Below are 54,596 nucleotides of genomic sequence, written 5' to 3'. Positions count from 1 at the left end.
TATACTATATTCACCTGAATAATCGGATTAATAGCTACAAAAAAAGGCTATTGATAAGACTTTCTCAACAGCCTGAGAAGATGATGTCTGTACAGTACAGACATCATCTTCTTTAAATTTTATTGAAATCTACGGTAATAGTTGGTTTTATTTTTTTTCAATTCACAAGGCTGTATAATACCTTAATCTTTAAGACTTAAAAATTGTTTTTTGGGGTTTCATTCCCCTATCAATCTAACTCTTTTTTTAAAATTTCATATAAAAACACCCTATAGAAAAATCACTCTTCAAAGTGACTAATCTATAGGGGGCTCATTCAACTGATCTCTTTAGCTTCTTCTCTATCCCAAAAATTTCGAGTATTTTAACTGCTTCAGAAGCCATTTTATCAATTCAACTAAGTTATTTATCGCATAACTTCAAAGCGCAATCCAGATCATAAATGATATCTTCTACATTTTCAAGTCCAACTGATAAACGCAGCATATCTCGCGTTACACCGGCTTGAGCTTGCTCTTCTGCCGTTAATTTCCCATGCGTAGTTGTAGCAGGATGAATGATCAGTGATTTCACATCACCTACATTTGCCTCATGAGAACAGAGTTTAACATTATTGATCACTTTCTTTACACTCTCTTGACCGCCTTTCACGCCAAATGCTAAAATAGCTCCTTGCCCCTTAGAAAGGTATTTTTTGGCTAGTTCATAATAAGAATTATCCTCCAAACCAGGGTAATTAACCCAGTCTACTTGAGGATGGTCATTCAAAAATTGCGCAACTTGTAACGTATTTTCACTCTGCCTTTGCATACGTAGAGAAAGCGTTTCTAATCCTTGGATAAATAAAAAAGCGTTGAAAGGTGAGAGGGTTGCTCCTAAGTTGCTTAGAAGTTCTACTCGAGCTTTTATGATGTAAGCCATATCTCCGAAAGCATCAATAAGTGATTTGCCATCACGTTGTGGATTCGGCTCCGAAAATTCTTTAAACCTTTCATTAGTCCAATTAAATTTACCGGAATCAACAATTACTCCTCCGATCGTAGTACCGTGCCCTCCAATAAACTTAGTTGCTGAATGAACGACAATATCAGCTCCGTGTTCAATAGGTCTACACAAGTACGGTGTACAGAACGTACTGTCTACGATCAGAGGTACTCCCTCCTGATGAGCTATCGACGCAATCGCTTCAATATCAGGAACGTCCATTTTGGGATTACCGAGCATTTCTACAAAAACAGCTTTCGTTTTATCGTTTATGGCTTCACGGAAAGAATTTAAATCATCCGTCTTTGCCCAGCTAACGTTTATCCCGAACCTGGGGAATATATGAGAGAACAAGGTATAGGTTCCTCCATATAAAGATGATGATACGACAATATGATCACCAGAAGAAGCGATATTCAAAATTGAATAGGTAGTTGCTGCCTGACCAGAGGAAAGTGCTAAAGCACCCACTCCTCCCTCCAACTCGGCCATTCGCTCTTCAAAAACCTTCACCGTAGGGTTCATAATTCGACTATAGATGTTGCCGGTTTCTTCTAATGCAAATACTCTTGCGGCGTGTTCCATATCTTTAAATTGGTATGCAGCCGTTTGATAAATCGGTACAATACTTGATCCCGTTGCCCGATCAGCTTCATGTCCTGCATGCAATGTCTTCGTATCAAAACCGTATTCATATTTTTCTCCCATTCACTCTTTCACCTCTCCAAAAGCTTTCTTTGTTTTTAATATGATACATTCATTCACTCTATTCGTTTGATCCTACTGTTTTTTATAAAGTGAGCACACATTTGCAAAAGGAATACGATTTCTTCTCTGATTAGCTTTCTTTCGGTTGGGTACAAAGTTGTCCTCCAAGAACCAAATTTTCCCATTTTTATCTACCGCAAAATCCAAACCTAAATCGTTTAAATGGGGAAAACGTTTTTCAAGAACTTTAGCAATTTGAATATTTAAACGTTTAATTTTCTTTTTGGTTTGCGGATTGATTAGTTTGCTTAATTTATAAAAGGATTTTCCACCTTGATCTATGTTCGTTACATCCCATCCTCTTGTAGCAATTCTTGCCATTACCCCTGTTACTTGCCATCGATCAAGTTTGTTTTTTTGAGGAGAAGCCCGAAAATCAAACTTGTTGCCTTTATATGTTTTTAAAGGAATACCTTGTTGAACAATAAATTTAGATGGAGATGGAAATTTCCGTTTATAAAAGTCTCTTAATTGGTTATTGGAGATTTTTCCTTCTTTTTTTGTTCGCTTGTAAACATAAACAATCTGATATCCATTTCCCTCTTTTCGGATAATAGATATTTTATTTCCTTGACCTCCTCTTTTTGGTTTAATAAAAACCTCGGGGTATTTATTTAACATGTTAGAAAGGTTTTCATACGATAATGTTGTCGTTTCCGGTAAATGCGGTCTAATATGGCTAAATGTTGATAAATATTTATAACTTTTATATTTGTCTCTGTGCTCACGCTTGGAACAGGCATTGAAAATAATAAAACCGTCTTCCTTTAACCGTTTCACTTTCTCAATCGCCTTTTTATTGGTTAAATAGGCTTTAACTTTATATAAATTTATTTTTGGGAGAGGCGCTTGTTTTTTGACTAATTTGTGATGTTTGTATGAATAGACAAAACCATTAACCTGTTTACTTTTAACAGAAATATCCTTTAAAGAATAAAAACAAAGATCCACTTGATGTTTACGAGCTTGCTTAGTGTAAAACTGAATATATGGATCCCAGTTACCTTCGTCTTTAACTGAAACGCGCTTTGTAATACTTGTAGAAAGTATAATGCCGATCATGTACTTACCCACCTTTCATTCGGTAGTCCCCTTTAGACTTCTTTTTAATTTATTCTAAAATAGACAGAATTGTACCTTATATCCTCCTAGTTAAACTGATATTTTTTTATTATTTTTCAAAGACTTGTTAGATGATGTCACCTCCATATTCCAACGGATTAGAAGGTTTTGCTAATTTTGTATTGTAATCAACGTATAAAAACAACCTCTTCGCCGTCTTCAAAATATTTTACGAATATGACTAGTGGAATGTATACATATCTGTCTAAATAAATAAACATATATATAAATAAAAAGGGCTAGTAACTATAACGGATAGAAAAAAGGTTAATAAACGTGCCTATATAAGATTTATAAAGGGATAGGCAATAGCTCCTCACTTACACTACTGCCCATTTGATTGAGAGATACCAAATAATGATATCTCTACTACCCAACAGCCTACACATTCCCCACTGGCTTACATAACATATGAGCAAGAACATGTGTTAAGCGCGTAACAGCTCCTTATATAAAAATTATGGAAGAATACATCTGATCGGTGTTTTCACCTGATCTGGGGGTCTTACTATCTATTAATATTGGTTATTAAACGTTATTAGAAAGAGGGATAAAATACATGAGTACATTGTCTTCAACCACCAACAAAAACAAGGAAACAACAGTTGGAGTTTTGATCACCCGTAGGACACTACGGCGATTACAAAAACAAAAACCATCGTTAAACATTATTAAACTCCAGGAAGCCAATGAAAAAGCCAAAACGAAATTATATATGTTCACCCTTAAGGAAATTGATTTTAATCGCGATATCATTTACGGCATATATTTTAATCCATCCACAAACCGATGGGAAAAAGGCAAATTTTCACTTCCCGATGTATTTTACCGTCGAAGTGGAAGTCTAAATCAAACTATTCAAAGGAAATTACAAAAAAAAGGAGTGAAATTTTTAAATAGTCCTAAAGGATTTAATAATTGGGAGGTCTCTCTACTTCTCCTACAGAATAAAGACCTATGTTCACATGTTCCGTTAACCCGAAAGTGCCAAAGCTTTAAAGATTTGACCAAAATGTTTAAACGCACAAATACTGTTTACTTAAAATCTTATATTGGTGGACGTGGCAAGAAGGTTATGCGTATTATTAAGCAACCGAACAAAGCGTATCACTGCAGCTATTTCAACAAGCACTTGATTGAACATCGCGTAAATACCTTTGAAGCATTTCAGAAAACCATTCGTTCTTTTTATAAGAAGGAATTCATCATGCAAGAAGGGATTGATCTGTTGACAGTTGATGGATATTTGGTGGATATGAGAGCAGAAGTTCAACGCAACGGTAATGGTAATGTAGAAGTCACAGCCATTGCTGTTCGCCGTGGAAAAAAGAACTCCCCTATCACGACACATTCAGAAAGTTATACTTTTGACTCATTTTATAAGAACGTTCTTAAGTATTCAGACCAACAAGTAAGTACCTTTAAGGAAGAAGTAACGCAATTTCTTAAGAAGGTGTATGAGCAAGTTGAAGAAGGATATGGTCGATGCGGAGAAATGGGTATTGATTTTGCCCTCGATAAAAACAATAAGTTATGGTTAATTGAATGTAATTCACGAAGCGCAAAAGTCTCTCTTCACAAAGCGTTTGATCAACAAACAGTCAATCAATCTTTTTTAAATTTACTTGAGTATGCCAAATATATTGCAAAAGAAAAGAGCGAGCGGAAATACGCAAGTCATTATCAATAATCAAGCCAACAAAAAGTAGTTGGTTTACGTTACTATCTTAAGATTCACCCTCGTTACACCCTTAATCTTCAAAAAGGCAAAAATAAAGTCCGCATGAACAATTTTTTTGACATGGATATTCCATTTTAAATTCACCAAAAAGAACGTGTTATCATGCGGACAGAAAAAATAAAAATCCTAAAAATGCTTATGGATAATTAAGTCGATAATTGTGATGTAATGAAAATTAACACTTAGATATAAAGAAACTGTGAATAAAACGATTTTCTAAAAGCCTTATTTTATAGGGCTTTTTTCATTTAATGAAAAATGGATAATATACCCCATTTCCCCAAAACACTTACCAATGTTGAAGGTTAATTTCTTATTCAAACGTCCAAAACCAAGGCTTCTAAGCGATTAACTAGTTTAGATGATATAAATCCATCACTCTATTAAAAAAATGGCGACAAGCCAAATTGAAGCGAATTTAGCTAAAATAAATACGTCCGTGGCTAAATCCCTCTTTCCTGACAAAAAAAGACCCCCAGGCATAGAGCCTTGAGAGCTTTGAAACGTTGATATATTAATGTTTTGAGAACTGAGGTGCACGACGGCTGCTTTAAGACCGTATTTCTTACGTTCTTTTATCTATATATTAAATATGAAGAAATTAGGAAACAAATGATTTACTTAAAGCCTGAATAATTGGACTTTTTATAATAAAAAATTGTGAAAGTACCCTTATATATTTCGTGGTGAGATGTGGTCACGAAATATTGATTACTTTACCTGTTCTTGAAATACTTCTTTTAGCACTTCGGTTGCACTTTCTTCGGTTGGATCGTTTGTTCCAAGTTCACCACTAATATAGCGGGCATACTCTAATGGGTTCGTAAACACTGTCTTAACCGTTTCTTCACTATGAGACTTATATAATGAATCGTTGCCTGGTTTTGCATTACACTCGATGAACCATATACGTCCTTCTATATCTATAGCAAAGTCAATGCCTAGTTCACCAAAAATACCGTAGGCATTCTCGATAAAATCAAAGCTTTCAAGCAAAAAATCTTCTACTTTAATTTGTAGAAATGTTATTTCTTCTTTTGAATAATGCATATATTGTTCAAAAAATTCATCGAAGCAGAAAACCCTCGCTCCTGTTCTAGTACTTGTAATTGGATAGTCTGGACAACCTAAGCGGACTGGATAGGCAACAATTTCTACCTCTCCTTGACCATTTCGCTGTATCGTTGCTCTCATATCGATATTACTTCGACTTACCTTTAACCCATTAATTGCACTTTGTATTATGACTTCTCCTTTTTGAAGAAATGGTTTAAGCCTTCTCAATAGTTCACTAAAGCTACTAACCGTTTTTTGAACTAATTTTTCTTTAGCTATGCTGTATTTATAAATACCATTTTCTTCTTTAGTTATTTTTACGATGGACTTCCCATTGTTGCTGTCACACTTTTTTAAATACAAATGCTTAGCCTGTTGAAACATTGCCATTATATCGTCCTCGGACTGATATAATCTTGTTATTGGTAAATACTCGCGCATCTTCTTTTGTTTATATAACTTTTCATGCATATCCCACTTATTAAACGTATAAAAAGGATTGATTTTTTTTAACCCAGTTATCTCGAGTTGTTCACGTATATAGTCTGAAACGATCTTTTGATGGCCTAATACAGCGCCACCTCGGTCATATAACACATCCGGAAATGAAAAATCGTTCTGTTCCCAGATGCCTGTTTCTTGATTAAAATACGTTCCATTTATGCTACGATTGATCAAATCAACATCTTTAATCGAGAAAAAAAACAAATTTAGTTTTGTTTTTTCATTATTCGCTTGCATAAGTTCTAAATGTCTAAATACTGGTTTTTGATTTAACATTTTCTTGATGTTGCCTATACTGATAAAGGTGGCTACAGTTAATTCGTCCTTTCTAAACAATTTAAATTTATTCGTCATTTTTTGAACCGGAGAATTTAAAATTCGTGTAGGTTCACTATTTATCTTATTTTTTTCTTGTTGAGAAGAGCTCTTCTTCTTTTTATCACGTTTTCGAGCTAGAAATTTGGCATAGTCAAAGACATTTTTAAAACGTGGTATTGCCAAGGTATCTAACCTATTAATAAGTTGAATCCGACTATTATTTTTAAATTGTTGACGTAAAAATCTCACTAATGGTTTTTGATTTATTGAAAAAGAAGCTCCTCGATCATAGATAACATCAGGCAACGGGAACCAATGAGACGTCCTAGTTGTTCCATTTGAATCTATCAAAGATCCTTTAATCTTTTTATCAATCCAATTAATGTCGTAAATCGAGAAAAAAAATGTTAAACAATTTGAACCTTCTCCGTCACGAACATAATGAACGCCATAATTACGTTTTTTTGCTGCTACAAAGTTTCTTAAATAACAAGTATTTACAAAAATCCCTACAACTGGTCCAACACAAACAGCTTCTTCTTCTCGCCAAATATTAATCCTTTTATCTTCTAACAAGCATAACTGATCAAAGATCCCTTTAGGTACGTACATATTCTCAGTTCTTTCATCATGTTCTTCAAAGAGCACCACAGAATTTAATTGACCTACTAAAAATTGGTATAGAACTTCTTTATTTAGGTTCAAATCTTTAAAAATTTTTTTCGGTAAGAGTACTTTGTTTTCTTCAGTATTTTTCAATACCTTAATTCTAATTACCATTTACTCACTTCCTCAAACTTATAAAATATCCAGTAAATTCATTCGTTTAATTCATGGCAATCTTGTTTAAAAAGCTAATAATATCCTCTATCACTTGTCGGTACATCTCAGTATCATTAATCCACAATGGACAGTGTAGGTGTTGAGATACATTTGCTTCAAAAATCCATACCTTACCTAACTCATCTATTCCGAAATCAAAACCAAAATCTACATACGGTCCGTAAAGTCTGTCTAAAAATGAGGCCAGAACTTTTCCAATTTCTTTTATTTCCTCTACCTTTTTAACAATTTGTTCCTCATTATAATTAAATTGAAGCTTCAACATATCTTCTACACTTTTCCCATTCACTTCTTTATTTGAGTGTATTGTAATTCCATTAAATTCTCCTAGCCAACCCATTATTGCATCGCATTTCCAGTTATTATCTCTATCTCTTACGGCCATTACTCGATAATCTATTTTCCTGTTACCATAGCTCTTAAGCTTAATAGCTTGTTGAATAATATGGTTAGTACTATATTTTGATAGAAAACTATTCATCTCCCTATTTGAAAAATAAAATGTACTATTCTCAAGATTTTTTCGTACAGTATACTTGTTTGTTTCTTTTGTAATTAGAAATATTCCTCTTCCTAAACTTTCATCAGTTGGCTTTATAAATACTTCTCCATACGTATTTAATAACACATCCAATTTTTCCTTCGTAATAATATTAGTGGTTTCCGGTATATAAGAACTAAGATATGGATGGTCCCTTGTTAACTTATAGAACCCCCATTTATCAAAGACATATGGGTTCACAAGTTTATTACCCATTATATTTTTAAGTTTTGGTTTTGGTGTTGCTATTTTCCGATATATGACCGCAGGAAATGGTAGTAGCCTTAATTCCCACTTTGCGGAGTCCTTGTTGTAAACGTAACCCTTTATCTCTTCCTTTTTATAATTAATATTCTCTTCAGCAATAAAAAACAGCAACCCACCAGTCCGCTCAATTGCATTAACATACGGAATATATCTCTCGTCTTTTTTTTGTAATCTTCTTGCAATCTTTTTGTCCTTATAAGCGTATAATAATCCAATTATTGGACCTATAATTAACATTTTTTTTTCAATTCTATAGTCATATTGGACAGAAAGGTCTATTTTTAATTCTTTAATAATTTTTCGTGAAATTTCCAAATGATCTTGAGTACCTGTGTCGTTTATAATAATTTGAACCCTAGCTTCTCTATTGCCATATTTAAGTATGATGTTATCACCATTATAAATACTGTTTTTTTCTGCTATTGTTTTATTTATTCTTAGTTGACGAAACGGAGCATCAATCGCTTTTAACGTTATTTTTGACATCCTTTTCCTCTACCTCTCCAAACCTATTTTAATTCATAATTATTTAACTAGTTACTAGTTTAATTATTTACTATTTCTTCCTTCATAGTATAGAGTTTTTATCGAATCGATAACTTCCCGCTTCTCTGCTGCGAGCTTCATTTTTTGTTTATATATTGTAGGAATAAGATGGTCTAAAGGCTGTTCGACTTGATCAAAAAATTGGTATGCATTCAAAATTAATTGATCCCATTCCTTGTAGTAATGAAGAATATCCTCCTTATTTACTTGTGTTCTGTCCGTTCCTTCTTCAGGCAAACAAGTAAATGACTCGTCTAGATTAAGAAACCCATAATCATTAGTTAACTGTTCTCCAGGCTGTATATCTCGAACAGCTATATCAGTATCATATGGTGTACTAATGCAATTTGCATTAAAGCTATGATTAACATATCGCCCAAGATCCCAACAAAGAATATATTTGCCCTCACTATCACGATAAGAATATTTTTCTACAATTACCTTTCGTTCTAGGTCAAGAGTATTAACAAATGAATGTTCTAAAATTTGATCAAGATCATCTAAAGCCCAAGTGATCGTTCCCTTTGGAATGAACTTTGTAGCAAAAACACCGAATCCAATTTCTTCATTTACAAACCGCAGCTCCGTGTGTGGATGGATCATAGATAATTCGTCTCCTTTCTTATTTCATACCATAATATGTAATCTAACTTTTAACGTTCAAATTCATTATTAATAAGCCTAAAAAGGGCATATGACTATTTATGAAGTCATATGCCTTTTTATTATTTTTCAATGTTTGAACATTCAGCCTAACCAACTTCGAAATCAACATTCGTAAAGTCATAAGTAATTACGTATGATAAAGTTTGATTGATTTTGCCACCAATCTGCCACAATTCATCTATACTACTCCAAAACTAAATTCCTGTTACACAAGACCCGTACTGGGATCGACTAGTGATCTCCATCCTTACAAGGTACTATTTTAGTTAAATCCCTTTTTTTGAGAATTTCCGTTTTTATGTCAAATAACCAAAATAAAAACGGAAATATAAATTTAGTTTACGTTCTTTCCTCATGGTTCTATCCATTTTGCTTTCTAATTCTTATATCTTTCTAGCCGCTTTTTTGAAAGACATTATCCTGTTTATTTGGCTTTTATCTTTCAAGCTTCGAAACCCACCTAATAAAGGCCAACGATTTAATTCGAAAATATAAAGAGAACCATCCTTTTTCATCCCAATATCGACACCAAAGATCTTTTGGTTAGGAAAAAAATGTCCTAATGTTTCAGCTGCCAAATGAGCTACCTTTTTTATTTCTTTCTCATTAAAATGGATTTTCTTCCTTGCTTCTTCTACTGGCATGACGACCCCATGTCGCCGTCTGTTTGTTACCTTATACCCTTTACCTGCTTTTCTGACAATCATCCCATTTACCATCCAAGGAAGATTCCTCTCTTTTCGTTGAACGATAATTCTGAAATCAAATCGTTTCCCATTAATTCTAGCAAGATCCACTTCTTCTTGAATAATAAATTTTCTTTTGCTCGTTACTCTTTTCATATAGTTACTAACGCTTTTTCTATTTTTAAATACCTTACGTTTCTTATTAATATAGACAACGTACTTGGATCCAATTTTTTTCACAAAGTATATCTTTTGTCCTTGCTGGCCATTGTTTGGTTTAATAACAACTGACTTATATTTTCTTACCATACTTACAAAATTTTTTTCACTCCACATCATTGTGTGAGGAAGACTCGATTCAAGGTAATTATTTTGTTTCAATGCTAAGTACATTTTATATTTATTTCTTCCTCTTAACCGCACTGCCATCATTCATCCTCCTTTTTTAATAATGGAATAGAAATACTTATTAAACTTACTTCCTTCTAATAAACCTTCTAATCCTTTTTTGCTGGAGTTTAGAGAAGCCTTTTAATAACGGTCTGCGGTTGATCTCAAAAATGTGAAGAGACCCATCTTCTTTTATTCCTATATCGATACCAAAAAGACGCTGATTGTGATAATAAGGACCTAACGTTTTGGATGCCAGGATGGACACTTCCTTGATGTGCGCTAATAAATTCTTCTTTATATGGTTAGGAATATTACACATGTTCATTGCTACTTTATAGGTAAGAATAGTCCCACCTTTACTTGCATTAGTAACCATCCTCCCTTCTTTTGCTACTCTTATTTTATAAGCTGTTGCTGTCCAAGGAGAAGACAATGATTTTCTTTGAATAATGACCCGAATATCAAATGGTCTTCCGTCTATTTTCGCCATTGAAATACGTTTTTGAATAATATAGGTGGCCTGTCGTATCTTGCTTTTCATAAAGCTATATACTTCTTCTCTTTTTATAAAAAAGTATTTTCTGTCGTATATTTGAATTTCATAACCTTTTTCCTTTTCAGCAATAAAATATATATCCCTAGCTTTTAAGCCTTTATTTGGCTTCACTACGATTGATTTATATTTCGATAACATCAGATCAAAGTTTTCTTTCGACCATCTCTTTGTATCAACAAGATACTTGCTAAGTTTCTTGTTTTTTTTCATAGCAAGATACATTCTCCATTTGTCTCTACCATTTATTTTCATTCTATCCTCCCCCGTTCATGCGATTACGGTTCTCTTCTAACTAGTTTATTCTTGAAGGTGTAATTAGGAAGGGCATATGAAGGAGGGGAAGCATGTAATTTAATAAATACTAGAAGCCATTCAACCACTATAAGGTTTTTTATCAAAAGAAGGCTGCCGAAAAAGTATGAGGCCACTGAAAAAGGTAACAAACGTACCTTTTTCAGCGGCCTAAGAAACGGCTTATACTTTTGAGTTATACAATATCTTAAAAGACTTGTAGTTTTTCAGACCTTTCATTTTTTTCACTTCCACCGAGCGCACTTTCGATGATGAACTCCCTCTGTGCAATGCTTTTATGACTTGATCCACGTACTCATTTTTACCCTGTATTTCAGCTTCAACGGTTCCATCTACTACATTACGAACCCATCCTACAATATTATATTTACGGGCTATTTTTTTTGTATATTTCCGAAAGCCGACGCCTTGTACTTTTCCCTTCACTTTAATAAAATATCGTACCATTATAACCTCCTTAGAAGTATGTGATTTCACTTACCTGTGAACTTCGCTTGCTTACCTAAGCAGGTAAATAGAAAAGTACAGCATTGAAAGAACCTGGATATCTAGTGTAACGCATTTGGAACCGTGTATTTATTTAGTTGCTTTTACCCTTTTTACGTAAGCAGCACCCTGCCCTTACAATAGTTTTTTTTCTCTTTACTTTAGGTTGTGAAGTTTCATTTCTTACTTTTTCTACAGATGTTTTCTTCGCGGGTCTATTTATCACGATTGGTTTACGAGGCTTCACTTAAATTCACTCCTTTTTTGTGAAGGTAATTATTTCTGTGTAAAAATATTAAAAAAGTATACATTTAAACTGCAAAAGTATATTGCTACGATTTGTTATTGCTGAATTTGTTTATTTAGTCTATTTAGATTGATTTTTAATTTCTATACAGTTTTTTGTACGTTTGCAATTTTAATAGTAAATAGCTTTTGCTACTAGCCCTTCTTTACTAATCTTATCGTATTCAATTCATGCTCCAATTGTTTAGACTTTTCTCTTTTAAACAAGCCCTTTCGTAATTTTTCTCATGCGACTGTTTTATTCCATCTCAAATTTATTTCAAACTAAACACAGGAACAGCTCTTTTTACTTTTGGATAACTGGTCTACACCACAAAAATTAGCTGTTTTTATACAAACATTAATTCTCGGTAAAAAATGACAAAAACCGAATAGTAGACATTTTTATATGTCCATTATTCGGCTTAAGTTATTTTATAACATACATGGTACCTATTGGATCGTTTTATTTGTATGAAACCTTTATTAATATTCAGTTTTCGACTGGATAAAAGCTGCAGCTCCTGCCACTGCCAAAATTAGAAGAAATGGAAAAAAGGAAGGCAAGTAAATATATAGTAAGACGACCCCAAGCGAAGACCAAATTCCTACACACCAATAACAGCTGAGAAGCCTCCCAACCCAATTGCGAAATCCATCTCCTTTAAATTCAACACTTTCAATTAATTGTCCAGCATCATTTTCTTTATAAGATACCGTTAAAAAAGGGCTTCGAATAAAAGAAGTAATTTCATCAAAAACAATTAATCTTGTGAGTCTGTAAGAAGCGAGAACCAAAATCACCAAGTCAATCCACTCGATTGCAATCATAATATATCGTCCTTTCAACATAAATTAATCAATAGATTTAGTTTTTAAAACCTATAAGTACCTCTATAATCATGATACGACTAATGATTCAATTTAGAACCTCCCAGACTATAGGAGCTGCGTTTGCTTGTTAGCCTCACTAAGATAACACTACAAAAAGGGGCATCTCATAAGGTCTGTTTTTGACCTTACGAGATGCCCCCGATGTAATGTAGTCATTTAGGGGACCAATAAATTTGAAAATGATTTCTTCTACTTAACCAATAACCGAATAAAAAAATTAGAAAATAAATAGGAAATGAGTAAAGATTACTCCAATGAATCTCTTTATATAATCCTACAAATTCAAAAAATGGCTCAGCTAAAAAAGCTGAAACAGCTGAAAAAATGAGCCCTTTTAGATACGGTGAAGCATTCGGTTTATATTCGATCAACACTAAAATAAAAACAGGAATCAGAGTCCCATCCCAAGGTTCATACGCAGGAATCCACGGGATCATCTCATAGTAATAAATCCATAAACCTAATTGCACACCTAAAAAGTCTAGAAAAGAAGAGATCATAATAATACCAAAGCCAGCAAAAAGCATTCGATTTCTACTTTCTTTCTTGTGAAAATATGCCCACATTATCCAAGGTATGATGCTTAAAGTTACACCTAACCACCAAGGTGCAGTAAAAACTACATTGTTAACCCATTCATTTATCATTTCAGATTGTGCTTGGGCCACTAGATTATAAAGTTCATTTGTCTTTTCGATATAATTTTGATTCATGGTATTTATATATATTTCTCCTCATGATTTTCCTTTATTATTCTTCCATGAACCGATCTAGTATACAGCTTTTTTATTTTTATATCCTTTCATGATCTTTATATTTTTTAAAAGAATAATTTTGCGTTAGGGCAATCGGCTCCTCTATAAAAAAAGCAATGATGCAATAGTTGCACAGATTGCTTTTTTAGACAATTGGGAAATGGATAATCTTTTTAGCGATTATTTCTTTCATCTTCATCAAGTAACGACTCGTCTGTTTCAAAGATTGTACTTTGCTGACAAGCGATGCAGTCATTAAAGCATTGATTAAACTGTAGCGGATATAACGTTCTGCAGACATTTGTACAAAAGTTTGTGCAGCTGCCCGCCGCTTGTTCATCAGTGCCTTGATATAGTCCTGGAATAGGTAAATTATTAAACGCACCTAAAATGAGTTTCAACTTTTCTCGTTTGTCTAACATCAATTGTCACCTCCTGATTATAAAATATGTTTGTCTTATTTTATTGCCAATACATATGTCCTTAGAATCTAGTGATCAATTTAGAAGCCCAAATAAAAAGAGCCATTATCTTTTGGATGATGACTCATTCTGTAATTCTATGTTTTCTTCGTGGGTCCCTTGATTTGGTACTCAATCAAGTTATTGAGGTATAACAACGGTTTTGATACATTATTAACATTATTGATACATTTCACATCACCTTGTACAAGAGAAGTACAGGTGGTGGGGAAATCATAAGGTATGAATTGTCGGAAGTTATCTGGAAAAATATTCGCATCCAAAAAGTCAGGATATGGTTGATCGATTGGTCTTAATTCACCATCTTGTTGCGTTTTCAAATGATTAACAATTAGACTACCAATATATCTTCCTAACCGAAGTCCTTCATCATTATCTGATGGAAAGTGCACACCAGTAAATAACCTGCTTAGTGCATTATCTTCTGCTATTTTTTTCAGTTTTTCTGCTTCTTTTGGGAATAAATAACTTAGTAACACCTCTGTACAACCAGACATTGTTGCGTGACCTGACGGGTATGCAGGAAAGCGTGGTGTACATAACACAGTTTTCATCGACTGATCATATTGATTGGGCCTTGCCACATCCCATCGATATTTTAATTCCCATACGATAATCATTGTGTCATTTATAGCAGCCTGTACCGCAGCTAAAATCCGAGCGGCATTCACGGGGCTTACATTATACGTATCAATTAAACGATCAATAACTGGTGTCCATTGTTTCGTAGGGACGCCTGTTCCATAGTATACTCCGACGCTCCTATGCTCTGGAGTAAGATTCTCAAGTGTTTTTTGGACAATTGTTAACTCCTGATCGAAATCAATTAACTTAGGGTGTCTAATAGGTAACTTCAGCTTTTTCCCATTAGGATCAATGATCTTTCCTTTTTTGTTACGTTTAAAATAAAATAGAGACCATGAGCCAGCTAATGGAGTCACCGGATTAGTTGGTGATTCCGATTCCCCGGCGTAAGGAGTTTTTGACCAGCGCAAGTAATCTTTTTTCAATTCTTTTACACCTCTCTTTCTTCCTATATATTATGTATGAAAGATTAGATGTGAATGGACAGTGATATGTTATATAGTAGAAACATTAGATTTTTTTCTGCTATGTCTTAGTAAAGAGCGACTTTCAATATTAAGCAACACAAGAACTATAATTTGAAACAATTCAAAAAAGGGGTGTCTAAAAAGGTCTGTTTTTGACCTTTTAGACACCCCGAAGCAATGAGCGGAGTCGCTACATCTTTTAAAAGCCTTGAGAGGAGTGGGTTTCTCCTCTCAAGGCGCGTAGCGAACGGAGCCATTGCCTCCTCTGTTCCGGACTTTGGGACAGCCTCTTTTTTCATTCGGCTTCTTTTCTCGGTGGACGCGGTCCAAAAAATTGGTAGTAATCAACCTTTAAATTCCCGTTATAAAGTTTCCGCTTCTTTGTCGCCTTCTTCCCATAAAGTTCTTCAAATCCTTCATGAGATGTTAGCATATAGATCGACCATGTATCTAACAATTGAAAGGTTTTTCCCATGTCTTTATACATTTGCTCAACCTCTGGTCGTTCTCCAAGACGCTCACCATACGGTGGATTTCCAACAAGAATACCATACTCCCCGCGGTGCCTAAAATCTTTCACTTGCATTTGTTTAAACGTAATCAAATCACCGAATCCAGCTTCCATTGCATTGTTTGTCGCAAGTTCGACACTTCTATGATCGATGTCAGCACCTAAAATATCAAGGGGCTGATCATACTTAGCTACATCTTCCACTTCTTGACGCGCCTCGTTCCAACGATCCTTCCCAATCCAATGCCAATCTTCCGATACGAAGTCTCGATTAAAGCCAGGAGCAATGTTTTGTCCAATCATGGCTGCTTCGATCGGAATCGTTCCTGATCCTGTAAAAGGATCAGCAAAGGGGCGATCTGGTTTCCAAGGCGTTAACATAATCATCGCTGCAGCTAATGTTTCTTTAAGCGGTGCCTCATTATGTAAATATCGATACCCTCGTTTATGAAGCCCTGTTCCACTTGTGTCAATCGTTAGCGTTGCCACATCTTTATGAAGGGCCACTTCAATACGATAAAATGGTCCATTTTCATCGAACCAGCCTCTCTTATAACGCTTCTTCATACTTTCAACAACAGCCTTTTTCACAATAGCTTGGCAATCAGATACACTAAACAACTTTGATTTAACCGATTTACCAATGACAGGAAATTCAGCATGAACAGGGATTAAATCTGTCCATGGCAAGGCTTTTGTCTTTTCAAACAACTCATCAAATGTATAAGCCTTAAATTCTCCGACTTTTAATTTGACGCGATCCGCTGTTCGAAGCCATAAATTTGCTCGAGGAATGGCTGATACATCTGCTGTAAATGTTACTTTTCCATTATCAACTTGAACATCTTCATATCCTAAATCTTTTACTTCACGTGCAACAAGAGCTTCAAGCCCCATCGTTGCTGTTGCAATTAATGTCACTTTTTCCATTATGTACTCCTTACCAAACATATTGCTTCTATTATACGATTTCAAACTTCTGATGACAAACATCGCAAAAATAAAAAAAGCCCCTAAAAGGGGTTTCTGTAAGAAAATCATCCATTAAACATTCGATAAGCCATGTTCTGTACCTTTGTACTGCAAACGGTGATGAACCTCGTACTCCGGTGGCAATCATCTATCTACAAAGAATTTCTCCCTTGTCCTTCTCAACGGTTCAATTCCCGTTTAAGAAGATGCCCCTACCATATTTTGGGTTTCTCGCTCGTGGGGTTTACCTCGTTCCACTCCATTCGTTTCCAAATGGACTCCGTCACTGTGGCACTTTCAAAGGCATCACACCATATCAAATGACGTAGGTGCTTACCTTGCCGTTAGCCCAGTCAAAACCAGACTACCCTAGCTTATTGATTGGCTAGGCACGATCACTACGGACATCGCAGCCCGTGCGAGCATGGACTTTCCTCTACACGACAAGCGTGCAGCGATTACCTGAATGTTTAACGTTGTCTTAAGCGACAAAAATAAGTATACCTTGAAAATACGTAAGTTTCAACAGGAAATTATTTCAATTTTTTCGAATGGCCTTCCTTGCCAAAGAATCGGCATTTTTATTTTGGTTGCTTGGCACCCATTTCATAAAAAACAATTCGAATTCGTCAATTCGAGAGATAGCTTTTTCTAAATACGGTTGAAATCGTTTGTTTTTTACGTAGCGTTTTTCAAGTGCATCATCAATTAACTTTGAATCAGTCCGAAAAGAGGCAATCTTGATTCCACGATCGATGCATAAATCAAGCGCAATTATGAGAGCCTCATATTCCGCCTCGTGATTGGACATTTGTCCAAGTGGGACGGAATGATTTTCAACCAGACCATTTTTGTAGTTAATGAATATACCCGCTCCAGAAGGACCAGGGTCTCCGGCACTTGCGCCATCAATATAAACGTCGATCATTCAGTAATCTCCTACTCGTACAGTTTACTTCCAAATACTTTCTTCTCTAAATTAGATAAACGTTGAAGAATATCATAATTTGTGCTGCCAACGTTTTGAGTTGGTGCTTGGCGTTGCGACCTCTCAGATAATTTCTTCACTTCACGCTTAAGATGTGCATTTTCTTGCTCTAATAGCTCTACTTTTCGTTGAAACAGTTCGTAATCTTGTATAATAGCGTCTAAAAACTTATCGACTTCATCCGGACTATAGCCTCTCATGCTTGTTTTAAAATCTTTTTCAAGTATTTCTTTCGCCGTAAATCGAATATTTTGTTGGTTCATTTCCCTCACCTCTACCCACGTGTATGAACAGCTTTACTCTCTATTTTTCCAAAAGTTTGCCTTCTTGTCAATTTAAATTATGATTCCCACTCTGTACTAAAATTGTCGAATTGTTCTTCTTGAACTAATAAGTCAAGATCTGTGGGTGTAATAAATAATACAGGAAAAGACTCACTTGCTTGTCGTTTTTTAGCCACTTCTAAATAGAACGTTGGAGACCCGGGCTTGTCTTCATCATAAAGCAATAGCAAGCCATCTGCTTTTGCGATAATAAATTCGTTTTTTTGTCTTAATTGCATTGGATTGTCATAAGGTCTTTTCGTAATACTATCAACAAAATCGGCTTGACTAACGATGTCTTGGTAATATGATTTTGTTGTATCTTGCCAACGTTCTTCTTGATTAAGAAACGGCGTTAAGATAGCCAATTGCAACTGTGGGTATTCATCTTTCAATGTAAAAACGACTTCAGCTGCCCATAATTCAACTCCTAGCTGACCGCTAATAATAACCCACTCTAATCCTTCGTCAATCAATGAACGCAAGCGGTGTTCTAGTGCTTTTTTGATGTAATGAATCCCTTTATGCTTTTGATCAAAAATTCCTAGTTCATGTCCCTTGTATCCTGAAACGGCAATGGTTTTCATTTTATCGCCTCTTCCTGATAGAAAGAGCGAACTGATATCAGTTCGCTCTTTTTCATCATTAACGTCTGCCGAAGCCAAATCCTGGGCCTGCTTGAGGACCGAAGCCTGGTCCTGCTTGCGGGCCAAATCCTGGGCCTGCACCTGGACCAAATCCTGGGCCGAAGCCTGGAGCAGTTGGCTGTGCGAATTGCTGGTGAAAGATTTGTTGACTCTGAGATGTTGTATGCGGGAAGCTCGCAACATGTTTATAAACGTGATTTGTATTATAGTGAGTATGTGATGGATATACATGTGGCACGATATACTCACACGTCTTATCGACAACTTGCTGTTGAGTTGGTGCTACTTGTGCAGGCATCACCTGAGTTGTTGTTGGAAGCTTACAAACTTTAGGTCTAGGTTTGCAAAACATAAGTTAATTCCTCCTTTTTTATTTGAGTCAATATTAACCTATGTTACAAAAGTACTTGTTGTACTAGTTGTTTGACCTAATTAACCGCCTAATCCCTTTAAAACCAATGGTTTGGGTCTCTGTCTATCAAAGAAAGAGAGCCGAATCACGAATTTCACTCATAATAAACAAAGTTAAGCCAATCATTACAAAAAATAATACTAAAATAGCACGATACATTTTGTTCACTCATTTCCTTAAAAAGAATTACCGAAACATATTGTAATCGTTTCTGAACGTCTTGACAATTACTTTTTTTACATTACATATACTTACAAAAAACGCTGTTGAATTTTGTTAAAAAACCACTAATAATGCGCTTCCCCAGGAAATGAGCGATGCATGGCACTAACTGATTTTTTTCTCCAATCTATTTATTCTAACATGAAGATCATTAAGCAATTTTTCTTGCTTCACTTTCGGATGATTCACTAAATATTCTTCATCTGCAAGAGCTAATTTAGAGTAGTATATCGCTTTTTCATAATCTTTTATTTGATGTTCATGTATTTTTGAACATTCAACTGCAGCTAAATACGTATACCTTTTTGTCCCAACAAGAGAAGAAAAGCTTTCTAGTGCCTTCTCCCAATTCTTTTCTTTTTTTACGCACGTAGCATAAGCAAACATGCTCGCTTCAGCTACACTTGATCCTACTCCCTTTAATAATTCGTATTGAGCCATAGAAATCTCTTTCTCCCCTATCGCCTCATACCATCTTGCTACTTCGTATTTTTCTTTATTATTTAAAGAAAATGAATCCCACTTTAGGATCATTGATGATAAATGGCTATAAAGAGTCATTAATGAAAGGACATCCCACTCATGATGTTGGAAAATGCCTTTTACATATTCCGGGTTCGGATCTTGCAAAAAATCAAAATACAACATAGGCGCCATATAACTAGGCGTATCTTCTATTCTTTCAAATCCCAATATTTCTTTTTCTACAACTGCTAATTTACAAGAAGGAAGAAGGTCTTTCCACATTCGTCTAGATGCGTGAAGCAAATCAAAATGTCCAAATTTCGGAAGTTTCGGAACTTGATCACGAACGAACGTGTGACGAGTCTTTACTTGTGGCCAATCGAATGCTTTTCCGTTGTATGTTACAAGATTCCCTAAAGTTCCTACATCTGATAAAAAATGGTGATAAAGAGCTACTTCTGATTCCGGCCCAGGCAAAAAATATTGTTTTACCCCAACATAATCTTCTTTAAATTGGGCGTACCCTAGCATAAATATTGTATTCCCAACACCACTGCTTAGACCTGTTGTTTCTGTATCAAAAAAAAGTAATTCTTCAACCTCTCGATCTTTCGCTGACAACGGATGTGAAAAAGTATGTTCCCGCCACCTTTTCACTACTTCTTTTGTCATAGAAAAGTCATATTTCCCATGTTGGTGATCTAATGGATAATGTTGTTCCCTTATCATCGTATATTGATCTTCAAACCAAGATGGAGTGGTTTGAAAAAGCCGCCAATCATTTTCAAAAGGGATGAGCTTGTTCTCCTTGGTTTTACACGTTGGCGGTCGTTGTATGGGTGGTTCTTCTAATTTCTTTTCGATTCCCATGTGCTGTTTCATACGCTGCAACTTATTTTTCATGCCTGCCCCCCTTCCCTACTTCACTCTTATTAATCGTATAAATCGTTTTACTAAAGCCTTTATATTGCCTTCAGCTGCACCAACACAAGCAGGGCACCCATGTTCACATCGACAATTTGAAATTAGATGATCAACTTGTCCTAAAATCGTCGGCAGATTTTGATATACCTCTTTCGCTAAGCCAATTCCACCTGGGTATCGATCATAAACGAAAATCGTTGGCATTTCAGAGTGTTCTGCTTTCATTTGTGGAACGACATGAAGATCGTGACGATCACACATGACAAAGACAGGTGCGACTTGTTGAATCAATTGTGCTAAGCCTGTTAGTGCTTGGTCAAAAGGCCCTTCTCCAAATCGCTTAGTTATATCGGAAGAAAAGCTGATCCACATCGCGTTTGTATGAAGCTCTTCCTCTGGTAAATGAATGGGCCCTGAACCAATATTTTCAAAGGTTGATAGACGAATCTTCTTAAAAATCGTTGCTTTTGCATTTACCATGACATCTCCGTAACTTACAGTAACCTCTTTGTCAGTTTGAATGAGATCTTCTTCTAATACTTTTAGTTGAACAGCTAAGTTAGCATCCGTAAAATATTCCACGTCTACTTCACGGACAAAAGCCTTTTTCTCATCCCAGTCTAAATATTCGACTTGGTACTGCGTTCCTTGGTGTAAATAGATCGCTTCATCATGCAACAATGTCATTGCACTAAATCGATCCATTTCACCAATAACTGAAGGCTTAGACACATCACTTTGATCGATAATTACAACATTTTCCTGCGATGCAGAACGTAAGCTAATGCCATGAGCAGGAAACGCATCATTCATCCAATACCATTTATCTGCTCGTTCATGCAGGACGTTCTCTTCAGTTAGAAATTCAAGGATATCCTCAATTTCCACACCATCAAACGTCTCACCCCTTTTAAAGGGGAGTTCATAAGCAGCACATTTTAGATGATCAACAAGTATTACGAGATTATCTGGGTTGATTCGAGCTGATTCTGGACTTTTATCAAAAAAGTATTCAGGATGTTGGACTATATATTGGTCCATTGGCGTTGAGCCAGCAACCATAATGATCACGGACTCATTTTGTCTGCGCCCAGCTCTTCCTGCTTGCTGCCATGCACTTGCAACTGAACCAGGGTATCCTGTCATAATACAAACTTGTAGTTGACCAATATCAACCCCTAATTCCAGTGCATTTGTACTTACGACACCAATGATCTCACCCTGCCGAAGTCCACGTTCAATTTCCCTTCGTTGTTTCGGTAAATACCCACCACGATATCCACGAATGGTATCGGGTCCGATATGCTTTTTCGTCAATGCTTGCAAGTGGCTTAAAATAATCTCCACACGGACCCTGCTTCTAGCAAATACGATGGTTTGAATGTTATTTTCTAGAAAGCGTTTAGCAAGGTCATTGACTTCAACCGTTGCACTTTTGCGGATATTTAGCGCTTGATTCACAATTGGCGGATTGTAAAAAAGAAAATGTTTTTTCCCTCTTGGAGCACCATTTTGATCAACTAACCGCATCGGACTTCTCGTCAATTCTTCGGCTAGTTCTTTCGGATTGGCAATGGTCGCTGATGTACAAATAAATATGGGATTGCTTCCGTAATAATTAGCGATTCGCTTTAGTCTGCGGATGACGTTAGCAACATGGCTTCCAAACACACCACGATACGTATGAAGCTCATCAATTACGATGTACTTTAAGTTTTCAAAGAAAGCGACCCACTTCGTATGATGCGGCAGAATAGCCGAATGCAGCATATCTGGGTTTGTAATCACGACATGGCCAGCTTTTCTAACTGCCTGGCGGATATTTGGCGCCGTATCTCCATCATAGGTAAAACATTTCAAGTCAATGCCCATTTCATCTATGATTTCATTGAGTTCGCTTTTTTGATCTTGTGCTAGCGCCTTTGTCGGAAACAAGTAAAGAGCTCGACTTTCTTCATTCTCGATAATTTCTTGCAGCACAGGTAAGTTATAACATAGCGTCTTTCCAGATGCTGTTGGTGTAACAGCAACAACATTTTCCTTTTTCCTAGTGTATTGAAAAGCCTCGGCCTGATGCGAATAAAGAGAGCCAATCCCCCGTTTTCTAAGTGCCTGTTGGATTTTTATGTCTAAGCTACTAGGAAAATCAATCGATTTCGCTTCAACTTCTTCCATTTCATGCCAATGAACAATTCGTTCTTTCCAATCATCATTCGTACGAAAATCATCTAATATATGTTGTAAGCTTTTTTTAAACATTACACACCTCAAATTCCTATACTAAAAAAATAAGCCACAGTCCTTCTTCTATAAAAAACGTCTGTCGTCAACATCACTAAACCTAGTTTACTTTTTATTTTAGCGAATGTTTGTTTGTTTTTCTAGCATGAACGCTATGAATCTCATGAAAAATACGATTAAATCGTTTGTTAATGATTGGTAGTTCTTCAAACGAAATGGATAACGATTGACATCTATTCGCCTTCCTTTTACCATTGTACGAAACATGGTTTAGCTAAACTAGAAATCTACAGTTTACAATTTTGTAATAAAGGGTCTAGATTACTTGGGGCATGAGTAAACCTTAAGTACGTAATATAACTTTGTCTAAAGCTTTTACAAGTCAAATTTGAACTTATGAAGCACTCAAAAGAAGAAAAATAGTATAGAAAGATGTTGATTAGTTATGGGGAAAAAACATATAAATGAAATTTCTTTCTTGCGTAGTATTGCTTGTTTAAGCATTGTGCTGCTTCATTCGATTGCATGGGGAATGGAATATGTTGGTTTTTTATTAAACCTGCCTGAATACAGTGAAATGATTCTCGATTCCATTAATGTTTTCTTATATTACGGAACACCTACTTTTATTTTTATTACTGCTTTTATATTAGGTTATAGTTATAAAGAAAAAACAAGCATACCAAAAGGCTTTCTCACTAAAAGATTGAAATTCATCCTAATCCCTTACGTCTTTATGGCTTTTCTATACGCGGCCCCTTATAGTCTACTCTCGTTAGAGCAATACACGGTGAAAGTACTTTTGAACATTTTCATCGGAGATTTCCATGCTTATTTTGTTCTAATCATTTTCCAGTTTTATTTATTATTTGTTTTATGCAAAAAATGGTTAGATCACGCTCATCCAAGTAAAGTCATTTTGTATTCGTTATTGATTAATGGAGCGTATTTATTTATTTTTAATTTTACAAGTCCAATCGACTTTGTTTTCAGTGACTATGTGTGGGACCGATTTTATTGGATCCCCTTCCCTGGCTGGATTTTTTATTTTTCAATCGCTTATTATATTGGGCAAAACTATGAAACATTCATTCGATATATTCAGAAATACAAAGCCATTGTTATCGCTGCTCCTTTTGTTACTGGGATTGCCCTCCTCTATTTTTATCATAGCGGGTTGATTACGAACCATAGTTCTAAAAGGATTGATATTTTATTTCATACATTAAGTGTTATCGCATTTGTCATCTATTTTTCAATGAAAATGAAAAGAATCCCTTCTTTATTTATGATTGTCAATAAGTATTCATATGGGATCTATTTGCTGCATACAAGTTATATTTCGATACTAATTGTTTTCTTCACATTATTGTCCGTAAATTTCGGGATATTTACGATTCTCATTCTGTTTGTAGGAAGTACATTATTCTCAATTATGACCATTTATTATTTAAATCGATTTAATTTTGGAAAATATATTGTTGGAAAGGTTGATATACCGACAAAAGTAAAAAAAGTTAGATCAGAAGCTGTTTTTGCCAGCAATAATCAACATTCAAATTCTTAGACATTCCAACAAACATACTTTAGTTAGGGTGCATCATTATGATTGGACGAAAAAGGAAACTCTTGCTGTTAGCAGGAATGGTTCCTATTTTATCTTTCAGCCTTGTTAGTTGCAAACATTCAACCACTCAAGGGGATTCAACTTGGGAATACCACACTTATCCAGAAGAAGCAGGTTGGTCTAAAAAGAAATTACATGAAGCAAAAAAATTCTATGATTCACTTGGCTCAACTGCTGCCATGGTCATTTATGACGGAAAGGTTCTCATCGAATGGGGAGATGTCACAAAAAAAAGCAATGTTCATTCGGTTAGGAAAAGCTTTTTAAGTGCCCTCTACGGCATTCATATTGAAAACGGGATCATTCATCTAGATGATACGTTAGAGGAACTAGCTGTATCAGATCATGACCCCTTATCCGTTTTAGAACAACAAGCAAGAGTCGAAGACCTTCTCACCTCCCGTTCTGGTATTTTTTTAAGGGCTGGCGAGGAATCATTAATGATGAGGTGGAATCGTCCAGAGCGTGAAGCCCATCTACCTGGAACGTACTTTCATTATAATAACTGGGATTTCAATGTTTTAGGAACAATCTTTAATGAAAAAACGAACACAGATCTTTTTAGCGAATTTCATGAAAGAATTGCCCTTCCTCTTGGTATGGAAGACTATACACCGGAAGATTCTTTCTATAAGTATGAGCTTAACCGTACGATCCATCCATCTTACTTATTCCGCATGTCCGCAAGAGATATGGCTAGGTTCGGGCAATTGTATCTTCAAAATGGTCAATGGGCTGGACAACAGTTGATTCCAAATGAGTGGATCAAAACAAGTACATCTAAGCATACAGCTGTACCAGCTTCTAAAGAATATGGATATGGGTATATGTGGTGGGTAGCGGACAATGGTCGATTTCAGGATTTAGGTTTGTACTCAGCAATTGGACGTTACGGCCAATCAATTGATATTGTTCCAAAAGAAAATCTGGTTTTTGTGCATCGAGTAGATTCGGATCATCTTTTAAATCGCACGTTTAATCATGTGAATGATCGAGATCGGTTACGTTTATTAGAGATGATTCTCGATGCCAAATTATAGAAAATAAAAAAACAGGCTCCTTTGAGGAAGCACTAAGGTTGTTAATACCTTCATTGCCCCTTAACTTGAACCTGTTTTTACTTCTTTTTTAACGAGTTATGAACATCTGTGTCCAATAGTGCCCATTCTCTTGGTATCCAACACCAATATGTGTATAAGAACCATTTAAAATATTTGCTCGGTGTCCTTCACTATTCATCCATGCTTGTACGACTTCTTCTGCTGAACGTTGACCTTGGGCAATATTTTCTGCTGCAGCTTGATAAGAAATATCGTGGTCCCTGATCATATCAAAAGGAGATCCATATGTTGGACTAGTATGTGAAAAATAGTTATTTTCTTGCATATCATTCGACTTTACTCTCGCAACTTTGCTAAGTGGTGCGTCTGCCTGCAAATCTGGCAACCCATTATTTCTTCTTTCAACATTTGTTAGTTCAATAACTCTTTGCTCTATCTCACTAATTCCCTCAGTTGTTTCGGCTTGAGGTGTCTCTTCTTGTTGATCTGCTGGTGCTTCTGGCTGTTGCTCTACAGGGGCTTCTGGTTGGCCCGCTTCAGGTTGTTGTTGTGCAGGTTGCTCTGGTTGAACAACTTCTGGCTCAGGAGCTGGTCCAGCACCTTGCCCTGGTGGCATCCCTCTACGTAAACGTTCGGCAATGTCTTCAGGAGAAAGTCCTGCTCCTTCTGGTAATAACCGAGCAATATCTTCTGGTGTTAATTGATTGGCACCCTCAGGCAAATGCTGCATCACATCTCCAGGTAAAAGTCTTTCAATTTCTTCTCTAGATAATTGAACAGAGTGCTGTACTTCAAAGTCATATTTTGCATGTTGGACTTGGATTGGTTTTGTGTGAGGATATTGTTCACTTGATGCTGTTGTAAAATCACTTGAAATTTGACCTTCTCCAACCCCTACTCCTTCCCTTGCATTTTGATCTTCTTGACAACCGACAATAAGTAGTAAAAATGCACTCATTAAAGCGACATTGATAATTGTTCTTTTCATTTTTTTTACTCCCTTGTTTTTTATTTTTATTGTTCATTAGTGTTCATCATAGTTGTTTAAACTATAGGCTTTTTCGATTGGTAAATTTATGAAATATTGAACTGAAATTATTGTCTAACATAAGTTGGCAAGGAACTTGACGCATAACACCGCAAAAAAAAACTGATCATAACTAATGTTTGATACACAGATTCAAACAATTTTGAAGGGGGAAACAAAATGCAAATGTTTGGTCGTAAACGCAAAAGAAATGGAAATGGTTTAATGATGTCTGTCGTAGGCTTAGGAGTTGGAGCGGCTGCCTATACGATGTTGAGAAACAGAAATAATGGCGGGGGCAACATGAACATGATGGAACCCCTTAAAGATATGTTAGGCCAAAACCAAAACCAACGTTAAGTGAAAGAGGATAAGTCAAAACGACTTATCCTCTTTTTTTATGCCACAAAAAAGCATCAGTCTCATTACAGCCTGATGCTCTTTATGTTACGTTTATGCTATTTTAAGTGTCTTACCAAAAGGCACCTTAGGAACAAAATCATTGGGAACTAACCACATAACGTCATAATCTACCTTTAATTCTTCATAAAAATAACCCGTTACATCTGTAATATAAAATAAAATGTCGATATTTTCAGTTTCTCCCCACTCCAGAACTTCCGTATATGAAGATTTTCCGTGTTTATAATACGTCAATTTTGCTTTATCGATTGAAGAAACATCTCTAATTTTAAAATCGGACTGAACGAGTTTTGTTTCCGGGTTTAATTGTGCAAATAAAGAAATGATGTTATCAATTAATTCTGTGTTGACTTCGTTTGTTGATGTATCAACCGCTAACGCTATTTTTTTTCCTTGATGACGTTGAAGTGTTGTTAGTAGTGCTTTTTGCCATTTCACAAAGCATCGCCCCTCAATAATCATTTTCGTGCAATGATTATTTTGTTTCCCTAAAGCAAAAGATATTCTTGTCAAAAGAGGATCCAATGTTAATAACAACTTTTTAATAAAATCAAATTAACGCAAATCATAAACAATGTAGTCGATTTTTTTAGTTTATAAAAAGTGGAGGTTATTATGAATAAAGCTGTTTTTCTAGACCGTGACGGGGTTATAAATGAAGTGTTAAGTAAAAGGGTCAAATTCGTGAACAACCCTAGTCAATTTTACTTATTAGAAGGCGTTGGTGAGGCAATACGTCTGTTTAACGAGGCAAGTATTCCAACATTCGTTGTCACAAATCAAGGTGGTGTCGGACTTGGCTTTATGAAAGAAGCATCTTTAATAAAGGTTCACAAAAGAATGGTAGAAGAACTAGCAAAATACGGAGCTTATATTGATGATATTGCGTATTGTCCTCATAAACCTAAAGCCGGTTGTGCATGTCGAAAACCAGAAGCACAAATGCTTTTGGATTTAGCTTCCACCCATAATATAGATTTACCATCTAGCATTATGGTGGGAGATCGCGAACCTGACATCGAGGCAGGCAAAAAAGCCGGTTGTAAAACTGTATTTATCGGTGATGAAACAGATAATTCTGCACAGGCAAACATTGTGTTCCCTCACTTAATAGCAGCAGCTCCTTGGATTTTAGAGGAATTAACATAAAGCCTTGAGAGAAGGCGTGCACTGAAAAAGGTACGATTTTCACCTTTTTCAGCGCCTTCGAGAGGGCGATTTTTACTCTTAAGGCAAAGCCAAACTATTTCTATTCTAGGCTTTAGAGACCGCTCCATTGATTAACGTTTTCCATTAATCCCAATTATTTCCCCAATCATTGTTATTCCAATTATTGTTGTTCCAGTTGTTATTATCCCATGGATTCATTTGTGTTGTTTGACCGGCTTGCCAGTCAGCACTATCCGGTGTAAATGGTTCATCATGCCCAGGGAATCCTGGTCCAGCTTCTCCCCATTGACCAGCTGGTACTTGAGGCATTCCCGCACCTGGAAACCCTGCCCCTGGCATTTGGCCTGCTCCCCATTGACCAACTGGCGCGTGTGGCATTCCTCCACCCGAAAACCCTGGTCCCGGCATTTGGCCTACTCCCCATTGATCAACTGGTGCGTAAGGCATTCCTCCACCCGAAAATCCTGGTCCCGGCATTTGGCCTGCTCCCCATTGATCAACTGGTGCGTGAGGCATTCCTCCAACTGAAAATCCTGGTCCCGGCATTTGGCCTGCTCCAACTGGCGCGTGTTGTATACCAGCCCCAGGATAACCCATAGGAGTGGTCCCGCATTTACCGCATTTACATCCTTTAGCAGCTTGCTTTGGCTTTTGGATTTCCCACCCTGGGCAAGTTGATTGGCTTACTGGTTGTTGCCAGTGGTTATGAGAATAATGATTCATTTACAATCGCTCCCTTCGATACATAGTTACAATATCTATGCTATGCATACACCTATGGAGCGTTCAATGTAATTTTAATAAACAAAAAATGATCCAGCACGATCAATCATTCATGCTGGACCATTATTATTCATTATAGTCCGATTGCAAATAATGCAATTGCTAACACGACACCTAAAAGAGGCACAACAACCGTTAAAGCTCCAAATGCTGGATACGCATCTTTGTGTGTTTCTCCTACAATGGCACGTATTGTCGTTACCGCATATCCCCCATGCGGAAGAGAATCAAGTGCCCCAGATGCAAGTGCCGCTGTTCTGTGCATCGCATCAGCATTCACTCCCATTTCTAAATAATGTGGAGCGAGAAGTGGCAAGGCTATTGCTTGACCACCTGAAGAAGATCCCGTTACTCCTGCGATTAAACAAATAGCAACAGCACTTCCAATTAACGGATCACCAGGTAGGTTTGTCATAAATGCTACAGCATCAGCAAATGCTTGCGTTTCTCTTGCCACTCCACCAAAGCCTACAACAGCTGCTGTGTTCCCGATAGCAATTAGAGCCCCTGTTGTTCCTTCTTGAATAGCGTTAGAGAAATTCCTGAAGTATTTATAATTTAATACATATGTTGCAATCACCCCTGATAACAAAGCAATAATCAGTGCTGACTTTTCTAAGAAGCCATGTGTAATGAAGGTGACAACTAACACAACAATTAATGGAATTAAACTAATATATGGATTTGGTAGATCCTCACGACTATCTTCTGGATCATTGTCTCTTGCTTCAAATCTTTCTCCATTGTTTACCGCTTTCTTAATCATCTGCTTTAACCACCAATAACCAAAAATGATCATAAAAACAGCAACAATTAAACTGACTTCCCAAGCGGCATATGGCGTAGTGCCTAAAAATTCAATCGGAATCCAGTTTTGAATTTCAGGTGAACCCGCAGAAGTCATCGTGAAAGTAACGGACCCAAACCCTAACGCAGCAGGGATAAACCGTCTTGGTAAATCTGCTTTCTTAAATAAGCTGACAGCCATCGGGTATACTGCAAAAGCTACAACGAATAAGCTAACTCCACCATACGTAAGAACCGCACACGCAATCACAATAGCAAGTGCTGCTTGTTTCATTCCAATTTTCCCAACGATCCAGCGAGCAACACTGTCTGCTGCTCCACTATCTTCCATTAACTTCCCGAATATCGCACCAACTAAAAACATTAAAAACCATGATGCCACAAACCCAGAAAATGTGTTCATATAACTCGTTAAAAAGTCAGCAGCTCCTGCTTCAGCCAACTGTGGAAAAATTGGTAAGCCACTAAAGATTGCACAAAGTAATGCTGCAAAAGGAGCAGCAACTAATAAATTCATTCCCCTAACCGTCAAAATAATTAGTAGAGCCAGTCCACCAATTAGTCCAATAAAACTTAGCATTTTTCTCTCTCCTTTAACCTGCTAAGCTCTGAAACTAGCAGTTCATCTTACACAACCAATAAAGCGCTTTCCTTTTCATATGCTAATTTTTATCTATAAAAAGAGGTGGGCAGAAGTAGAAGATTTCCTTTCATCTCTTGCCCACTAATTTACAATCGATCTTTAACAGAATCTCTAATGATTAGTTCTCCTGGTAAAGCATGTATAGATGCTTTTTTCTCTTCCTCATTCATCTCATTCATTAATAATTCAACCGTCGAATTAACCATGGCATCAACGGGTTGTTTCCATGTAGTTAACGAATAGGAAGGCCAACTAGCCATACTAATATCATCAAATCCGATAACAGAAAGATCATTTGGCACTCGTAATCCTAATGACTTAGCCGCATCTATCGCTCCAAGTGCTGTGATATCATTTCCACAGAAAATGCTATCGATTTGTTTCTTTGATTGTAGCAGTGTTTTCGCTGCCGCATATCCACTTTCGTAAGAATAGTTACCTATCTCAACGGCTACATCAAAAAAACCATGTTTCGCTAATGATTCTTCAAATCCTTTTTTCCGATCCATTGTTGTTGATGTTTCTAAAGGGCCAGAAATAAAGGCAAAATGCTTATGTCCCGTTCTAACTAAATAATTAGCAATTTCTTGACCTGCAAAATAATTATCACAAAACACAGCACTATAATTAGAGTTTTCTATATAACGATTAAAAAGAATCACGGCAATATCATTTTTTAGAAAACGCTTGACAGCAGATGAAGAAAGCAAAGCGTCGGTAATAATAACCCCATCGACGTGATATTCGATCAAATGACTGATTTCATCTTCTTCAACCAGATTGTGCTCTGAATTCATAAAAATTAAGTGATAGCCTTTTTCCGCTAATTTTGTATAAAATTTCTCAAGCACTTCAGGATAGAATGGATTTTGGATGTTCCTCATCACGATCCCAATCATTTTTGTTTTATTAGTGATTAAACCTCTTGCGATAGCATTCGGTTGATAACCTAACCTGTCTGCTGCAGCAAGAATTTGGTTGCGTTTTTTTTCTGATACATTAGCACCTGAACCAAAAACTCTTGAAACCGTCGATTGCGAAACACCCGCTAATTTAGCAACATCCATTGAAGTCACTTTCTTTTTGGTCATATTTATTCCCCCTTGAGTCAGGGAAATTATATCATATTTAGTTGTTTACTTTTTCTTTTTTGTAACGTCTTACACGAAGGTCAGCTTGTGCCTTATGTCCCATGAACCCTTCAAGTTCACATAGACGAGAACCATATTCACCGACAACAATACTTGCTTCAGGAGTAGCTTTTTGATATGTGCATGTCTTAAGGTACTTACCAACCCATAGACCGCCAGTGAATCTAGCTGCTCCTTTTGTTGGAAGTGTATGGTTTGTTCCAATTACTTTATCTCCATAAGCAACATTTGTTTCAGGTCCTAAGAATAATGCACCGAAGTTTGTCATGTTCTCTAAAAAGTAGTCTGGGTTTTCCGTTAGGATTTCCACGTGCTCATAAGCTAGTTTATCTGCTTCAACTACTGCTTCTTCTAGGCTATCTACTAGTATAATAGATCCATAATCATTCCAAGCTACACTTGCCACATCCGCTGTTGGCAGTGTTTCAAGCTGACGCTCAATTTCTTTTACTGTTTCTTCGGCTAATGTTTTAGACGTCGTAATTAACGCAGATGGAGATGTTGGCCCGTGCTCTGCTTGACCAAGTAAATCTGTAGCAATGATTTCTGCATCTGATGTTTCATCTGCGATAACAAGTGTTTCAGTTGGCCCAGCGAATAAGTCAATTCCAACTCTTCCAAATAATTGGCGCTTTGCTTCTGCAACAAACGCATTACCAGGTCCTACAATCATATCTACTGGCTCAATTGTTTCTGTTCCAACAGCCATTGCTGTCATAGCTTGAACGCCACCTAAAATGTAAATTTCATCAGCGCCAGCTAAGTACATTGCTGTTACCGTTGCAGCAGGGATTTCTCCTTTTATTGGAGGTGTGCAGCCAATCACTCGCTTCACTCCAGCAACTTTGGCAGTAAGAATACTCATATGGGCTGAAGCAACCATTGGATACCTTCCGCCTGGAATGTAACAACCTACACTATTCACTGGGATATTTTTATGTCCAAGTGTCACACCCGGCAAAGTTTCTACTTCAAGATCTTTAATACACTCTCTTTGCTTTTCTGCAAAGTTACGGACCTGCGCTTGCGCAAACTTAATATCTTCAATTGTTTGTTCAGGAACTGAATTAACAATTGAAACAATTTGTTCATCCGTTAAGCGAAAGCTTTCCGCTTTCCAGTTATCAAACTTTTCAGCTAATGCACGAACAGCTTTGTCACCATTTTCCTCAACATCTTTTATGATTCCACTTACTATTTCTTGTACCTTAGTATTTGATTCTTTGATTTCCACTTCACTTTTACCAGTTTTAAAAAAAGTAGCCATTTTGTTCACTCTCCCTTTCTTTTTTGCATACGTATTCAAAAATAATCAAATAAAAAATTTTGTTCATTACATCTTGAATATAAAAAATATTTAAATTTGAATACGTATGCAAGTCAAATTATAAACACGTTTTTATAATCTGTAAACCCTTTCTTTTTAAAAAATGACTAATTTGTGTCGTAATTTCTCCATACTACAAGTAATATCAAACAAAATTACACTAATAAGGAGTACAATTATGATAAAGACGATGGACCTTACTAAAGCCATTTTAAAGCATGCCAAGCGTTTTGATTCTTTAGAAGAATTAGAGCCATTATTACAACAGGCAAGCCAAGCAAACTATGTCCTTTTAGGAGAGGCTACTCATGGCACATCTGAATTTTATTCATTACGTGCTGAAATTTCAAAATGGCTCATCTCTAAGAAAGGATTTCAATTCATTGCAGTAGAAGGAGATTGGCCTTCATGTTATGAAACAAACCGATACATTAAAGGTTATAAAAATTCATATTCTAGTGCAACAGATGCTCTTTCCTCATTTAAACGCTGGCCGTCATGGATGTGGGCTAACGCTGAGATGGTTTCATTCCTTGAATGGTTAAAACATTATAACTCTGGTAAAGAAGCAACTGATAAAATTGGTTTTCACGGCATTGATGTGTATAGCCTTTGGGAGTCCATGTCTGAAATTGTAGATTATCTTAAAAGAATTGAGTCACCTGATCTAGAAAAGGCAAAAGAAGCTTTCACCTGTTTTGAACCGTATCATAAAGAAATGCAAATGTATGGTGTTTCGGCTACTTTTTATGCTCAAGATTGTTTTGAAGAACTCGTAACCCTTCTAGAATCCATGCATAGCAATCGTTCGATTTATGAAAAGGACGCAGAAGCCGATTTAAACCTTAAAATGAATGCACTTGCTGTAGAGAATGCAGAAAGCTACTACCGCACGATGGTAACCAATGATAGCGAATCATGGAATATTAGGGACGAACATATGGTTGAAGCGCTCGATCAAATTTCGAATTACTATGGTCCTAATGCAAAAGGAATCATTTGGGAACACAATACACATATTGGAGATGCCCGTGCAACAGATATGGCGGAAGAAGGTATGGTGAACGTTGGACAGTTAACACGAGAAAAGTATGGAGTTAATCAAGTTTATTCGATTGGCTTTGGAACGTACGAAGGAACAGTGATCGCAGGTGAAAAATGGGGGAAACAAGCACAAAAAATGGACGTCCCTAAAGCGATAACTGGAAGTTGGGAAGCTGAGCTACATCAAGCAGGTGCATTCGATAAATTTATCATGTTTAATAAGGCGAATCACTCCTTATTTTCTGAAGTAATAGGTCATAGAGCCATTGGCGTCGTCTACAACAACCAATACGAACACTTAGGCAATTATGTTCCTTCAAGAATTTCGGAGCGTTATGACGCTTTTATTCATCTTGAACAAACAAAAGCATTAACCCCCTTGTTTAATTAATAACAGCTTACAAAATGACCCGTACGTCTGTTAAAAGTAACGGGTCATTTTGTCTGTAATAAACCTCCTAACGGGATAATGTTAGCCTGTTCCATTCATGAGTGAGCTCAGCTAACTTATCTTTAATGTTATTAATTGATTGCTCGTCACCAATTTTTTTGAAATAAGACAATTCAATTAAAAAATGGTCGATCTCGTTATAAACAGTCTCTTTATTTCTTTTTACGTTACTACTATTTTTTGAGGCTGCTTTCATTGTAAAGTCAATATCATTGTCCAATAGCTTTAATACATTGGGACTTTTAAGCTTCGCCTCTACTAATTCAAGAAACCCTTTATGTCTTTTAAAGATTAATTTATTGTTTACTTCACTATTGTAAATGTTTAAGATCATTCTCCCTTTATTGAATCCCCAAAAAATTCGATATTTATCTTGGAGTACCCCATTTATTAGCTTATCTAATTGGTTTTTAGGAACATAAATGGATAAATCATCATAATGCGTTGCTTCCATTTGAACACCCCTCACATTTATTGTACGAATCAGGTATTACTAATGTGTATACACTCAACCGAAACAATAGACTGTTCCAAGGGAACTGAAAAAGGTCTTTTTCTTTTTTTCAGTTCCCTTGAAGCAATGTGCGAAGCCGCTGCATTTTTTAAAGTCAGTTATGAGAGGGTTTCTCTTAGCTGACGTGCAGCGTGCGGAGCCATTGCTACTTAATCGAAGAACTGAAAAAGGTCTTTTTCTTTTTCAGTTCCTATTCGTTTACGTCAACCAATACAATGTAAGCCCTTACAATACTATTATATTCACGTTTTTTAAATCATGCCACATTTATTCGCTTTATCCATAACTCCTATTATTAAACTTAGAACAAACAAAAAAAGACAATGTCTCATAATTGAGACACTGCCTTTTAAAAGCAATTTATAGTTTTACTACGTTAGCTGCTTGTGGTCCACGGTCGCCTTCTACAATTTCAAATTCAACTGATTGACCTTCGTCAAGTGATTTGAAACCTTCGCCAGTGATAGCGCTGAAGTGTACGAATACGTCGTTTCCGCCTTCTACTTCAATGAAACCGAATCCTTTTTCTGCGTTGAACCATTTAACTGTACCAGTTTGTGCCATGCTAAAAAACCCCAATCTTAAAATTATTTACTTAATATGCAATCGTATTTACAATCCGAGGTAAATAAAAATTCACATATTATAAGGAACATCAACCACGAATCGAGTGAATATCCCTTATAACATGTGAATACTGAACTCTTTTATGTGCTGCTAATTGATGCAATTTGTTTCTAATGGGAAAAATATAAGGATCCATCAATCAATCTCCAGACGATGAAAGCCCTGCCTCTCGTTCATCCTTGCGGCTCCTTGACCGCGCCAGCTGAATGAAAAGCGCTACCTTTTAAACTGAAGTTGACGACCGTTAATTTAACTATAGCCTATTTATTTGTAGATTGCAAGTAACTTTCCATTCTTTTGTTAAAAAATGTCCTGAATTTGGAAAGTCATGTATAAATATCACCCAATTGCAGGATCTGTATCATAACAGAAGACTAAATAAAAACAGAGCTTCTTTAAAAAGAAGCTCTGAACTGTTTTTTCTTTTCTTAATTACGGCTATAATAATCGTTAATAGATTCAAGAATCGATTGATCTTCCTTGATTTCCACTGGCTTTTGTGATGAATTTGTTTTTACTTTTTTCATTTCCCTCTCACCCTTCTGTTTAATATTTTGAATTTTTCTTCTCTTTATCTTGGTTTTATTATATATCAACTGTTCTATATCAGTCAACACCTTTTTTGTTATTGTATTAATACATTCTTATGAAATTAATGTAAAAAATGACACAGACAGCAAAAAAAATAGGCTGACACAAAGCCAACCTACGATAAAGCCCTTCCTTTCCCAGAATCACTAATTGCTATTAGCCCTATAGGATAAGGTTCGAAATATGTTTGATTTAATAAATATGCATTTTCAAAGCGATGACACCATGAATGAAGAATCCCAAGCACACTGCTTAATGGAATTTTTTGATTCTGATACTGATCTAACAACTGACAGAAATGATCTTTTTCAGCTTTTGTAAGATGTTTAGAAAAGTAACCATATACATGCTGACAAACATTCATATGTGAGGTTGACTTTGGAGGATTAATAAACAACTCATCTAGTGCACGTTCGTAATTTTCAATTATCTGTTCAATGGAAAAGTGATCATGATTGGCTACGATTCTTCCAAGCTGTTTCACCTTGACTTGATCATAAGCCATAAATAAGTATTTATTCTTTGCATGAAAAAGAATCAGTTCTGATTTGCTCTTCGTTTGCTTAACAGATCGAAATTCTGAAATCGTAAATAAATGGGTAAAAAAATGCTCTCTAAGAATGAAATTTCTAAGTCGCCCCTCGTCTTCACGAGGCTTTAATGGAAAGAAGTACTCAATACGAGTAGCAAAGATTCCACTACCATTTCGAATAACAGGAGATTTATCGACTCCGCTATACACCTTTGCATCTGTTATTCCACACGTCGGCGAACGATTTTTCAACAAGAATCCATCTACTTCACCAATATCCTCTAGAAACTCATTAGAAAACTCCGTCATTTGAAGCGTCAAATCTTCATTCGTTTTCGGTTGAATTAATTTATTTTCATCTCCATTGGAAACAAGCCGAACTACTTCTCTTGGTGTTCCTAAACCAATTTCCATCTCTGGGCAAATAGGGATAAATTCAACATAGTCGGCTAGCTTCTTAACGGTAGGCTCATTTATTTGATCGCCATTATATCTGCAAGCAGCAAACTCCATACATTTACTGACTACCACTTTCGGTTTAGCAAATGTCCGCACACCTTCACCTCTTATCTACTTATCATTCAGTTGCCTTCGAATGGCTAATGCGACTCCATCTTCATCATTTTGCTTTGTTACAAAGTCAGCAAGGTCTTTGATCGCTTGTTCCGCATTTCCCATCGCTACTTTATATCCTGCCACTTTAAACATGGATACATCATTAAAACTATCTCCTATAACCATTACTTCATTCATGGAAATCCCTAGTTGTTTAGCATAAGCTTGTACAGCGATCCCTTTTTGAGCTTGAATATTCGTAATCTCGATATTATCTGGAGCAGAGGCACTAACTGCTATGTTTGGAATTTCATGAAGCTTCTCCCTTACTTCATTTAGTTTCTGTTCGTCTTTTGAAAACGCTAATACTTTTAAAATAACCGTATCTTCTTGATCTAGTAGCTCATCATAACTTCCCACTAAAGATATCGATCCCATCTCAAATCGCTCTTTAGCCATCGTTTGCAATGTTTTAAAATCCTCATCAGAACCTGATGAAACGAAAAAGTCAATAACTGCTTGAATTGCCTTTTCATAGTTATCAGAAAATGTTCCTCTGTTTGTATATAACTCAAAATAAATATCATGTGTAAGTAACATATCAAATATTTCTTTGCTATTTTCTTTTAGAAGTGGGATCGTCGATAATAGGGTTTCATTTCTATCTCGAAACTGTGCTCCGTTCACACTAATAACAGGGCAGGTAATTTGAGCTTGCTTTAATGGGTACCGAGCTTCTCTTTCATCTCGTCCTGTTGCAACAACAACCTCAACACCAAATTGTTGCGCTTCTTTCACTGCTTTAGCATTTTCTTTTGTTACTTCATGCGCGTCACCAAGTAATGTACCATCCATATCAATTGCAATTAATTTAACCAATGTATTTCCACTCCTATGTATTGTCTCTTTAAGTTATTTTTAATCCTTTTACTATATCATATAAAGAAATACAACATATTAAAAAGGCACCTTTATAATTAAGGGGGTGTTTCAAAAGGTCTGTTTTTGACCTTTTGAAACACCCCCGAAGCAATGAGCAGAGTCGCTACATCTTTTAAAAGCCTTGAGAGGATTGGGTTACACACTCACGGCGCGTAGCGAACGGCGCCATTGCCTTCTCTATTCTGGCTTTTGGGACAACTCCTTTATTTATCGTTCTCTCTTTTATTGTATTGCTTCATCATTTCCTCAATTTCAGCGAGTTCTTGATCTGCTTCTTTCGCCTGCAAATATTCGAGTGTATGCGCAACCCTGTTCCCTAACATCATAAACCCCAAAAACAACAGAAATATAATAGAGATTGAAATAATTAATAATGCAGTATACATTTGCGCTCCTCCTCTTCCCTTTGCTACATCATACGGAGGAACTTTAACGTTAATGCATACTTTTTCCTTCTTGATTCATACTAGGGGAAACGTTTGTATATCGGAGGTAGATGCACCTTGAAAAAGAAACATGTCTTGATCTTATTTGGAACCAGTTTGATTCTTGCAAGTTGCGGAGCCGATTCGGAAGCAGATATTGTAGGTGATGTAGAAGCTCAGCAATTTAGAGCTCATTATCAAAATGATGTCCCTGCCCCTCCTAGTATTAGAGATCAAAACAAACAAAGGGTTCCTCGTTATACTGCGCTTCAATCTTATGCAGAAGAAGCCGGACATTATATTAGTGACACTGCCACCTTGTTAGAAGAGATCGCTCCGTTCTTTGATCAACCAAATGTTCAATCAGCTGATGTCGACACTACGTTAAGTAAAATAAAAAACATTCGCGATAAGAGCTCTGAATTCATTGATTTAAATCGACCAGAACCGTTTGATAGTATGCATCATGTACATATTTCAACATTAATGGAACTTGATGCATTGGAGAGAATTTTAAAAGACATTAAAGATCCTGTTCATCATCTTCAAGTGACAAACGCACGTGTCTATTACGAAAATGCAATTTTGTCGCATAAATTAATGGAACGTGAATTCCTTTCAGTCACTGAAGACTTCGGAATTCATTAATCAGAATTGTGTTACACACAAAAAGAGCAGGGATTTTTTCTTCCCTGCTTTTATCTACGACCGTGTATTGCATCATCCACTAAATCAGTTAGTTCCCCAGCTGTTCCACCAATGGAATCAAATGGTTTATCAAGACCAACATGATGCTCGACAGCATTCATTCGGTTAATCATCTTTCGATCTGTTGTAATACGGACATTTCTAAGGTCGGTTATTTGTCGTACTTCATCTTCCACTAACCTTTTTAGCTTTACTCGGTCTTGTTCTCTTGACTCAACACCAATTACAATATGGTTGCCATCTGTCATAACATGGGCATCCCTAACATTTTCTAATGATTCAACACGCGTCTCAATCTCCCTCGTTATTTCTGTTGTCGCTTGCTGATTCCTCATTCCATTGTTATTTCGCGCAACATGAGGATCGTTGCTGTATGAGTATTTATCACGCAAAACACCAGGACGATTACTAAGAATTCGGGCTCCTTGTTGATTAAGTCCCTCATGTTTCATACTCAAATTCCGGTGCCGCGTTGTATATGATCCTCTGTCTGTTAAATGACGTACTGGATCTGTTAACCCTTTTGGTGATTGATCTGGGACCATCATATCACTAATAGGTCCTTCTAGAGCACGCACCTGTTGTACTCCATACCCATTAAAACCTTCATTCCTGTCAGGGCTGGCTCCCATTTCCGCTTCTTGAGGTATGGTGCATCCTGTTAATAATGCGGCCGTGATGACCAAATAACCTACACATTTCATTGGAATCCCTCCTACCTTTATTGTGCGAAGTAAATCCACATCTCAACCTGAAAATATCTAGAAATCAACTTGCAATTTTTGTCGTTTTATTGCTAATTTCATCTATTTATGACTACTTTAGAAGAAACACTTTTCAACATACTTCTAATGGGTATAATAATTTTTATAAATAGACATTTGCTTAGACACACATCAGCGCTACTTTCCCATTTCAGCCTAATCAAGTCGTCTGTTTGTTCATTCTTTTTGAGGTGGAGTGCAATATGATATGTGTAGAAATTGAGCAAAAACGATTACAAATGCTGAACCTTGCTAAAAAGTATGGAATGACAGCAAAAGTAACCGTTGAGTGTAGTCAAGAACTGGACAAGCTTTTAAATTTATTACAAAGAAATTCTCATTAAAGCATTGCAAACATCGTAAACATTTGGTAAGGTAGACACAAATTACGTTATATCTTACTTCATACATTGAAGTGAGGGTAGAGGTGCAAGGATCAAAAGTACTTTAGCGGAGGAGAATGAGATCTGAAGATGCTAATTGGAAAGGGATACTTGCCGAAGTTAATGAGATCTCATGTCTCATTAGCTGGGACTGTTCTAAATAAGGGCAGTACTGTCATATAGCAAAAATTGCTATATGGAGGGCTATCTCACACATTGAATTGGTTTTGCTGCATTTGCTAAACCTAACAACAATGAGTAGAGGCCTCATTGTTGTTTTTTTGTGCCTCCCAGTAGCCCATCTTCCCCTGCGTATATGGAAAATTATTTATGAATTGAGGGTGAATTGGATGAATTTTGGTCGTATTATCACGGCAATGGTCACACCATTTAATCAACATGGACAACTTGATGTACCTGCAACACAAGAGCTCGTAAAACATCTTATCGCAAATGGAACGGATGCAGTCGTCGTAGCTGGAACGACAGGAGAGTCTCCTACTCTCTCTACAGAGGAGAAATTATTGCTGTTTAAAACTGTCGTTGAAACAGCAAATGGCCAAATTCCAGTTATCGCTGGAACAGGCTCAAATAATACTCAAGCCTCAATTGAACTTACAAAACAGGCTGAAGAAATCGGTGTAGATGGAATCATGCTTGTCGTACCTTATTACAATAAGCCTTCTCAAGAAGGAATTTATGCGCATTTTTCTACGATTGCAAATGCAACGAAACTTCCTGTCATGCTTTATAATATTCCTGGGAGAAGTGCAGTCAATATGAATGCAGAAACAACATTACGTTTAGCACAGCTACCTAATGTTGTCACAATCAAAGAAGCTAGTGGCGATTTAGATGCAATTGCAACAATCATTGAACACGCTCCTGAAGGTTTTACTGTATATAGTGGAGATGATAGTTTAGCATTGCCTATGTTATCTATTGGTGGAGCCGGAGTTGTATCCGTTGCGTCCCACATTGTTGGTAACGAAATGCAGCAAATGGTTCGTAACTACCAAGCAGGTCAAGTGACAGCAGCTGCTATGCAGCATCGTCAACTTCTCCCAGTGATGAAGTCTCTATTCATGGCACCTAACCCAACAGCAGTAAAAGCTGCAATGGAAATGAAAGGGATCAAAGCAGGCCCTGTTCGCTTACCTCTTATTCCTTTAACGGCTGAGCAACAACAAGAACTACAATCAGTTGTACAACCAAACATTAATTTTTTTGTTAGCTAATTAATAGACCAACCCGCTCAGAGATCACTCTGAGCGGGTTTTATTCACCTTAATGTCATAACGTTGAATGTTTACAAGGAGCTTAATGAACCTCATAGTAGATAAATCAACTAAATCCTTTTGCTTTCTCATATAAATACTGCACCCCATATAATAAATACGCTTTATAGTGTAAGTAGATAAAAAACTGAAGATGATTTAATTGATTGAGACGTACAATTTTTAATTTTTTAAGAACATCAATGATCGGAAAAGCAAAAATTGCATCAGCTAGAGCATTAAGGAGAACGAACTTTTTAAAGTTTCCAAACGAATATTTAAGTATCCACATAGATAAAGGCATATAGGGGCCAACACTAAAAGGAAGTTCGTCCCTAAGAAATGATTTTTGTTTATCATAAAACTTCCACCAATTCCGCTTATGTCCATACAAGTGATTGATAATCTCAAAAACAATAATAAAAAACCCCGCAAAAGAATAACGTTTTATATTCCGTTTCCCTATAAATATTAAAGATAACCATGGAATCATTAAACCCATATTAAACAAGAAATGTCTTTTTGTTATCATATGACAATTTCACCTCAATCAACTTTTTATTATTATTAAAGTGTCCAATATCATTATTTATATATCAGCAAAAAACCAAACCGGCGTTCGATTTGGTTTTTTACTGATATATAATGTTTCTTTACAATAATGGAGACTTAAGAAAAATGCTACTACACGCTTTTTTTCTGTAATGTTTTAGATATTGTTTTTTGTTTCATCCATGCATTCTCAATATAACCAGTTCCAAATAACACACCGACTACAATAAAAATAAATCCAAATGTTTGATACCAGTATACTTGTTCGTTTAAAAAGATAGCTGAACTAATTAACCCAAAAAAAGGTACAAAGTTATTAAAAATAGCCGTTTGCCCTGCTCCAATTTTTTGGATTGCAGCATTAAACAAAAAATGCCCAACCGCAGTAGCGACAATCGCTGAAACAAAAAAGATAACATAGACGCCTAATGGTGCGCCTATCATCCTTCCAAAACTTCCGGGTTCTAACAGAAAGCTAATGACAAGAAGTCCAACTGATCCAATTAGCAGCATCATGCTTGTCATTTGTTTTGAATCTAAAGTTGCAGTCGCTTTTTTAATATAAATAAAACTAATCGCTTGAACGAACATTGCGATAAAAATATACATCTCACCTAGAGATATAGCCCTATCTCCTCCCCCGCCTTGAATAAAAAGTACACCAATAAACCCTAAACCTATTCCGACGATCCTCCATCTCGTTAAACGATCACCAAGAAAGATAACAGCAAGGATCGAAGTCGATAGCGGAAGAAGCGCTAAAATTAAAACAGCATTCGAAGCATTTGTCATTGTTAAGCCCATTGCTAAGAAATAATGATGAGCAATAACGCCAAAAAGCGCTCCTAAAAGCGTGTATTTCCATTCTTTTTTCGTTAGCTTTCTCATAATTCGACTTCCGAGAATGATAGCAGCTGTTGCCACTCCTGCAGCCATAATTCGAAATACGGTCATTGTTATTGGTGGAAATGCCTCTACTAACACTTTCAACATAACAACATTTAATCCCCAAATAATCATCACAAAAAAGACAATGCCATATGTGAATAGCAGAGATTTTTCTTTCATAGCAAACCGTCCTCTCTACATTCCGTAGTTGTATCTTACCACCACCAATATGTAAGGTCACTATTTTTTCGTGTTACGTAACAATTTTTTAAATGAGACCCCTTACACTTGTGCTAAAACACAAAAAAAACTGACTCAAGAGGTATGCTTTGCCTCATGAGTCACCTTGCTCCTTAAGACGTATGCTCATCTGATATGATTGATAACATCGGCTTTTCATACAAATCACGTGGGAAGTTTGTTAAAAGCTCAACACCTTGATCTGTTATGCGAATCGTTTCCGTTATTTCCACTCCATAATCGTTATACCAAATACCTGGCATTAAATGAAACGTCATATTTGGCTTTAAGATTGTTTCATCTCCTGGCCGGAAACTAACGGTATGCTCTCCCCAATCAGGTGGAAAACTTAATCCAACGGAATAGCCAAGTCTGGAGCTTTTTCTATGCCCATGTTTACCAATTGTTTTACTCCAGATTCGTTCAACTTCTTCTGCACGAATTCCAGGTCGAATAAAATCAAGTGTTGCCTCAATTCCTTCTTCAACGACTTTAGCAAGTTCCTTAACCTCGTTTGGGGCTGTGCCAATTGCCATCGTTCTTGCCATTGGTGCATGATATCGTTTATAGGCACCAGCAATTTCTAAAGTTAAAAAATCACCTTTTTGATAAGGCCGATCCGTCCATGTGAGATGGGGGCAAGACGTATTCTCATTTGTTGGCATCATAGGTACAATCGAAGTATAATCCCCACCAAATTCTTTCGTTCCCTTTATTTGAGCATAATAAATCGCTGCTGCAACATCTGATTCTCGAACACCGACTTGAACACGATCGTATGCTGCTGTCATGGCATTCTCCACAATCTTTCCTGCTCTTTTCATATAAGTGATTTCATTATTTGATTTTATAAGCCGAATCATATTTACCAAGCTTGACGTATCTTTAAATGTCGCATTTGGCAGACCGTGCTTTAACCGTTCATAACAAAGAGCTGTAAAATAATGAACATCCATTTCTATCCCAATCGTTCTCCTACTTTGACCAATTTCCGTTAATATATTAGCGACAAAGTCTATCGGGTGTCGTTCCGTTGACTGAACATAAAAGTCGGGATAGGCAATAATATGGTGTTCATCAAGCCACGTTGTTTTTGCTACACCATTTGCGTCCATTTGACGCCCAATCCATAACGGTTGAGCGTCTTCTAACGTTACAACCATCATTTGATGGACATAAAAGCTCCAAGCCGAATAATTTGTTAAATAATACATGTTGGAAGGGTTAGAAATAAGGAGAACATCGACCCCTTCATCAACCATCCGCTTTTTGACGGCCTCCAACCTTCTCGTGTACTCTTCTAATGCAAACAAAGATTTCACCTCTTTCTAAGCCCCACTCTCATATTTAGAGAACAGCTATTTTTGTAATTTAAAAGCTACAACTTTTTGTTCGGTCATTGCTTCAATTGCATATCGAACTCCTTCGCGACCAATTCCAGAACCCTTTATCCCACCAAATGGCATTCCATCAATTCTCACATCACTGCTATCATTAATCATGACCCCTCCAAATTGAAGCTCATGAATTGCTTGAAATGCTGTTTCTAGCTTCTCTGTAAAAATGCCGGCTTGCAAACCATATCCACTGTCATTTGATTGCTCAATCGCTTCTTGGAGCGAATCAACAGGTTCAATGAGTACGACTGGACCGAAGACTTCTTGTGTTGCAATTGTTGCTTGTATCGGAACATTCGTTAAGACAGTTGGCTCGACATAAGCTTTCTTCCTTTCCCCTCCACAACAAATGGATGCACCTAGTTTCTTTGCTTCAACTATCCAGCTTTCAACTCTCTTTGCTTCATTTTCAGAGATCATCGGTCCGATATCTGTTGTTTCTTCGCTTTTTGTTCCTACTTTTAATTTTTTTGTTTCTTTAACAAATCGAGTTAAAAATGTTTGATACAAGGGATACTCAACATAAATTCGTTGGACGCCAATACAATTTTGACCTGCCACTCCAAATGCCCCAGACACTGTTGACGAAATGGCTTCTTCTACATTTGCATCTTTTAGAATAATGGTTGGTGAATTAGAACCTAGCTCCATCCCTGTTTTCTTAACTCCGGCTTTTTTCGTAATTTCTTTGCCAGTTTCATAGCCTCCCGTGAAAGAAACAAATCTAACATCGTCATGTTCTACTAATGGATCGCATATATTAGAACCACGTCCTGTAATAACAGATAGTATATTTGCTGGCAGTCCCGCGTGTAAGAAAGCTTCTGCTAATCGTAAAGCACTTAATGGAGTCAGAGATGCTGGCTTAACGATAACTGCATTCCCTGCTGCAATAGCTGGACCTACTTTATGTGCAACAAGGTTAAGAGGATCGTTAAATGGGGTAATTGCTGCAACGATTCCTACTGGAAAACGATATACATACCCAACTCTCGTTTCATGACCGGGCATCTGTGAAAAAGGGATCGTCTCCCCATCAATTCTTCTTGCTTCTTCAGCACTTAATCGGAGTGTTTCAATACAGCGAATCACTTCTTTCCTAGCTTCTCGAATTGTTTTACTGCTTTCTGCTACGATTGTATTTACAAAGCTAGTTTTATTTGCCTCTATATAGGAAGCTGCCTTATGAAGAATGTTCATTCTCTCATGCACAGATAAATTTGCACTTTTTTTTGCACCATCTTTTGCCTTTTTAATTGCCTCCTTAACATCTTCCACACTCGCTGACGGTACCGTTGCAATTAATTCACCCGTACCTGGATCAAAGACATCCATTTCTTCCTTTGCCTTAACCCACTCGCCTCCAATTAACATACGCTCTTGAACGATTTGGTTTTTCATTTTATCCCCCCTCTTGTTACCTGTTGCGTTCCATGTGTATTAAATCGATAAGAACGGCAAATCCCGTTTCTTTAATTCCTGCTCCTGCTCCGACAAGTGTAATCGGTCCAGACAAGTCACAGTGATAGGTTATTGCATTCATCGCACCTGATACCCCTGCTAATGGATCATCTAATATCACCATCTCCGGAGCAACAGAACCCTTTACTCCCTCTTCTGTTCTTTTCAATGAACCAATTAATTTCCAACATTTCCCTAATCTCTTTGCTTCTTCTATGGCACTCTGTGTTACACCAGTTATTCCTTTACACGTAACATCGTCTCGTTTCAACGGAACACCCAGGACCACATTCGCTAAAATTAACACCTTATATAAAACGTCGTACCCTTCGACGTCAGCAGTTGGATCTGCTTCTGCATAGCCTTTTTCCTTTGCCTCTTGAAGTGCTTCTTTATAACTAAGCCCTTCTTCCATCCGCATTAACATATAATTCGTTGTACCATTTAAAATACCGCGTATTTCAGTGATATCATTTCCAGTTAAAGTTTCTACTGGTAAACGCAACGCCGGAGAACCGCTCATTACGGCGCCTTCAAAAAACCAGCGGACTCCATTTTCTTCAGCAAGCTTGGATAGCGTATCATATGCTAAGGCAACAGGACCTTTATTTGTCATCACAACATTCTTCTTATTCGAGAAAGCCCAAGTACAATGATCGATAGCAGGTTGGCCTGTAACAACGTCTGTAAACGTCATTTCAACAACAGAATCTGCATTAGATTTCTCGATGGTCTCCTGAGTTGACCAGCCCCTGATAAGACCTGGTTGATCAGGGTATGATTCTAGGCTTCCTGTTTCCTTGATTGAACTCATCACCTTATCTAAACAGAGACCATCTGGATGATGAAGGGACCCCTTATACAAATCAGATATGGAAACAACTTTAAAGTCTAGATGTTCCTTCTTAAGCTTCCACCCTTTTTCTCTTAGAATTTCAACAAACCCTTGACCGACTCCGCCAAAACCAATCAAATCTACTTTATGTGCCACCTTCAATCCCTCCCTTTTTCATCAAAAGTAAGGCTGCTTTCACAAGTGTGTGTGTGCCAATTTCTAACGCACGTTCATCAAAACAAAACGAAGGCTGGTGAAGACTTGTTTTCATGTTGTTCTGATCAGCTGCTCCAAGAAACATCATCGCTCCAGGAATTTGTTTCGTTATATGACTGAAGTCCTCACCGCCTAATCCATATGGTATCGAATGAATAGCAACATTGGGTTCTACTAATCTAATCGCGTTTGAAAGAACACTTACCATGTCAGGGTCATTTATAAGAGCAGGTTCCCCATGATGAAGGTGTAGCCGATAGGAACCACCTAGCGCTTCAATTTGAGCTAATCCTTTATCAAGTTCAGCTGAAAGGTGATTCCTTGCTTTCTCAGAATACGTTCTCATCGTTCCGCGAATGGTTACCTCAGATGGGATTACATTTGAAGAGACTCCTCCAGTAATTTGACAAACGCTTAATACCGATGGTTCAAGGGCAGAAGTTTGTCTTGACGGCAAACTATACAAATATGGCAATATCAAAGAACTTAAATAGATTGGATCAACTGATTGTTCAGGGTATGCTCCGTGTCCCCCTGTTCCTTTAATCGTCACCGTAAAGGTATCGACATTAGCCATTGCCACTCCCGCCTTTAGCTTAACTTCACCTATTGGAATATCTGGATCTAAATGCAAGGCAAAACATGCTTCCACTTCATCTAATGCTCCACTATTTAATACATACTGTGCACCTGTTTTTCCAAATTGATCTTCAGTTTCCTCAGCTGGCTGGAATATACATTTTACTGTTCCATGTAGCAGATTCGCTTCATATAAGCTTGATAGAAAGTAAACTGCTCCAATAAGCATGGCTGTGTGTCCATCATGCCCGCATGCATGCATCACTCCGGTATGACATGACTGATACGGTGCTTTCGTCATCTCTGATATCGGCAGAGCATCAATATCGGCACGGAGCCCAATAACTGGGCGCTCTCCATCCCCAACTGTTGCAATGACCCCTGTATCTAATCCAATTTGATCTCTCCCTGATTGAATCAATACACCTGGCAACCCTTTAATTTGTCGAATGATATAGGCAGTTGTTTGTTTTTCTTCAAAACTTAATTCTGGATACTGATGTAGATGTCTTCTCCACTTTACTAATTGTTTCTGCCACTGACCTTTTCCCACATGACATCACCCTTATTACAGCTTTATTTGAGGGCCATGAAAAGGACGGTTTTTCCTTATTCAATGGCTTTTTATTTCATTGAGTGCTTGCTTTAAATCATTTAGTAAATCGTCAATATCTTCTATCCCGGCAGAATAGCGTACTAATCCTTCTGGTATCCCTAAAGCAGCACGTTCTTCCGATGTATTTTCAACATGACTTGTCGTTCTTGCAGGACCAACGGTTGTTTCAACAGCACCTAAATTTGCAGCACGATGAGCATACTCTAACTTTGGTAGAAACTGACGAACAGCATCTAATTCACCTTTTAAGGCAAAGCTCAGCATCCCGCCAAAGCCCTTCATTTGCTTTTTAGCAATCTCATGGCTTGTGTGTGTTTGAAGCCCTGGGTAATACACTTGTTCTACTTTTTCATGATTTTCTAAAAATTGAGCGACTTTCATCGCATTTTCTTGCTGCTTTTCCACGCGCAACTTTAATGTTTTCATCCCTCTCAGAATGAGATAGGCTGCCATAGGATCCATTGTAGCTCCATTTATTTCACGATAATGATAAATATCCTTAACAAGGGATTCTGACCCACAAACAACCCCGCCTAACGCATCTGCATGACCACCAAGAAACTTAGTAGCACTATGAATAACAAGATCCACTCCAAGCGTTAACGGGTTTTGATTAATCGGGGTTGCGAATGTATTATCAACGAATACAAGCGCGTCAACTTTTTTCGCCGCTTTTGTAATTCGGACAATATCCGTAATTTTGACTGTTGGGTTCGTTGGCGTTTCTAAATAAACCAATTTACAGCCTTTTGCAATTTCTCTTTCCATTTCCTCATGATTTCCTGTTTCAACGAGCTCGACTTCTATATTTAATCTAGGTAGAAATTCCGAGAATATTTTATTTGTTCCTCCATAGGTATCTTTAATAGAGACAACTCTATCACCAGGTTTAAGTATCGTAAGAAGTGAGTTTGATATGGCTGCCATTCCGGTTGAAAAACTAGTAGCAGCTTCTGCATGTTCTAATATTTTCACTTTGTCTTCAAAGGATTGCACAGTCGGGTTCGTATTTCTTCCATATATATGACCTTTTCGTTTTCCAATCGCCACTTCATACCACTCATCGATATCATCATAATTGTAGGCAACACTATGCACGACTGGAACTTGAGTTGCTCCGTGTACCAAATATTCTTTTTCCCCTGCCCAAACTGACTTTGTACCTGCTTGTAAACGATTTTTTGCTTCCATGTTGCCACCCCTCTCTTTTGTTACTTTCATCATATTCATTTACATAGAGCAAAACATTCATCAATTTGTATGAAAAAAAAAGACGGTTATTCATCTTTTTTTACAAATGTTCTGACATTGTCTTACAATAGAAGATAATCATATTCATTTTGTAACGTAATAACCTTGTTGTAAGGAGGACGGTTTTTATGACAATTACAATGAATCGTGTTCAGTCGTTAGAAATTCTCAAATCAGCAGTCACTCGGACGGGCGTATCCGAATTAGAAAAGACCACTGTAGATTGGGTATCCGTGATTGAAACACCTGTCGAAACTTTTGTTCGTAAAAATGAACTCGTTCTCACAACTGGGGTTGGCTGTGCCAATAATGAACAAACATTCTATGAATTTGTAAAAGAAATAATCGAAGCAGGTGCTTCAGGACTCGCTATTGCAATCGGCCCTTTTGTGAAAGTGATCCCAAATTCAATCATTGAGCTCGCAAACAAGCATCAGTTCATTTTAATTGAATTAGATTGGTCCATTCGATTTTCTGATATCTTAGAGCAAGTCCTTGCAGAAATTCATGAACAAAAACATCTATACCTTGAAAAAATTGAAAATATTCGAAAATCTCTACTCGAGTTCATCCTATCTGGTAAGTCCTTAAACCTTGTTGCTGATCATGTAGCTAAGTCCATTGATTGTGGAGTGTTAATTGCAGATAAACGTGGTGTCATCCGCGGCAAGTCAGACCCTTTTCCTGACGACTTATCGACTAAGTGGGCTGATTTTTTGCATAAGCAACTAGAAGAGGACGGAATATATCACTCTCTTGACCAAACGTTTGAATGGATTGAGTATGACGGTGGGTATGCCTTACAAATAACGATTCACTCTTCCGGAAACATTCAAGGCTATATCGTTGTTGGTGGGTTTGGAGCTGAACCTTTTAGTGAAGAGGAACATTCTGAGTGGGTAATGTTACTTGAACACGTAACGACCGCTGTTGCCATTCATTTCTTACACGAACAAGCAGCTAAGGAGGCTGAATGGAGGTTACGAGATGATTTTGTTTGGGAGTTATCTAGAGATGCCATCCCTTCAACCGAGCTTATGCTATCAAGAGCAAAATCCCTTAATTATCAAATTAACCTACCATATATATGTCTAGTCGGGAAACCAGAACAGCTTGAACAAAGCTTTCGGTCAATGAAGCATTTATCGATTACATTTGACCACTGGCTGCATGAATGGATTCGTCATATGGAAGAAGAAGCTGAATCGATCGCTAAATCGATGGCATTAAAATCAATGGTAACATACCAAAATGAAGAACTAATCATCTTTCTGGAAGTTAATCATCATGTTATGGAACAAGCAAAAACCTATATCAACAAGCTACAAACTCGTTTTCAATTCCTTAATCCTTCGATCTCCATTACTTGGGGCATTGCTAAGCAATATGGTTATTCTTGTTTTGGAACTAGTTATCAAGAAGCAAAAAAAGCATTAGAAATAGGTCGGAAAAGGAATGGAAGAAATAGCATATCTGTTTATGCGGATACAAAAGTTGATCGTGTAATGGATAACTTATTGAAAAACGATGAATTAATCGACATCGCAAAATCAATTCTTGATTCTCTGCTTCGCTATGCTGAAGAAAGACAAATTGACCTTCTCTATACTTTTACCGCATACCATCATAATCATGGGAATGTTAGTCAAACAGCAAGGGAATTAAATTTACACCGTCAATCACTTCTTTATCGTTTACGAAAAATTGAATCGTTAACGAATTGTTCCTTAGATGATCCTGACGAATTGTTTTTACTGGATTTAAGCATTCGGTTATGGCTTCATGGAATGGATATGAAAGAAGCCGAGTATAGAACATAATTCTATACTCGGCTTTGTTTCAAATGATTATGATAATCCATATTCTTTCTTACACTCTTCTAATTTTTCTAACGAAAGCTGGGCCCACTCCGTCTGCTCACCCTCTAACTTGCTAATCTCATCATGTAGAGCTTTCTGAAGTGAATCCTTATAACTCGGTACTTCCCCTTCATATGCCTTTAAAGACGAGAGAGGCACCCACGTTTTCTCAAACTCAGACAAAGCTTTCCGCTGATGAAATAAAGGTACATCTGTCATCTTCGGGTTGTGAAGATCACCTTGTGTGGGATGTTTAATAACAGCTTTAACTTTCACAAGAGCACGGCCATTCTCCTCTTGTCTTTCAAGTAATTCCGCAATATAGGCCCCTGTTTTGTAAAATGCTCGTACATATTCAACTTCTGCCACTATTACCCCTCCTTATATACCACCGAACCCTACTATAAACATAGCTAGCAAGTAAACAATAATTAAGAAAAATCCAATAGCAAAGCACCATATGGCTCGCTTCTTTTTTTGGTGGAGAATACTATAAATACCGATTCCACCAAACAAACCTGTCAATAAAAACAATAGAAATGCAGTTATAACGATGATGATTTCTTGTGACATATATCCTCCTTATAACCCAGGCACTAACCAAGTAAAGAGTCGCCACATAAATTCAGATACAGGTACAAAATATTTTTCAGATATGGCTCCTAAAGAACTTGTATCTGAGAAACTGTCAATAATGATAAACGTAAAAGTTATTAAAATGGCAATAATCGTAATTGCTAAGATGACAGCTAATACAAGCGCATAGGCTAGTATAACTCGAATCGTCCACTTTAACCATTCTGGACGTTTTTTTTCTTCCATACGTGATTCCAAAAAAACCCCTCCAACAGCATTGATCGTTCATACCTTAATCCTACCAAAAAAAACAAAGAAATTAAGTAAGATTTACGAAAAAATAATGAACAACGTCTTAATCCAGTTTAAGTTTGGTGAGAATTTCCTGTATTGGTACACCCTCTGGCGTTGATACACACTAAAATCAAAATCATCAAGCTTTATGATCGTTGTTTCTTCGTTTTTATTTTCTTCCATATGAATAGTATCATTTAATTCTTCACTTCTAATATTGTGTTTGGGTTCCTCATGTTCTCTCTCTATAATAGCAACCTGTAATACACCTTCTCTATCTTCATACGTTATAGACTCTATTGTATAGTTTTCTACTTTCTGAATTCCTTTAACTTGTAAAATAACGAGAACCCAAATGGTAACAAATATCGAAGCTGCGAACAAAATTGCTAGTAATTGCTTAATCATAGTAGAACCTTTCTTATTCATATTCAATATAAAAATTATATCATATGAATAAATAAGCTGGAGTATGAAAGACCACACTTTCAAAGGATACAAAAAAAGACCGTGTATATTATGAGTATACACGGTCTGTACTATTCCATCTTGGAGGCATATCTTTGCCCCAATGAATATTTCCAATAGTATGATGTTTTTCATGTTTATCTAGGTACGTATGGTAGTGAAAATTAAATACATAGCCTTGCTTAGGTGGTTGATCTCTTCGTACATGAAAGCGGAAGATATCTTCTCGAGTTTCTTCGTTGTATAGGTGAAAAATTTTCTCTCCTAAACCAGCCGATGGACTAGTCGACATTTTAATTTGCTCCCAGTCTTTATCGGACAATGTTTCAGTTGTTTCACGTAAGACAGAATCGAGTCGAGGTAAAATTTGTTCTTCAAAAGGCATATTTATTTTTTCACTAATTACTGTGCCAAATTTCAACATACTCTGTTCGGCTGCTTGTTTCATAATATAATCATTAATTACATCGGCTGATGATGCATTCCTATGAATATATTGCTCAATCTTAGCTGGTAATACATCCCCGAACAAATCATAACTATCTTCATTTACTTGATATATTAGCGGATTCTCATTACTTTCACCTTGTGTCTTCTGTGGCTCTTCGGCTTGTACGTCTCGAACAAAATCGATCGAAGGAACAAACAGTCCAAATGTAAGAAGAGCTGATGAAATGACGAGGCCACGCTTCACTTGTCGAAGCATATTCATACGCCCTTTCATAGTTTCAATTTTCTATTAACTCTATTCTCTCATGAAATCTATGAAAACGCCATTACAATCCCGTTACAAGCTTATGAAATTCTATGGTAAATTTGAACTCCCCATTAAGTAACGATCGCATTCTCTTGCTGCTTCGCGTCCTTCATGAATTGCCCAAACGACTAAGCTTTGACCACGACGATTGTCTCCAGCAGCAAACACACCAGGAACACTTGTCATGTATTTTCCGTACTCTGCTTCAATTGTAGAGCGAGATGTCGTTTCAATTGACAACTCTTCAATTATACGTTCTTCCGGACCAGTAAAACCGATCGCTAAAAATACTAGATCAGCCGGCCAAACCTTTTCAGTACCAGGAATAGGTGTACGGATTTTTCTACCTTTGTCATCAATCGTTGTTTCTACACCAATTGTATGGATTTCTTTCACGTTTCCATCTTTGTCACCAACAAACTTCGTTGTGCTAACTTGATAACTACGAGGATCTGTACCATAAACTGCTTTCGCTTCCTTCTGACCATCTTCTACTGTGTGGATAATAGGAAATAATGGCCAAGGATTCTTATCCGAACGCTCATCAGGCTTTTGGCGATTAATATCAAATTGAGTAATTGATTTTGCACCGTGTCGCACTGATGTTGTAATACAGTCAACCCCTGTATCTCCACCGCCAATAACAATAACATTTTTGTCTTTTGCAGAAATGTAATTGCCATCTTCATGGTTTGAGTTTAATAGACTTTTCGTATTAGCTGTAAGGAAATCCATCGCATAATGAATTCCTTTTAATTCACGACCTTCTACTTCTACATCACGCGGTTTTGTAGCACCAGTACATAATAGAAC

54 protein-coding genes, 1 other RNA gene and 1 riboswitch (1 of these 56 only partly in view) are annotated in these 54,596 nt (G+C 36.8%); of the genes, 10 read left to right on the top strand and 45 right to left on the bottom strand.

Features of this window, described 5'->3' with window-relative positions:
- Positions 1 to 402 precede the first annotated feature (402 nt).
- A complete protein-coding gene (locus SAY88_RS06405) occupies positions 403 to 1,692 on the bottom strand; it encodes an O-acetylhomoserine aminocarboxypropyltransferase/cysteine synthase family protein (protein ID WP_332630306.1) in 1,290 nt (429 codons plus the stop codon).
- A gap of 72 nt (positions 1,693 to 1,764) precedes the next feature.
- Positions 1,765 to 2,814, bottom strand: a complete 1,050-nt coding sequence (locus tag SAY88_RS06400) for a YheC/YheD family protein (RefSeq protein WP_332630305.1) — start codon at positions 2,812 to 2,814, stop codon at positions 1,765 to 1,767.
- A 619-nt stretch (positions 2,815 to 3,433) separates the two neighbouring features.
- Between SAY88_RS06400 and SAY88_RS06395 the strand changes: the two genes are divergently transcribed.
- The gene (locus SAY88_RS06395; protein ID WP_332630303.1) at positions 3,434 to 4,564 is read left to right on the top strand and encodes a YheC/YheD family endospore coat-associated protein; all 1,131 of its coding nucleotides are present in this window, start codon (positions 3,434 to 3,436) and stop codon (positions 4,562 to 4,564) included.
- Between the two features lie 762 nt (positions 4,565 to 5,326).
- Here the strand turns inward: SAY88_RS06395 and SAY88_RS06390 are convergent.
- The 18 genes from SAY88_RS06390 to SAY88_RS06305 all read right to left on the bottom strand — a co-directional run bounded on the left by SAY88_RS06390 (position 5,327) and on the right by SAY88_RS06305 (position 22,980).
- Positions 5,327 to 7,273 carry a YheC/YheD family endospore coat-associated protein gene (locus SAY88_RS06390; protein ID WP_332630301.1) on the bottom strand — a complete coding sequence of 649 codons (1,947 nt, stop codon included), beginning with the start codon at positions 7,271 to 7,273 and terminating at the stop codon, positions 5,327 to 5,329.
- A gap of 46 nt (positions 7,274 to 7,319) precedes the next feature.
- The gene (locus SAY88_RS06385; protein WP_332630300.1) at positions 7,320 to 8,630 is read right to left on the bottom strand and encodes a YheC/YheD family protein; all 1,311 of its coding nucleotides are present in this window, start codon (positions 8,628 to 8,630) and stop codon (positions 7,320 to 7,322) included.
- 63 nt (positions 8,631 to 8,693) lie between these two features.
- Positions 8,694 to 9,293: an SET domain-containing protein gene (locus SAY88_RS06380; RefSeq protein ID WP_332630298.1), complete on the bottom strand. Its 600-nt coding sequence runs from the start codon at positions 9,291 to 9,293 to the stop codon at positions 8,694 to 8,696.
- 446 nt (positions 9,294 to 9,739) lie between these two features.
- Entirely contained in the window at positions 9,740 to 10,474 is a 735-nt protein-coding gene (locus SAY88_RS06375) for a YheC/YheD family protein (protein WP_332630296.1), read from the bottom strand.
- A 43-nt stretch (positions 10,475 to 10,517) separates the two neighbouring features.
- Positions 10,518 to 11,243 (bottom strand): YheC/YheD family protein, encoded by a 726-nt coding sequence (locus tag SAY88_RS06370; protein ID WP_332630295.1) that lies wholly within the window; start codon positions 11,241 to 11,243, stop codon positions 10,518 to 10,520.
- A gap of 222 nt (positions 11,244 to 11,465) precedes the next feature.
- Positions 11,466 to 11,750, bottom strand: coding sequence for an acylphosphatase (locus tag SAY88_RS06365; RefSeq protein ID WP_332630293.1), 285 nt, complete (start codon positions 11,748 to 11,750; stop codon positions 11,466 to 11,468).
- Positions 11,751 to 12,560: 810 nt separating this feature from the next.
- A complete protein-coding gene (locus tag SAY88_RS06360) occupies positions 12,561 to 12,905 on the bottom strand; it encodes a DUF1360 domain-containing protein (RefSeq protein ID WP_332630291.1) in 345 nt (114 codons plus the stop codon).
- Positions 12,906 to 13,120: 215 nt separating this feature from the next.
- A complete protein-coding gene (locus SAY88_RS06355) occupies positions 13,121 to 13,681 on the bottom strand; it encodes a CBO0543 family protein (protein ID WP_332630289.1) in 561 nt (186 codons plus the stop codon).
- A gap of 215 nt (positions 13,682 to 13,896) precedes the next feature.
- The gene (locus SAY88_RS06350; RefSeq protein WP_332630287.1) at positions 13,897 to 14,145 is read right to left on the bottom strand and encodes a hypothetical protein; all 249 of its coding nucleotides are present in this window, start codon (positions 14,143 to 14,145) and stop codon (positions 13,897 to 13,899) included.
- Between the two features lie 137 nt (positions 14,146 to 14,282).
- Positions 14,283 to 15,215, bottom strand: coding sequence for a vanadium-dependent haloperoxidase (locus tag SAY88_RS06345; RefSeq protein WP_332630286.1), 933 nt, complete (start codon positions 15,213 to 15,215; stop codon positions 14,283 to 14,285).
- A 337-nt stretch (positions 15,216 to 15,552) separates the two neighbouring features.
- Positions 15,553 to 16,698 (bottom strand): THUMP domain-containing class I SAM-dependent RNA methyltransferase, encoded by a 1,146-nt coding sequence (locus tag SAY88_RS06340; RefSeq protein WP_332630284.1) that lies wholly within the window; start codon positions 16,696 to 16,698, stop codon positions 15,553 to 15,555.
- Positions 16,699 to 16,819: 121 nt separating this feature from the next.
- Positions 16,820 to 17,210: RNase P RNA component class B (rnpB, locus tag SAY88_RS06335), an RNA gene on the bottom strand.
- A 68-nt stretch (positions 17,211 to 17,278) separates the two neighbouring features.
- Positions 17,279 to 17,668: a reverse transcriptase-like protein gene (locus SAY88_RS06330; RefSeq protein WP_332630282.1), complete on the bottom strand. Its 390-nt coding sequence runs from the start codon at positions 17,666 to 17,668 to the stop codon at positions 17,279 to 17,281.
- An 11-nt stretch (positions 17,669 to 17,679) separates the two neighbouring features.
- Complete coding sequence (gene gpsB, locus SAY88_RS06325) at positions 17,680 to 17,991, bottom strand: cell division regulator GpsB (protein WP_332630280.1); 312 nt, start codon at positions 17,989 to 17,991, stop codon at positions 17,680 to 17,682.
- 77 nt (positions 17,992 to 18,068) lie between these two features.
- Positions 18,069 to 18,638: an SLOG family protein gene (locus tag SAY88_RS06320; RefSeq protein WP_332630314.1), complete on the bottom strand. Its 570-nt coding sequence runs from the start codon at positions 18,636 to 18,638 to the stop codon at positions 18,069 to 18,071.
- Between the two features lie 58 nt (positions 18,639 to 18,696).
- Entirely contained in the window at positions 18,697 to 19,050 is a 354-nt protein-coding gene (locus tag SAY88_RS06315; RefSeq protein ID WP_332630278.1) for a CotD family spore coat protein, read from the bottom strand.
- Between the two features lie 387 nt (positions 19,051 to 19,437).
- Positions 19,438 to 20,700, bottom strand: a complete 1,263-nt coding sequence (locus SAY88_RS06310; protein WP_332630276.1) for a ribonuclease H-like domain-containing protein — start codon at positions 20,698 to 20,700, stop codon at positions 19,438 to 19,440.
- 15 nt (positions 20,701 to 20,715) lie between these two features.
- Positions 20,716 to 22,980: a DEAD/DEAH box helicase gene (locus SAY88_RS06305; protein WP_332630274.1), complete on the bottom strand. Its 2,265-nt coding sequence runs from the start codon at positions 22,978 to 22,980 to the stop codon at positions 20,716 to 20,718.
- Between the two features lie 427 nt (positions 22,981 to 23,407).
- Here SAY88_RS06305 and SAY88_RS06300 point away from each other — a divergent pair, with 427 nt between their 5' ends.
- The gene (locus tag SAY88_RS06300; RefSeq protein WP_332630272.1) at positions 23,408 to 24,529 is read left to right on the top strand and encodes an acyltransferase family protein; all 1,122 of its coding nucleotides are present in this window, start codon (positions 23,408 to 23,410) and stop codon (positions 24,527 to 24,529) included.
- A 38-nt stretch (positions 24,530 to 24,567) separates the two neighbouring features.
- On the top strand, positions 24,568 to 25,629 hold the full coding sequence (locus SAY88_RS06295) for a serine hydrolase domain-containing protein (protein WP_332630270.1): 1,062 nt from the start codon (positions 24,568 to 24,570) through the stop codon (positions 25,627 to 25,629).
- 88 nt (positions 25,630 to 25,717) lie between these two features.
- On the opposite strand, the gene SAY88_RS06290 is transcribed toward SAY88_RS06295, so the two are convergent.
- Positions 25,718 to 26,638 carry a CAP domain-containing protein gene (locus SAY88_RS06290; protein ID WP_332630269.1) on the bottom strand — a complete coding sequence of 307 codons (921 nt, stop codon included), beginning with the start codon at positions 26,636 to 26,638 and terminating at the stop codon, positions 25,718 to 25,720.
- A 219-nt stretch (positions 26,639 to 26,857) separates the two neighbouring features.
- Here SAY88_RS06290 and SAY88_RS06285 point away from each other — a divergent pair, with 219 nt between their 5' ends.
- Positions 26,858 to 27,037 carry a DUF3918 family protein gene (locus SAY88_RS06285; protein ID WP_332630267.1) on the top strand — a complete coding sequence of 60 codons (180 nt, stop codon included), beginning with the start codon at positions 26,858 to 26,860 and terminating at the stop codon, positions 27,035 to 27,037.
- Positions 27,038 to 27,130: 93 nt separating this feature from the next.
- Here SAY88_RS06285 and SAY88_RS06280 read toward each other — a convergent pair whose 3' ends face one another.
- Positions 27,131 to 27,538 carry a VWA-like domain-containing protein gene (locus SAY88_RS06280; RefSeq protein ID WP_332630265.1) on the bottom strand — a complete coding sequence of 136 codons (408 nt, stop codon included), beginning with the start codon at positions 27,536 to 27,538 and terminating at the stop codon, positions 27,131 to 27,133.
- Between the two features lie 177 nt (positions 27,539 to 27,715).
- Between SAY88_RS06280 and SAY88_RS06275 the strand changes: the two genes are divergently transcribed.
- Entirely contained in the window at positions 27,716 to 28,249 is a 534-nt protein-coding gene (locus tag SAY88_RS06275; RefSeq protein ID WP_332630263.1) for a D-glycero-alpha-D-manno-heptose-1,7-bisphosphate 7-phosphatase, read from the top strand.
- Between the two features lie 144 nt (positions 28,250 to 28,393).
- On the opposite strand, the gene SAY88_RS06270 is transcribed toward SAY88_RS06275, so the two are convergent.
- The 4 genes from SAY88_RS06270 to hisD all read right to left on the bottom strand — a co-directional run bounded on the left by SAY88_RS06270 (position 28,394) and on the right by hisD (position 32,921).
- Positions 28,394 to 28,993, bottom strand: a complete 600-nt coding sequence (locus tag SAY88_RS06270) for a hypothetical protein (protein ID WP_332630262.1) — start codon at positions 28,991 to 28,993, stop codon at positions 28,394 to 28,396.
- A 133-nt stretch (positions 28,994 to 29,126) separates the two neighbouring features.
- On the bottom strand, positions 29,127 to 30,440 hold the full coding sequence (locus tag SAY88_RS06265; RefSeq protein ID WP_332630260.1) for a GntP family permease: 1,314 nt from the start codon (positions 30,438 to 30,440) through the stop codon (positions 29,127 to 29,129).
- 149 nt (positions 30,441 to 30,589) lie between these two features.
- The gene (locus SAY88_RS06260) at positions 30,590 to 31,594 is read right to left on the bottom strand and encodes a LacI family DNA-binding transcriptional regulator (protein ID WP_332630258.1); all 1,005 of its coding nucleotides are present in this window, start codon (positions 31,592 to 31,594) and stop codon (positions 30,590 to 30,592) included.
- A gap of 37 nt (positions 31,595 to 31,631) precedes the next feature.
- The gene (hisD, locus tag SAY88_RS06255) at positions 31,632 to 32,921 is read right to left on the bottom strand and encodes a histidinol dehydrogenase (RefSeq protein ID WP_332630257.1); all 1,290 of its coding nucleotides are present in this window, start codon (positions 32,919 to 32,921) and stop codon (positions 31,632 to 31,634) included.
- 238 nt (positions 32,922 to 33,159) lie between these two features.
- On the opposite strand from hisD, the gene SAY88_RS06250 reads away from it, so the two are divergent.
- Positions 33,160 to 34,416, top strand: a complete 1,257-nt coding sequence (locus SAY88_RS06250) for an erythromycin esterase family protein (RefSeq protein WP_332630255.1) — start codon at positions 33,160 to 33,162, stop codon at positions 34,414 to 34,416.
- Positions 34,417 to 34,483: 67 nt separating this feature from the next.
- Here the strand turns inward: SAY88_RS06250 and SAY88_RS06245 are convergent, their stop codons facing one another.
- The 5 genes from SAY88_RS06245 to SAY88_RS06225 all read right to left on the bottom strand — a co-directional run bounded on the left by SAY88_RS06245 (position 34,484) and on the right by SAY88_RS06225 (position 38,623).
- Positions 34,484 to 34,930 (bottom strand): hypothetical protein, encoded by a 447-nt coding sequence (locus tag SAY88_RS06245; RefSeq protein WP_332630254.1) that lies wholly within the window; start codon positions 34,928 to 34,930, stop codon positions 34,484 to 34,486.
- Positions 34,931 to 35,350: 420 nt separating this feature from the next.
- Complete coding sequence (cspD, locus tag SAY88_RS06240) at positions 35,351 to 35,554, bottom strand: cold-shock protein CspD (protein WP_034633915.1); 204 nt, start codon at positions 35,552 to 35,554, stop codon at positions 35,351 to 35,353.
- A 769-nt stretch (positions 35,555 to 36,323) separates the two neighbouring features.
- A complete protein-coding gene (locus SAY88_RS06235) occupies positions 36,324 to 37,295 on the bottom strand; it encodes a YbgA family protein (RefSeq protein WP_332630251.1) in 972 nt (323 codons plus the stop codon).
- Positions 37,296 to 37,310: 15 nt separating this feature from the next.
- A complete protein-coding gene (locus tag SAY88_RS06230) occupies positions 37,311 to 38,174 on the bottom strand; it encodes a Cof-type HAD-IIB family hydrolase (RefSeq protein WP_332630250.1) in 864 nt (287 codons plus the stop codon).
- Positions 38,175 to 38,440: 266 nt separating this feature from the next.
- Positions 38,441 to 38,623 carry a hypothetical protein gene (locus tag SAY88_RS06225; protein ID WP_332630249.1) on the bottom strand — a complete coding sequence of 61 codons (183 nt, stop codon included), beginning with the start codon at positions 38,621 to 38,623 and terminating at the stop codon, positions 38,441 to 38,443.
- Positions 38,624 to 38,740: 117 nt separating this feature from the next.
- Between SAY88_RS06225 and SAY88_RS06220 the strand changes: the two genes are divergently transcribed.
- Entirely contained in the window at positions 38,741 to 39,310 is a 570-nt protein-coding gene (locus SAY88_RS06220; RefSeq protein WP_332630247.1) for a hypothetical protein, read from the top strand.
- A gap of 50 nt (positions 39,311 to 39,360) precedes the next feature.
- Here the strand turns inward: SAY88_RS06220 and SAY88_RS06215 are convergent, their stop codons facing one another.
- Entirely contained in the window at positions 39,361 to 40,074 is a 714-nt protein-coding gene (locus tag SAY88_RS06215; RefSeq protein ID WP_332630245.1) for a YhcN/YlaJ family sporulation lipoprotein, read from the bottom strand.
- Between the two features lie 263 nt (positions 40,075 to 40,337).
- On the opposite strand from SAY88_RS06215, the gene SAY88_RS06210 reads away from it, so the two are divergent.
- Positions 40,338 to 40,478 carry an aspartyl-phosphate phosphatase Spo0E family protein gene (locus tag SAY88_RS06210; protein WP_250094928.1) on the top strand — a complete coding sequence of 47 codons (141 nt, stop codon included), beginning with the start codon at positions 40,338 to 40,340 and terminating at the stop codon, positions 40,476 to 40,478.
- A 70-nt stretch (positions 40,479 to 40,548) separates the two neighbouring features.
- Positions 40,549 to 40,732, top strand: a riboswitch (Lysine riboswitch).
- A 135-nt stretch (positions 40,733 to 40,867) separates the two neighbouring features.
- Positions 40,868 to 41,755, top strand: coding sequence for a 4-hydroxy-tetrahydrodipicolinate synthase (dapA, locus tag SAY88_RS06205; protein ID WP_332630243.1), 888 nt, complete (start codon positions 40,868 to 40,870; stop codon positions 41,753 to 41,755).
- 106 nt (positions 41,756 to 41,861) lie between these two features.
- On the opposite strand, the gene SAY88_RS06200 is transcribed toward dapA, so the two are convergent.
- The 7 genes from SAY88_RS06200 to SAY88_RS06170 form a co-directional block, all read right to left on the bottom strand.
- Positions 41,862 to 42,326 carry a hypothetical protein gene (locus SAY88_RS06200; protein WP_332630242.1) on the bottom strand — a complete coding sequence of 155 codons (465 nt, stop codon included), beginning with the start codon at positions 42,324 to 42,326 and terminating at the stop codon, positions 41,862 to 41,864.
- 152 nt (positions 42,327 to 42,478) lie between these two features.
- Positions 42,479 to 43,414 (bottom strand): DMT family transporter, encoded by a 936-nt coding sequence (locus SAY88_RS06195; RefSeq protein WP_332630240.1) that lies wholly within the window; start codon positions 43,412 to 43,414, stop codon positions 42,479 to 42,481.
- A 173-nt stretch (positions 43,415 to 43,587) separates the two neighbouring features.
- A complete protein-coding gene (locus SAY88_RS06190) occupies positions 43,588 to 44,787 on the bottom strand; it encodes a M24 family metallopeptidase (protein WP_332630238.1) in 1,200 nt (399 codons plus the stop codon).
- A gap of 45 nt (positions 44,788 to 44,832) precedes the next feature.
- Positions 44,833 to 46,272, bottom strand: a complete 1,440-nt coding sequence (locus tag SAY88_RS06185) for an aldehyde dehydrogenase family protein (protein ID WP_332630236.1) — start codon at positions 46,270 to 46,272, stop codon at positions 44,833 to 44,835.
- Between the two features lie 16 nt (positions 46,273 to 46,288).
- Positions 46,289 to 47,323, bottom strand: a complete 1,035-nt coding sequence (locus tag SAY88_RS06180; protein ID WP_332630235.1) for a homoserine dehydrogenase — start codon at positions 47,321 to 47,323, stop codon at positions 46,289 to 46,291.
- Complete coding sequence (locus SAY88_RS06175) at positions 47,313 to 48,515, bottom strand: M20 metallopeptidase family protein (protein WP_332630233.1); 1,203 nt, start codon at positions 48,513 to 48,515, stop codon at positions 47,313 to 47,315. Before SAY88_RS06175 ends, SAY88_RS06180 begins: the two co-directional genes overlap by 11 nt.
- Positions 48,516 to 48,575: 60 nt before the next feature.
- A complete protein-coding gene (locus tag SAY88_RS06170) occupies positions 48,576 to 49,769 on the bottom strand; it encodes a cystathionine gamma-synthase family protein (protein ID WP_332630232.1) in 1,194 nt (397 codons plus the stop codon).
- Between the two features lie 188 nt (positions 49,770 to 49,957).
- Here SAY88_RS06170 and SAY88_RS06165 point away from each other — a divergent pair, with 188 nt between their 5' ends.
- On the top strand, positions 49,958 to 51,649 hold the full coding sequence (locus SAY88_RS06165; protein WP_332630230.1) for a PucR family transcriptional regulator: 1,692 nt from the start codon (positions 49,958 to 49,960) through the stop codon (positions 51,647 to 51,649).
- Positions 51,650 to 51,676: 27 nt separating this feature from the next.
- On the opposite strand, the gene kapB is transcribed toward SAY88_RS06165, so the two are convergent.
- The 6 genes from kapB to SAY88_RS06135 form a co-directional block, all read right to left on the bottom strand.
- Positions 51,677 to 52,057 (bottom strand): kinase-associated lipoprotein KapB, encoded by a 381-nt coding sequence (kapB, locus tag SAY88_RS06160; RefSeq protein WP_332630229.1) that lies wholly within the window; start codon positions 52,055 to 52,057, stop codon positions 51,677 to 51,679.
- 12 nt (positions 52,058 to 52,069) lie between these two features.
- The gene (locus tag SAY88_RS06155) at positions 52,070 to 52,261 is read right to left on the bottom strand and encodes a hypothetical protein (protein ID WP_332630227.1); all 192 of its coding nucleotides are present in this window, start codon (positions 52,259 to 52,261) and stop codon (positions 52,070 to 52,072) included.
- A gap of 9 nt (positions 52,262 to 52,270) precedes the next feature.
- Positions 52,271 to 52,522 (bottom strand): hypothetical protein, encoded by a 252-nt coding sequence (locus SAY88_RS06150; protein WP_332630226.1) that lies wholly within the window; start codon positions 52,520 to 52,522, stop codon positions 52,271 to 52,273.
- 72 nt (positions 52,523 to 52,594) lie between these two features.
- Positions 52,595 to 52,966 carry a hypothetical protein gene (locus SAY88_RS06145; protein WP_332630224.1) on the bottom strand — a complete coding sequence of 124 codons (372 nt, stop codon included), beginning with the start codon at positions 52,964 to 52,966 and terminating at the stop codon, positions 52,595 to 52,597.
- 109 nt (positions 52,967 to 53,075) lie between these two features.
- Positions 53,076 to 53,732: a YpjP family protein gene (locus SAY88_RS06140; protein ID WP_332630223.1), complete on the bottom strand. Its 657-nt coding sequence runs from the start codon at positions 53,730 to 53,732 to the stop codon at positions 53,076 to 53,078.
- 99 nt (positions 53,733 to 53,831) lie between these two features.
- Positions 53,832 to 54,596: the 3' portion of a glutamate synthase subunit beta gene (locus SAY88_RS06135; protein WP_332630221.1), read on the bottom strand. It continues 723 nt past the right edge of the window; the window shows 765 of its 1,488 coding nt (coding positions 724-1,488); the start codon falls outside the window, past its right edge — the gene reads right to left on this strand; the stop codon is at positions 53,832 to 53,834.

The organism is Halalkalibacter flavus (assembly GCF_036663575.1).
In the GTDB taxonomy this organism is placed as follows: domain Bacteria; phylum Bacillota; class Bacilli; order Bacillales; family Bacillaceae_D; genus Halalkalibacter; species Halalkalibacter flavus.
The sequence above is the reverse complement of the archived record's forward strand: the minus strand, read 5'-3'. Positions and strand labels throughout refer to the sequence as shown.

Excerpts from the sequence above, each read along its gene's own strand:
- SAY88_RS06385 (WP_332630300.1), bottom strand. The coding sequence starts at position 8,630 with ATGTCAAAAATAACGTTAAAAGCGATTGATGCTCCGTTTCGTCAACTA.
- SAY88_RS06185 (WP_332630236.1), bottom strand. The coding sequence starts at position 46,272 with ATGAAAAACCAAATCGTTCAAGAGCGTATGTTAATTGGAGGCGAGTGG.
- SAY88_RS06320 (WP_332630314.1), bottom strand. The coding sequence starts at position 18,638 with ATGAAAACCATTGCCGTTTCAGGATACAAGGGACATGAACTAGGAATT.
- gpsB (WP_332630280.1), bottom strand. The coding sequence starts at position 17,991 with ATGAACCAACAAAATATTCGATTTACGGCGAAAGAAATACTTGAAAAA.
- SAY88_RS06365 (WP_332630293.1), bottom strand. The coding sequence starts at position 11,750 with ATGGTACGATATTTTATTAAAGTGAAGGGAAAAGTACAAGGCGTCGGC.
- SAY88_RS06310 (WP_332630276.1), bottom strand. The coding sequence starts at position 20,700 with ATGAAAAATAAGTTGCAGCGTATGAAACAGCACATGGGAATCGAAAAG.
- SAY88_RS06155 (WP_332630227.1), bottom strand. The coding sequence starts at position 52,261 with ATGTCACAAGAAATCATCATCGTTATAACTGCATTTCTATTGTTTTTA.
- SAY88_RS06140 (WP_332630223.1), bottom strand. The coding sequence starts at position 53,732 with ATGCTTCGACAAGTGAAGCGTGGCCTCGTCATTTCATCAGCTCTTCTT.
- SAY88_RS06350 (WP_332630287.1), bottom strand. The coding sequence starts at position 14,145 with ATGTTAGACAAACGAGAAAAGTTGAAACTCATTTTAGGTGCGTTTAAT.
- SAY88_RS06330 (WP_332630282.1), bottom strand. The coding sequence starts at position 17,668 with ATGATCGACGTTTATATTGATGGCGCAAGTGCCGGAGACCCTGGTCCT.
- SAY88_RS06275 (WP_332630263.1), top strand. The coding sequence starts at position 27,716 with ATGAATAAAGCTGTTTTTCTAGACCGTGACGGGGTTATAAATGAAGTG.
- SAY88_RS06200 (WP_332630242.1), bottom strand. The coding sequence starts at position 42,326 with ATGATAACAAAAAGACATTTCTTGTTTAATATGGGTTTAATGATTCCA.
- SAY88_RS06265 (WP_332630260.1), bottom strand. The coding sequence starts at position 30,440 with ATGCTAAGTTTTATTGGACTAATTGGTGGACTGGCTCTACTAATTATT.
- SAY88_RS06210 (WP_250094928.1), top strand. The coding sequence starts at position 40,338 with ATGATATGTGTAGAAATTGAGCAAAAACGATTACAAATGCTGAACCTT.
- SAY88_RS06250 (WP_332630255.1), top strand. The coding sequence starts at position 33,160 with ATGATAAAGACGATGGACCTTACTAAAGCCATTTTAAAGCATGCCAAG.
- SAY88_RS06315 (WP_332630278.1), bottom strand. The coding sequence starts at position 19,050 with ATGTTTTGCAAACCTAGACCTAAAGTTTGTAAGCTTCCAACAACAACT.
- SAY88_RS06165 (WP_332630230.1), top strand. The coding sequence starts at position 49,958 with ATGACAATTACAATGAATCGTGTTCAGTCGTTAGAAATTCTCAAATCA.
- SAY88_RS06295 (WP_332630270.1), top strand. The coding sequence starts at position 24,568 with ATGATTGGACGAAAAAGGAAACTCTTGCTGTTAGCAGGAATGGTTCCT.
- SAY88_RS06225 (WP_332630249.1), bottom strand. The coding sequence starts at position 38,623 with ATGTATACTGCATTATTAATTATTTCAATCTCTATTATATTTCTGTTG.
- SAY88_RS06260 (WP_332630258.1), bottom strand. The coding sequence starts at position 31,594 with ATGACCAAAAAGAAAGTGACTTCAATGGATGTTGCTAAATTAGCGGGT.
- SAY88_RS06340 (WP_332630284.1), bottom strand. The coding sequence starts at position 16,698 with ATGGAAAAAGTGACATTAATTGCAACAGCAACGATGGGGCTTGAAGCT.
- SAY88_RS06245 (WP_332630254.1), bottom strand. The coding sequence starts at position 34,930 with ATGGAAGCAACGCATTATGATGATTTATCCATTTATGTTCCTAAAAAC.
- SAY88_RS06400 (WP_332630305.1), bottom strand. The coding sequence starts at position 2,814 with ATGATCGGCATTATACTTTCTACAAGTATTACAAAGCGCGTTTCAGTT.
- SAY88_RS06405 (WP_332630306.1), bottom strand. The coding sequence starts at position 1,692 with ATGGGAGAAAAATATGAATACGGTTTTGATACGAAGACATTGCATGCA.
- SAY88_RS06170 (WP_332630232.1), bottom strand. The coding sequence starts at position 49,769 with ATGGAAGCAAAAAATCGTTTACAAGCAGGTACAAAGTCAGTTTGGGCA.
- SAY88_RS06370 (WP_332630295.1), bottom strand. The coding sequence starts at position 11,243 with ATGAAAATAAATGGTAGAGACAAATGGAGAATGTATCTTGCTATGAAA.
- SAY88_RS06195 (WP_332630240.1), bottom strand. The coding sequence starts at position 43,414 with ATGAAAGAAAAATCTCTGCTATTCACATATGGCATTGTCTTTTTTGTG.
- SAY88_RS06360 (WP_332630291.1), bottom strand. The coding sequence starts at position 12,905 with ATGATTGCAATCGAGTGGATTGACTTGGTGATTTTGGTTCTCGCTTCT.
- SAY88_RS06145 (WP_332630224.1), bottom strand. The coding sequence starts at position 52,966 with ATGATTAAGCAATTACTAGCAATTTTGTTCGCAGCTTCGATATTTGTT.
- cspD (WP_034633915.1), bottom strand. The coding sequence starts at position 35,554 with ATGGCACAAACTGGTACAGTTAAATGGTTCAACGCAGAAAAAGGATTC.
- hisD (WP_332630257.1), bottom strand. The coding sequence starts at position 32,921 with ATGGCTACTTTTTTTAAAACTGGTAAAAGTGAAGTGGAAATCAAAGAA.
- SAY88_RS06305 (WP_332630274.1), bottom strand. The coding sequence starts at position 22,980 with ATGTTTAAAAAAAGCTTACAACATATATTAGATGATTTTCGTACGAAT.
- SAY88_RS06215 (WP_332630245.1), bottom strand. The coding sequence starts at position 40,074 with ATGAAATGTGTAGGTTATTTGGTCATCACGGCCGCATTATTAACAGGA.
- SAY88_RS06300 (WP_332630272.1), top strand. The coding sequence starts at position 23,408 with ATGGGGAAAAAACATATAAATGAAATTTCTTTCTTGCGTAGTATTGCT.
- SAY88_RS06390 (WP_332630301.1), bottom strand. The coding sequence starts at position 7,273 with ATGGTAATTAGAATTAAGGTATTGAAAAATACTGAAGAAAACAAAGTA.
- SAY88_RS06380 (WP_332630298.1), bottom strand. The coding sequence starts at position 9,293 with ATGATCCATCCACACACGGAGCTGCGGTTTGTAAATGAAGAAATTGGA.
- SAY88_RS06355 (WP_332630289.1), bottom strand. The coding sequence starts at position 13,681 with ATGAATCAAAATTATATCGAAAAGACAAATGAACTTTATAATCTAGTG.
- SAY88_RS06285 (WP_332630267.1), top strand. The coding sequence starts at position 26,858 with ATGCAAATGTTTGGTCGTAAACGCAAAAGAAATGGAAATGGTTTAATG.
- SAY88_RS06270 (WP_332630262.1), bottom strand. The coding sequence starts at position 28,993 with ATGAATCATTATTCTCATAACCACTGGCAACAACCAGTAAGCCAATCA.
- SAY88_RS06395 (WP_332630303.1), top strand. The coding sequence starts at position 3,434 with ATGAGTACATTGTCTTCAACCACCAACAAAAACAAGGAAACAACAGTT.
- SAY88_RS06375 (WP_332630296.1), bottom strand. The coding sequence starts at position 10,474 with ATGATGGCAGTGCGGTTAAGAGGAAGAAATAAATATAAAATGTACTTA.
- dapA (WP_332630243.1), top strand. The coding sequence starts at position 40,868 with ATGAATTTTGGTCGTATTATCACGGCAATGGTCACACCATTTAATCAA.
- SAY88_RS06290 (WP_332630269.1), bottom strand. The coding sequence starts at position 26,638 with ATGAAAAGAACAATTATCAATGTCGCTTTAATGAGTGCATTTTTACTA.